Annotated in this window: 53 protein-coding genes and 3 pseudogenes (1 of these 56 only partly in view); 31 read left to right on the forward strand and 25 right to left on the reverse strand. The window is 65.0% G+C overall.

Annotation, left to right across the window (positions count from 1 at the left end; all coding sequences use genetic code 11):
* Both EET13_RS23830 and EET13_RS23835 read right to left on the reverse strand, forming a co-directional pair.
* Positions 1-685 (reverse strand): PE family protein (locus EET13_RS23830; RefSeq protein WP_136623239.1); only part of this gene is annotated, 685 nt, incomplete at its 3' end.
* A 53-nt stretch (positions 686-738) separates the two neighbouring features.
* Positions 739-1,908, reverse strand: a complete 1,170-nt coding sequence (locus EET13_RS23835; protein ID WP_122444580.1) for a PPE family protein — start codon at positions 1,906-1,908, stop codon at positions 739-741.
* A gap of 1,425 nt (positions 1,909-3,333) precedes the next feature.
* Between EET13_RS23835 and EET13_RS23840 the strand changes: the two genes are divergently transcribed.
* From EET13_RS23840 to EET13_RS23860, 5 genes are all read left to right on the forward strand, one after another.
* Complete coding sequence (locus tag EET13_RS23840) at positions 3,334-3,633, forward strand: DUF4189 domain-containing protein (protein WP_244604079.1); 300 nt, start codon at positions 3,334-3,336, stop codon at positions 3,631-3,633.
* A gap of 281 nt (positions 3,634-3,914) precedes the next feature.
* A complete protein-coding gene (locus tag EET13_RS23845; RefSeq protein WP_122444659.1) occupies positions 3,915-5,006 on the forward strand; it encodes an amidohydrolase family protein in 1,092 nt (363 codons plus the stop codon).
* A gap of 56 nt (positions 5,007-5,062) precedes the next feature.
* Positions 5,063-6,208 carry an amidohydrolase family protein gene (locus EET13_RS23850; RefSeq protein ID WP_122444660.1) on the forward strand — a complete coding sequence of 382 codons (1,146 nt, stop codon included), beginning with the start codon at positions 5,063-5,065 and terminating at the stop codon, positions 6,206-6,208.
* A gap of 1 nt (position 6,209) precedes the next feature.
* The gene (locus EET13_RS23855) at positions 6,210-6,614 is read left to right on the forward strand and encodes a Rieske (2Fe-2S) protein (RefSeq protein WP_425293721.1); all 405 of its coding nucleotides are present in this window, start codon (positions 6,210-6,212) and stop codon (positions 6,612-6,614) included.
* Complete coding sequence (locus EET13_RS23860) at positions 6,611-7,498, forward strand: alpha/beta fold hydrolase (protein ID WP_122444582.1); 888 nt, start codon at positions 6,611-6,613, stop codon at positions 7,496-7,498. Before EET13_RS23855 ends, EET13_RS23860 begins: the two co-directional genes overlap by 4 nt.
* Positions 7,499-7,503: 5 nt before the next feature.
* On the opposite strand, the gene EET13_RS23865 is transcribed toward EET13_RS23860, so the two are convergent.
* Entirely contained in the window at positions 7,504-7,977 is a 474-nt protein-coding gene (locus EET13_RS23865) for a hypothetical protein (protein ID WP_122444583.1), read from the reverse strand.
* 37 nt (positions 7,978-8,014) lie between these two features.
* Here EET13_RS23865 and EET13_RS23870 point away from each other — a divergent pair, with 37 nt between their 5' ends.
* Positions 8,015-9,310 carry an NADH-ubiquinone oxidoreductase-F iron-sulfur binding region domain-containing protein gene (locus tag EET13_RS23870; protein ID WP_122444584.1) on the forward strand — a complete coding sequence of 432 codons (1,296 nt, stop codon included), beginning with the start codon at positions 8,015-8,017 and terminating at the stop codon, positions 9,308-9,310.
* Positions 9,307-9,603, forward strand: coding sequence for a ferredoxin (locus EET13_RS23875; protein ID WP_122444585.1), 297 nt, complete (start codon positions 9,307-9,309; stop codon positions 9,601-9,603). Before EET13_RS23870 ends, EET13_RS23875 begins: the two co-directional genes overlap by 4 nt.
* A 669-nt stretch (positions 9,604-10,272) precedes the next feature.
* Here the strand turns inward: EET13_RS23875 and EET13_RS32455 are convergent.
* Positions 10,273-10,887 (reverse strand): GIY-YIG nuclease family protein, encoded by a 615-nt coding sequence (locus tag EET13_RS32455; RefSeq protein ID WP_483237992.1) that lies wholly within the window; start codon positions 10,885-10,887, stop codon positions 10,273-10,275.
* A pseudogene (locus EET13_RS33130) lies at positions 10,888-11,634 on the reverse strand (SNIPE associated domain-containing protein); the annotation flags it as partial.
* A 377-nt stretch (positions 11,635-12,011) separates the two neighbouring features.
* Between EET13_RS33130 and EET13_RS23885 the strand changes: the two are divergent.
* The 4 genes from EET13_RS23885 (at position 12,012) to EET13_RS23900 (ending at position 16,074) form a co-directional block, all read left to right on the forward strand.
* The gene (locus tag EET13_RS23885; RefSeq protein WP_122444662.1) at positions 12,012-13,676 is read left to right on the forward strand and encodes a thiolase C-terminal domain-containing protein; all 1,665 of its coding nucleotides are present in this window, start codon (positions 12,012-12,014) and stop codon (positions 13,674-13,676) included.
* The gene (locus EET13_RS23890) at positions 13,673-14,563 is read left to right on the forward strand and encodes an alpha/beta fold hydrolase (RefSeq protein ID WP_122444586.1); all 891 of its coding nucleotides are present in this window, start codon (positions 13,673-13,675) and stop codon (positions 14,561-14,563) included. Before EET13_RS23885 ends, EET13_RS23890 begins: the two co-directional genes overlap by 4 nt.
* Before the next feature lie 103 nt (positions 14,564-14,666).
* A complete protein-coding gene (locus EET13_RS23895) occupies positions 14,667-15,872 on the forward strand; it encodes a cytochrome P450 (RefSeq protein WP_122444663.1) in 1,206 nt (401 codons plus the stop codon).
* Positions 15,873-15,882: 10 nt separating this feature from the next.
* On the forward strand, positions 15,883-16,074 hold the full coding sequence (locus tag EET13_RS23900) for a ferredoxin (protein WP_122444587.1): 192 nt from the start codon (positions 15,883-15,885) through the stop codon (positions 16,072-16,074).
* A 125-nt stretch (positions 16,075-16,199) separates the two neighbouring features.
* Here the strand turns inward: EET13_RS23900 and EET13_RS23905 are convergent, their stop codons facing one another.
* The 3 genes from EET13_RS23905 to EET13_RS23915 form a co-directional block, all read right to left on the reverse strand.
* Positions 16,200-16,388 carry a ferredoxin gene (locus EET13_RS23905; RefSeq protein ID WP_122444588.1) on the reverse strand — a complete coding sequence of 63 codons (189 nt, stop codon included), beginning with the start codon at positions 16,386-16,388 and terminating at the stop codon, positions 16,200-16,202.
* Positions 16,385-17,638, reverse strand: a complete 1,254-nt coding sequence (locus EET13_RS23910; RefSeq protein WP_122444664.1) for a cytochrome P450 — start codon at positions 17,636-17,638, stop codon at positions 16,385-16,387. The genes EET13_RS23905 and EET13_RS23910 overlap by 4 nt, the downstream gene beginning before the upstream one ends.
* A 131-nt stretch (positions 17,639-17,769) precedes the next feature.
* Positions 17,770-18,918 carry a thiolase family protein gene (locus EET13_RS23915; protein ID WP_122444589.1) on the reverse strand — a complete coding sequence of 383 codons (1,149 nt, stop codon included), beginning with the start codon at positions 18,916-18,918 and terminating at the stop codon, positions 17,770-17,772.
* A gap of 254 nt (positions 18,919-19,172) precedes the next feature.
* On the opposite strand from EET13_RS23915, the gene EET13_RS23920 reads away from it, so the two are divergent.
* A complete protein-coding gene (locus EET13_RS23920; RefSeq protein ID WP_036393760.1) occupies positions 19,173-21,146 on the forward strand; it encodes a PPE family protein in 1,974 nt (657 codons plus the stop codon).
* A 340-nt stretch (positions 21,147-21,486) separates the two neighbouring features.
* Here EET13_RS23920 and EET13_RS23925 read toward each other — a convergent pair whose 3' ends face one another.
* Positions 21,487-22,125, reverse strand: a complete 639-nt coding sequence (locus EET13_RS23925) for a TetR/AcrR family transcriptional regulator (RefSeq protein ID WP_122444590.1) — start codon at positions 22,123-22,125, stop codon at positions 21,487-21,489.
* Positions 22,126-22,246: 121 nt separating this feature from the next.
* Between EET13_RS23925 and EET13_RS23930 the strand changes: the two genes are divergently transcribed.
* Genes EET13_RS23930 through EET13_RS23945 form a run of 4 tightly spaced genes read left to right on the forward strand, consistent with a single transcriptional unit; the run spans position 22,247 to position 25,965 of the window.
* Complete coding sequence (locus EET13_RS23930; protein ID WP_211189126.1) at positions 22,247-23,914, forward strand: AMP-binding protein; 1,668 nt, start codon at positions 22,247-22,249, stop codon at positions 23,912-23,914.
* A complete protein-coding gene (locus EET13_RS23935) occupies positions 23,911-24,708 on the forward strand; it encodes an enoyl-CoA hydratase/isomerase family protein (protein WP_122444591.1) in 798 nt (265 codons plus the stop codon). Before EET13_RS23930 ends, EET13_RS23935 begins: the two co-directional genes overlap by 4 nt.
* On the forward strand, positions 24,705-25,463 hold the full coding sequence (locus EET13_RS23940; RefSeq protein WP_122444592.1) for an SDR family oxidoreductase: 759 nt from the start codon (positions 24,705-24,707) through the stop codon (positions 25,461-25,463). The genes EET13_RS23935 and EET13_RS23940 overlap by 4 nt, the downstream gene beginning before the upstream one ends.
* Positions 25,464-25,497: 34 nt before the next feature.
* Positions 25,498-25,965, forward strand: coding sequence for a nuclear transport factor 2 family protein (locus EET13_RS23945; protein ID WP_168990874.1), 468 nt, complete (start codon positions 25,498-25,500; stop codon positions 25,963-25,965).
* Between the two features lie 20 nt (positions 25,966-25,985).
* On the opposite strand, the gene EET13_RS23950 is transcribed toward EET13_RS23945, so the two are convergent.
* Both EET13_RS23950 and EET13_RS23955 read right to left on the reverse strand, forming a co-directional pair.
* Complete coding sequence (locus EET13_RS23950; protein ID WP_122444594.1) at positions 25,986-27,164, reverse strand: acyl-CoA dehydrogenase family protein; 1,179 nt, start codon at positions 27,162-27,164, stop codon at positions 25,986-25,988.
* Positions 27,165-27,253: 89 nt separating this feature from the next.
* The gene (locus EET13_RS23955; RefSeq protein WP_122444595.1) at positions 27,254-28,552 is read right to left on the reverse strand and encodes an amidohydrolase family protein; all 1,299 of its coding nucleotides are present in this window, start codon (positions 28,550-28,552) and stop codon (positions 27,254-27,256) included.
* A gap of 293 nt (positions 28,553-28,845) precedes the next feature.
* On the opposite strand from EET13_RS23955, the pseudogene EET13_RS23960 reads away from it, so the two are divergent.
* The 7 genes and pseudogenes from EET13_RS23960 to EET13_RS23990 form a co-directional block, all read left to right on the forward strand.
* A pseudogene (locus EET13_RS23960) lies at positions 28,846-29,364 on the forward strand (carboxymuconolactone decarboxylase family protein); the annotation flags it as partial.
* Positions 29,365-29,462: 98 nt separating this feature from the next.
* Entirely contained in the window at positions 29,463-30,755 is a 1,293-nt protein-coding gene (locus tag EET13_RS23965) for an aromatic ring-hydroxylating oxygenase subunit alpha (protein ID WP_122444596.1), read from the forward strand.
* Positions 30,727-31,062, forward strand: a complete 336-nt coding sequence (locus EET13_RS23970; protein WP_122444597.1) for a hypothetical protein — start codon at positions 30,727-30,729, stop codon at positions 31,060-31,062. The genes EET13_RS23965 and EET13_RS23970 overlap by 29 nt, the downstream gene beginning before the upstream one ends.
* A gap of 4 nt (positions 31,063-31,066) precedes the next feature.
* A complete protein-coding gene (locus EET13_RS23975; protein WP_122444598.1) occupies positions 31,067-32,287 on the forward strand; it encodes a metal-dependent hydrolase family protein in 1,221 nt (406 codons plus the stop codon).
* Positions 32,271-32,690: a nuclear transport factor 2 family protein gene (locus EET13_RS23980; RefSeq protein ID WP_122444599.1), complete on the forward strand. Its 420-nt coding sequence runs from the start codon at positions 32,271-32,273 to the stop codon at positions 32,688-32,690. Before EET13_RS23975 ends, EET13_RS23980 begins: the two co-directional genes overlap by 17 nt.
* Entirely contained in the window at positions 32,687-33,775 is a 1,089-nt protein-coding gene (locus tag EET13_RS23985) for an acyl-CoA dehydrogenase family protein (protein ID WP_122444600.1), read from the forward strand. The genes EET13_RS23980 and EET13_RS23985 overlap by 4 nt, the downstream gene beginning before the upstream one ends.
* Before the next feature lie 59 nt (positions 33,776-33,834).
* Positions 33,835-34,587: an acyl-CoA dehydrogenase family protein gene (locus tag EET13_RS23990; protein WP_122444666.1), complete on the forward strand. Its 753-nt coding sequence runs from the start codon at positions 33,835-33,837 to the stop codon at positions 34,585-34,587.
* A 15-nt stretch (positions 34,588-34,602) separates the two neighbouring features.
* On the opposite strand, the gene EET13_RS23995 is transcribed toward EET13_RS23990, so the two are convergent.
* Both EET13_RS23995 and EET13_RS24000 read right to left on the reverse strand, forming a co-directional pair.
* On the reverse strand, positions 34,603-35,991 hold the full coding sequence (locus tag EET13_RS23995) for an AAA family ATPase (protein WP_122444601.1): 1,389 nt from the start codon (positions 35,989-35,991) through the stop codon (positions 34,603-34,605).
* A gap of 225 nt (positions 35,992-36,216) precedes the next feature.
* Positions 36,217-37,392, reverse strand: coding sequence for an acyl-CoA dehydrogenase family protein (locus EET13_RS24000; protein WP_122444602.1), 1,176 nt, complete (start codon positions 37,390-37,392; stop codon positions 36,217-36,219).
* A 196-nt stretch (positions 37,393-37,588) separates the two neighbouring features.
* On the opposite strand from EET13_RS24000, the gene EET13_RS24005 reads away from it, so the two are divergent.
* The 4 genes from EET13_RS24005 to EET13_RS24020 all read left to right on the forward strand — a co-directional run bounded on the left by EET13_RS24005 (position 37,589) and on the right by EET13_RS24020 (position 41,369).
* Positions 37,589-38,242, forward strand: coding sequence for a TetR/AcrR family transcriptional regulator (locus EET13_RS24005; protein WP_122444603.1), 654 nt, complete (start codon positions 37,589-37,591; stop codon positions 38,240-38,242).
* Between the two features lie 198 nt (positions 38,243-38,440).
* Entirely contained in the window at positions 38,441-39,643 is a 1,203-nt protein-coding gene (locus EET13_RS24010; protein WP_122444604.1) for a cytochrome P450, read from the forward strand.
* A 23-nt stretch (positions 39,644-39,666) separates the two neighbouring features.
* A complete protein-coding gene (locus EET13_RS24015; RefSeq protein WP_122444605.1) occupies positions 39,667-40,518 on the forward strand; it encodes a mycofactocin-coupled SDR family oxidoreductase in 852 nt (283 codons plus the stop codon).
* Positions 40,519-40,529: 11 nt separating this feature from the next.
* On the forward strand, positions 40,530-41,369 hold the full coding sequence (locus EET13_RS24020) for an SDR family NAD(P)-dependent oxidoreductase (protein ID WP_122444606.1): 840 nt from the start codon (positions 40,530-40,532) through the stop codon (positions 41,367-41,369).
* A 344-nt stretch (positions 41,370-41,713) separates the two neighbouring features.
* Here EET13_RS24020 and EET13_RS24025 read toward each other — a convergent pair whose 3' ends face one another.
* The 9 genes from EET13_RS24025 to EET13_RS24065 all read right to left on the reverse strand — a co-directional run bounded on the left by EET13_RS24025 (position 41,714) and on the right by EET13_RS24065 (position 51,575).
* Positions 41,714-42,514, reverse strand: a complete 801-nt coding sequence (locus EET13_RS24025) for an SDR family NAD(P)-dependent oxidoreductase (protein WP_122444667.1) — start codon at positions 42,512-42,514, stop codon at positions 41,714-41,716.
* A gap of 8 nt (positions 42,515-42,522) precedes the next feature.
* Entirely contained in the window at positions 42,523-44,949 is a 2,427-nt protein-coding gene (locus tag EET13_RS24030) for a CaiB/BaiF CoA transferase family protein (protein ID WP_244604080.1), read from the reverse strand.
* Positions 44,949-45,917 carry an enoyl-CoA hydratase/isomerase family protein gene (locus EET13_RS24035; protein ID WP_122444608.1) on the reverse strand — a complete coding sequence of 323 codons (969 nt, stop codon included), beginning with the start codon at positions 45,915-45,917 and terminating at the stop codon, positions 44,949-44,951. Before EET13_RS24035 ends, EET13_RS24030 begins: the two co-directional genes overlap by 1 nt.
* A 2-nt stretch (positions 45,918-45,919) precedes the next feature.
* Positions 45,920-47,038: a M24 family metallopeptidase gene (locus EET13_RS24040; RefSeq protein WP_083134926.1), complete on the reverse strand. Its 1,119-nt coding sequence runs from the start codon at positions 47,036-47,038 to the stop codon at positions 45,920-45,922.
* Positions 47,028-48,248, reverse strand: a complete 1,221-nt coding sequence (locus tag EET13_RS24045; protein ID WP_425293722.1) for a M24 family metallopeptidase — start codon at positions 48,246-48,248, stop codon at positions 47,028-47,030. The genes EET13_RS24040 and EET13_RS24045 overlap by 11 nt, the downstream gene beginning before the upstream one ends.
* The gene (locus tag EET13_RS24050) at positions 48,245-49,312 is read right to left on the reverse strand and encodes an amidohydrolase family protein (protein ID WP_176216242.1); all 1,068 of its coding nucleotides are present in this window, start codon (positions 49,310-49,312) and stop codon (positions 48,245-48,247) included. Before EET13_RS24050 ends, EET13_RS24045 begins: the two co-directional genes overlap by 4 nt.
* Before the next feature lie 144 nt (positions 49,313-49,456).
* Positions 49,457-50,710 (reverse strand): cytochrome P450, encoded by a 1,254-nt coding sequence (locus EET13_RS24055; protein ID WP_122444609.1) that lies wholly within the window; start codon positions 50,708-50,710, stop codon positions 49,457-49,459.
* Positions 50,711-50,712: 2 nt separating this feature from the next.
* Positions 50,713-50,907, reverse strand: coding sequence for a ferredoxin (locus tag EET13_RS24060; RefSeq protein WP_122444668.1), 195 nt, complete (start codon positions 50,905-50,907; stop codon positions 50,713-50,715).
* Between the two features lie 11 nt (positions 50,908-50,918).
* Complete coding sequence (locus EET13_RS24065; protein WP_122444610.1) at positions 50,919-51,575, reverse strand: TetR/AcrR family transcriptional regulator; 657 nt, start codon at positions 51,573-51,575, stop codon at positions 50,919-50,921.
* Positions 51,576-51,695: 120 nt separating this feature from the next.
* Between EET13_RS24065 and EET13_RS30585 the strand changes: the two genes are divergently transcribed.
* The gene (locus EET13_RS30585) at positions 51,696-51,863 is read left to right on the forward strand and encodes a hypothetical protein (RefSeq protein ID WP_168991327.1); all 168 of its coding nucleotides are present in this window, start codon (positions 51,696-51,698) and stop codon (positions 51,861-51,863) included.
* A gap of 66 nt (positions 51,864-51,929) precedes the next feature.
* Here EET13_RS30585 and EET13_RS24070 read toward each other — a convergent pair whose 3' ends face one another.
* Entirely contained in the window at positions 51,930-53,141 is a 1,212-nt protein-coding gene (locus EET13_RS24070; protein ID WP_122444669.1) for a cytochrome P450, read from the reverse strand.
* 139 nt (positions 53,142-53,280) lie between these two features.
* On the opposite strand from EET13_RS24070, the pseudogene EET13_RS31920 reads away from it, so the two are divergent.
* Together EET13_RS31920 and EET13_RS24080 are read left to right on the forward strand one after the other, a co-directional pair.
* Positions 53,281-53,940: pseudogene (locus EET13_RS31920) on the forward strand (nucleotidyl cyclase domain-containing protein); the annotation flags it as partial.
* A 67-nt stretch (positions 53,941-54,007) separates the two neighbouring features.
* Positions 54,008-54,325 (forward strand): helix-turn-helix domain-containing protein, encoded by a 318-nt coding sequence (locus tag EET13_RS24080; protein ID WP_244604081.1) that lies wholly within the window; start codon positions 54,008-54,010, stop codon positions 54,323-54,325.
* 45 nt (positions 54,326-54,370) lie between these two features.
* Here EET13_RS24080 and EET13_RS24085 read toward each other — a convergent pair whose 3' ends face one another.
* Positions 54,371-54,754: a type II toxin-antitoxin system death-on-curing family toxin gene (locus tag EET13_RS24085; protein ID WP_122444611.1), complete on the reverse strand. Its 384-nt coding sequence runs from the start codon at positions 54,752-54,754 to the stop codon at positions 54,371-54,373.
* The gene (locus EET13_RS24090) at positions 54,751-54,957 is read right to left on the reverse strand and encodes a CopG family transcriptional regulator (RefSeq protein ID WP_122444612.1); all 207 of its coding nucleotides are present in this window, start codon (positions 54,955-54,957) and stop codon (positions 54,751-54,753) included. The genes EET13_RS24085 and EET13_RS24090 overlap by 4 nt, the downstream gene beginning before the upstream one ends.
* Before the next feature lie 267 nt (positions 54,958-55,224).
* Here EET13_RS24090 and EET13_RS24095 point away from each other — a divergent pair, with 267 nt between their 5' ends.
* A protein-coding gene (locus EET13_RS24095; protein ID WP_122444670.1) for a helix-turn-helix transcriptional regulator crosses the window boundary here: on the forward strand, positions 55,225-57,288 show its 5' portion. Its footprint extends 1,191 nt past the window's final position; only the first 2,064 of its 3,255 coding nucleotides appear in the window; the start codon lies at positions 55,225-55,227; its stop codon lies beyond the right edge, outside the window.

Below are 57,288 nucleotides of genomic sequence, written 5' to 3' on the forward strand. Positions count from 1 at the left end.
CGGTTCCGCCGGTGCCGCCGTTGCCTCCGTTGCCGATGAGTCCGGCTGTTCCGCCGTTGCCGCCGTGGCCGCCGGTGCCGCCGGTTATGGTTGCGCCGCCGCCGTTACCGCCGGCGCCGCCGTTGCCGGCCAGTAGTCCGCCGTGGCCGCCGTTGCCGCCGTTGGCGCCGGTTCCGCCGGCTCCGCCGTTGCCGCCGTGGCCGAAAAGTCCGGCGGCGCCGCCGTTGCCGCCGTTGTGGCCGGCGGCCCCGGAGCCGCCGTTGCCGCCGTTGCCCCATAGCCAGCCGCCGGCCCCACCGTTTTGTCCGGTGCCGTTGAGCCCGTTGGCGCCGTTGCCGATCATCGGGCGCCCCAGCAGCCATTGGCTGTCGGCGTTGGCGGTGTTGATCGCGTTGTGGGCGGCGTTGTCGATCTCGGTGGCCCAATACTTGAAGGTGCTGCCGTTGAGCAGGTCGACAAATTGCTGATGCAGCCACTCATAGTCGCGGCTAAATGCCTGCCAGGTTTGGCCGTGGCAAGTCAACAGGGCTGTCATTGCTGCCGAGACCTCATCAGCGCCGGCCGGCAGGAGCCCGGTGGTCGGGACGGCCACAACGGCAGTGGCCTGGCTAAACGCCGAACCGATAGCGGCTAAATCCATTGCCGCGCATTCCAATGCCTGCGGCACGATGGTCACGAACGACAAGACTCATCCTCCATGGGTCCACCAACGCCGTTGTCGGCAACATGTATGCGCGGTTATCCGATCCCAGCGCGCGGGATCACGCTGGATTGCACGGCCAGCGCCGGCGCGGCGGCGCCGACACCGCCGCGGCTGCTTACCTCAGCAGGTGCCGCCGCAGTCGAGCCCGCACCCCTAGGCGTCAACGGCATCATCGGCATACCCTCGGCGGATCCGGCGGATTGAGCCATGGCGGCCGGCGTTGATCCAAGTCCTTGCACCGCCGCACTGGACAACCCGCCGGGCACTGATCCTGGCCAGTTCGGCGGCACCGATACCGCGCTCATGGTGTGGGCCTGACCCAACGCTGCCGACATCGGCGCACCCGTTGCCGCCGTACCACCCAGTCCGCTCAAGGCCATCGACGACGCAGTGCCGCCGACAAGCGGCGACGCCGAGGAGCCGGCAACGGTGGCCGCAGCACCCAATCCGGTGGTCGCCCCGCGGGCACCGGACATCGCCATCATCAACGGCGACATCATCATGCTGGCTGGATACATCCCCACCTCGGCCACCGACAACAACGATGACACCGGTACAACGGACAACACGTCCGTGATCGCGTCAAAGAGCCAACCCAGCGGAGCAACGTGCACGGGCGTGACCGGCATGAGTGGCGGCGTGACCGGCATGAATGGCGGCGTGACCGGCAGGAAGGGTTGAGCCGGTGGGGCACTGAGCGGAGCCAATGTCGAAGCGACCGCGGCCGCCTTGGTGTGATAGCTCACCATTGCGGCGACATCTTGGGCCCACATCTCGGCGTATACACTCTCGGTCGTCGCGATCGCCGGAGCATTTTGGCCCAAGAAATTTGTGGCAATCAGCGTCGCCACCAACGTCCGATTCGCTGTCACCGCCGCCGGATGAACCGTCGCCGAAAACGCCGTCTCATAAGCGGCCGCCGCTGCCTCAGTCGACGCCGCCGACAACTGCGCATGCTCAGCAGCCGCGGTCAACCACCCCATCAACGGCGCTGCGGCCGCCGCCATCGACATCGATGCCGGACCAGCCCACCCTCCATGAACCAACCCAGCGATCACCGACTCAAACGACGACGCCGTCGCCCCCAGATCCTGTGCCAACCCCCGCCACGCAACCGCCGCCCCATGCAACGACGCCGACCCCGCACCCGAATACATCCGAGCCGAATTGACCTCGGGCGGCAACCACAAAAAATCAGAAAACATGCCCCATCCTCCTACCGGCGATACGTACCGTTCACGACGATGCAATCAGTCATATTGGAACCATCAAAAAGCCGCAATTTAACGAACGTGAACTTGCCTTAATTACCTTAGGCATCGAACATGCCTATTCACCTGACCGACTGTGCTGATGCTTTAGACATTAACTCGCGCATAGCGGCCTACGGCCGCCCGGAACATGAGCTTTGAATGCGTCGACTTGAGGTGCTGCCGACGGTGTTCGAGTCACCAAATTCCCCATCGGTCGAGCTGATCGACTCACATCATGCCGCTTACAATTAGGTCCGACTTTCTCACATTTCGCGCATTTTGCAATGTTTAGCTGAAACCGAATTCTTGCCGGAGCAAACTCTCTCGCAACTGACCGTAGATATCAAACGCAAAAATTAATGAATCAATAATCAGCTTCTATCGATCCACCGGTGTCTCCGCCTGACGCATGAATCAACAGCGAACCAGACAGGGCGAAAGTATCCGGTATAGCCGGATCTGGCCTGAGTTTAGACACGCATGGCGAAATCTCGGGGCGGTAGTTTCGTTACCTCCACTTTCGCCGGCTGCGATCGGCGATTGCGGGTGCGCCGAGGTGCCCCACAAACGGTGGACATCTGACATAGCGTGACGATGGTCCCGGGGACGAGTGCTGTTATGCCATGACTGCGGCGATCGACTAGTGCAGGGTTCGGGAGGTCGCGGTGAAGCTGCGGCGTAGCCGCGACGAGGCCACAGGCCTTGCAGCAGCCGAAGTAGCTAGCACCTCACCCTCGATCGGTCGACAGTGAAACGGGCACTACCGCGCCCGGTACTTAACCTGATCCGGCAACCCGCCGCGCGGCAGGGCAAGGCGGTCGCCGGCCGATGCCGTGTGGTGGGCAAATACCCGGTGGACAACGGTCACGGGCACCTTCGGCTTGAACCCTTGCTACGGTGCCCCACCCGCAGACCATGCCCAGCCAGGAAGCCGGCCCCACCAGCGGCATTCGTAGCGGCCTGCGCCGATCGGCCGGCATCGTCGACACGGCTGGGGCCGAAGCGGATTCGATGCATGCACACCTGAGGATATGACGTCCCGACGTTCGAGATTGCCGGCCGGCGACAAGGCCAACCCCACGTCATGAATTGCCTATGAAGCCCGATTCGGCAACCAGGTAGCGGCCAACGCCCCGGTATTATAAGTAGCGAATGTTTCTTCCGAGTAAATTGCATATTTTATGTAGCGTCAGCGCCCTCATCCATCGGGGCGGCGAGAAGGGTTTTGGTGGAGGTGAGCCAAGGTGACTAGAGGCCGGGGGAAACACCGGAAAGCTGCGCCGCCGAGTCGTAGTAGCAGTGTCGGGTTTGGCGGTTGCGGCCGCAACGACTGTCATGCAGATCCATCCGGCAAGCGCGCATATCCACCGGGGTGAGATGACCCATGTGTCCAATATGCCGCCTTTCCCCGTGTATTACGGCGCGATCGCCTACGGTCACGACGGGTCGAATGGCAAGGCATGGCGGCACCTATCCAAGGCGCAGGCCAAGCAGCGCGCCTTGGAGCTGTGCGGGGTCGACACGTGCAAAGTGGTCAGCGTCTTCACCCGATGCGGCGCGGTCGCCCACGACGGCACGAAGTACCACGGCGGTTACGGGTACAACCGCAGCGCGGCAGAAGCACACGCCATGACCAACCTGGGTGGCGGGCGGATCGTCGACTGGGCGTGCAACTAGCCGTTGCCGATCGCGGCGGCAGACCCGGGATCCGCGGGCCGAAGTCCATCCCTGCATTCGGATCCCGGTTAGAGCGCGCTCCTCAACCGAGGAGAGAATGATATTATCCGTATCGAAGAACAGCACTGGCGATTTGGCTGGCGATAACGGCGCCTAGCGGGGCAGATGACTAATCGAAGCGCTTACCGGAAAGACGTTGATCGGCCACCAGCCGAAATGTTAGGTTGTCTATCAGTTGCCCTGGCCGGGCTCGTCGTCGCCGGAGCCGGAGGGTGGGTTTCGTGATCGAGGATGTCGACGGATCGCGCACGCCGCTCATTGACGCCAGCGTGCACATCTTCTTTCCGTCCAACAAAGACCTGCGCAACTTCCTGCGCGAGCCCTTCAAGAGCCGCGGCTTTCCCGACTACGAGATGGATTGGTACGGAGCACCCGGCGGGGAATACGACCCGAGCGCCGAGGGGGCCAACCGTGAATATCCCGGTTCGAACGTGGAAATCGTTGCCGGCGAACTCTTTTCCAAACGCGGTGTCGACGTGGCGATCCTGCATCCGATGGGCCGTGGCATCATGCCCGACCGGCACCTCGGCAGCGCGCTGCACGCCGCCCACAACGAGATGATGGTCTCGCGTTGGCTGGAACACGACCAGTTTGGTGAGAAGTTCCGCGGCACCATCCGGGTCAACCCCGACGACATCGCCGGCGCAGTCCGCGAAATCGACAAGTGGCGCTCCCACCCCCGCGTCGTTCAGATCGGCGTTCCGCTGCAATCCCGCGAGGTCTACGGCAAGCCGCAGTTCTGGCCGCTGTGGGAAGCCGCGGCCGACGCCAACCTGCCGGTGGCGGTCCACATCGAATCCGGCGAAGGCATCGGCTTTCCGCCCACCCCGTCCGGGCACACCCGCACGTACGAGCAATACGTCAGCTTCATGGCGCTGAATTACCTCTACCACCTGATGAACATGATCGCCGAGGGGGTGTTCGAGCGCTTCGGCAACCTGAAGTTCGTCTGGGCCGACGGCGCCGCGGACTTCGTGACACCGTTCATCTGGCGGATGGACGTGTTCGGCCGGCCGCACCTGGAACAGACCCCTTGGGCGCCACGGATACCGAGCGACTACCTGCCCGGCCACGTGTACTTCGTGCAGGGCGGCCTCGATGGTCCCGGTGATGCCGACTTCGCCGGTGAGTGGCTGGCTTTCACCGGCAAGGAGGACATGGTGATGCTCGGCTCCAGCTATCCGCACTGGCAGTGGTGGGACATCCGGCAGCTTCCCACGGCACTATCCGCCGACCAGCGCGAGAAGCTGTGCTGGCGCAACGCCGCCGGCCTCTACGGGATCGAGATTCCTGTCGATGTCGCTAGAGGTTAGTCGGCCCGCAGTCGCAGAAATATGACACGGGGATGAGACGGACTGAGGAGATCACGATGACGCTGACCCATCTACACGAACGGGTTCCCGCAGCCGAGCGCATCGCCGTCCGCTGCGTCGACTCCGACGTTCACCCGGTGCCCAGACGCGGTGAAATCACCCAGTACATCCCGGAACCGTGGCGCAGCAAGTACTTCCTCGACCATAAGGTCGGCGAGCTGATCTACTACGACGCCCCCGATTACGCCCACAGCTTCGCGATGCGCGTCGACACCTTCCCGCCCGACGGCGAATTCCCCGGCAGCGACCCGGATATGGCCTTTCGTCAGCTGATCATGGAGGCCGGCTCCGACATCGCGATCCTCGAGCCCGGCGGCCGGACGCCGCGTCTGCCCGAAGCCCACCAGGCCTATTCGACCGCACTCAATCACTGGCAGGCCAATCACTGGCTCGACAGCCACAACAACTGGCATCAGCGCTGGCGCGGTTCCATCTGCGCGGCGGTGGAGGATCCCGAGGGGGCCGCCCGGGAGATCGAGGAGTGGGCCGGACACCCCTACATGGCGCAGGTGCTGATCAAGGCCGAGCCGCGGCCGTCATGGGGTCACCCGATGTACAACCCCATCTGGGCGGCCGCGACCAAGCACGACATCACCGTGAGCTGTCACCTGTCGCGCAGCAATTACGAGATGCTGCCGACGCCGCCGGTGGGTTTTCCCAGCTATAACCACGACTTCATGGTGACCTACTCGCTGCTGGCCGCCAACCAGGTGATGAGCTTGATCTTTGACGGTGTCTTCGACCGGTTCCCCACATTGCGGATCGTGTTCGTGGAGCACGCGTTCACCTGGATCCTGCCGTTGATGTGGCGCATGGATGCGATCTATGCGGCGCGCAAGTCTCGGGTGGCCATCAAGCGCAAGCCGTCGGAGTACGTCAAGGAACACATCAAGTTCACCACCCAGCCGCTGGACTACCCCGAAGACAAAACGGAACTGACCCGGGCGCTGGAATGGATGGAGTGCGAGAAGATCCTGCTCTTCTCGTCGGACTACCCGCACTGGACGTTCGACGACCCACGTTGGTTGGTCAAGCACCTGCCCAAAGCCGCCCGGGATGCGGTGATGTACAAGAACGGCATCGCCACCTATCACCTGCCGGAATCGGTGCCGGTCCTTGAGGGCCAGACGCGGGTGCTCTGAATTGACCGCTGAAATCACGGGGCAACCCAAGCGGGCCCGCCTCGCCCAAGGCCGCGAACACGTCGTCGCGACGGTGGACGAGATCCCGCCGGGCACCCATAAACTGGTGCCGATCGGGCGGCACGGCGTAGGCGTCTACAACGTCAACGGCACGTTTTACGCCATCGCGAATTACTGTCCGCACCAAGGCGGTCCGCTGTGCTCGGGCCGCGCCCGGGGCCGCACCATCGTGGATGAAAGCGCCCCCGGCGACGCGGTCATGGTCCGCGATCTGGAATTCATCTACTGCCCTTGGCACCAATGGGGTTTCGAGTTGGCAACCGGGACAACGGCGGTCAAACCGGAGTGGAGCATTCGAACCTACCCGGTCCGGGTGGTGGGCAACGACGTCCTGGTGATGGCATGACTCCACGGCAGAGTCAGGTCTGCGCCGTCGAGGTGGAGGGCGGCAACGTCGTGTACGAAATCATCGGCGAATCAGGCGATCTCATTGTTCTGACACCCGGCGGCCGGTTCGGCAAGGATATTCCCGGCCTGCGTCCGCTGGCCGAGGCATTGGTCGACGGTGGCTATCGGGTCCTGTTGTGGGACAGGCCGAATTGCGGTGCCTCCGATGTGCAGTTCTACGGTCAAAGCGAGTCGCACATGCGTGCCGAAACGCTGCGCGGCTTGTTGAGCGCCCTCGGGATCGACCGTTGCATCATCGCCGGCGGTTCCGGCGGGGCACGCGATTCCATGCTGACGACGATGCTCTATCCCGAGCTGGTGGAGAAGCTGGTGGTGTGGAACATCGTCGGCGGCGTGTACGGCATGTACCAGCTGGGCGCCTACTACGTGCTGCCCAGTATCCAGGCGGTGCGCTGGTCGGGTATCGAGGGGCTGCTCAAGGTACCCGAGTGGCGCGAGCGGATCGACCAGAACCCGGCCAACAAGCAGCGGTTCCTCGATCTGAACGCCGACGAATTCCTCACCGTCATGCTGCGCTGGCTCAACGCGTTCGTACCCAAGCCGGGGCAGACGATCCCCGGAGTCGACGACGAAATGTTCGGCCGCATCAAGGTTCCCACGCTGATCATCCGCGGCGGTGAGAACGACTGGGATCACCCCAAGCGCACCTCGCTGGAGGTGAGCTGCCTGATCAAAGGATCCACGTTGATCGATCCGCCGTGGCCGGAGGACGCCTGGGAGCGTGCGGCTGAAGAACGCGCAGCCGGAAAGGTAAAGCACTTCAACATGTTCGACACCTGGGTGCAGGCCGCGCCCGCGATCCTCGAATTCCTGGGCACGTGATGCGCTCACGTGCTGCGGATATGCACCTCACAGTTGAGCGACGCCTCGAGCGCGGTGTGGATCCGGCTCTCCGGGACGCGTCCCAGGTCGGCTTCGCGCAGTGTCACGTCGACGATGTCGAAGCCATCATCGTCGAGCCGGCGGGTTACCTCACCGGTAAGTCCGAAAGCCGACAGCACACCATGGGCGTCGTCGTCGGTGCCCCGGCTGATGAAGGTGACCACCCCGGAAACGGGCGCAGTGTCGAAGGCCTTGGCGCACAGGTCGATTGCTTTCTTCTTGGCGGCTTCGACGTCCTCGCAGGCGATGAGCAGTTCGAGGTCGCGGCGACCGCCCGGCCTGGCCCCGAGGTCGTTGTCCACCAAGTCGGCGCCGACCCCGGCAAGGAGCCCGCGGAGCGTGGCCATGCCCTCGCGTAACCGCGCATCCGCCAGCGCACCGGTCGGGTCGACGTTGACCCGCACCACCGCAGTCCGCATACGGGCAAGCGTAACCGCAGCGATGGCAGGTTAATCGATGGAAGGTACCGACACCGTATTCAGGACCGCAGCCTGGCCGGGCAGCCCGCCCCGGCTGCTGCGGGAGAGCCGCGAACCCGAGGACATCGCGGCTTATCGGGAGCAGGGCGGATACCGACCGCTAGCCGACGCGGACACCTTGCTCCACGAAATCGAATCCGCCGGACTGCTCGGCCGCGGCGGCGCCGCCTTCCCGCTCGGGGTGAAATTGCGCGCGGTACGGCGCAATGGGCGTGCCGCCGGAGGCGCCGTCGTCGTTGCGAATGGCGAAGAGGGAGAGCCGACTTCGATCAAGGACCGCTGGCTGCTGCGTAACCGCCCGCACCTGGTGCTGGACGGGCTGCGGTTGGCCGCGACGATCGTCGGCGCCAAACGCGGCTATGTGTACGTGTCTGACCCGGACGCGGCGCGCGGTGCCGAGGCCGCGCTCGCCGAGCTGGGCTCCGACACACTCGGCGGCGTCGGCATCAGCGTGTGGACAGTGCCGCCCGGGTATGTGGCCGGCGAGGAGACCGCGGCCGTCCGCGCGATCAACGGCGGCCCGGCCAAACCGACCGACAAACCGCCACGTCCATACGAAGTCGGCGTACGCGGACGGCCCACCCTGGTAAGCAATGTGGAGACCCTGGCCAATTTGCCTTACCTGCAGCAGCGCGGGTCGTCGGCGTTTCGGACCCAGGGTACGCCGTCATCGCCGGGGACATTCCTGGCCACCGTCGCCGGAGCCAACCGCCCGCCTGTGCTCTACGAACTCCCGCACGGATTGCGTTTCACCGAATTGCTTGCGCTGCATGGTGTCTCATCCGAACAGGTGCGCGGAACCCTGATGGGCGGCTACTTCGCCGGCTTACTCAACCGCACTGTGCTGGATACCACCCTGGACCACGAGACGATGCGGCGGGCCGGCAGCGGTTTGGGTTGCGGCGCGATATCGGTGATCACCGACGACTGCCCGGTCGCGGTTGCCGCTTCGGTGCTGACTTACTTCGACCGCGAGAACGCCGGGCAGTGCGGTTCGTGTTTCAACGGCACGGCTGCCATGGCCGCCGTCGCTTCAGCGCTGCGCGACTGCGCCGCGACCCCCGAAGACGTTGACCGGCTGCGCCGCTGGTCTGTGGTGCTGCGCGGGCGTGGCGCTTGCGCGACGCTCGATGCCGCGACCAACGTTGCCGGGACGCTGCTCGGCCAGTTCCCTGACGAGGTGGCCCGCCATCTGAGCGGCGACTGCCGCCAGTGCAGTGCCGGCGCTTTTCGTGCCGAGCGTCCCTATCAGGCCACAGCGGTGATCGCATGAGAATTCGTCTTGACCGCACCGTCTGCGACGGCTTCGGCGCGTGCGCCAAGCACGCCCCCTCCTACTTCTCACTCGACGACTGGGGATACGCGTGTCTGGTCGGGGACGGCACCGTCGCCGAAGCGGACCGCGAGGCGGTCATGCGTGCCCTAATGGACTGCCCGGTGCATGCCATCACCGAAATCGGCGACCGCCCACCCCGGGTCGCTCATCCGTTCGCCGCCAGCCCCGAAGACCCTGCCGAGCATCTCAAGACCGAGTCCAACGAAGCGCAGTGGGGATTCACGCGTTGACCGGACGCTGCGCCGGGCTGATCGCCCTGGTGCCCGGAACCAGCAACTTCCGCGTACAGGCCAGGGACGACATTCTCCGGTCGTGGTCCGCGCCACGGCGATCGGTTTGCGATGCCCTGGGGTGCAGGTGGTCTGCGAAGCCAAGTCCTCGCAAGAAGCCAGGCCGCCCCATCGCGATGACAACGGATCGGCCCTATGGCTGGTGGCGGTGAATGACACGCCAGATCCGTAACACTGCGGTGCCCAATTTGATGGATGACCTCGCGCGCCCGGCACGCACCATCGCACCGAGATGGCTCGCCGCATTGTTCGCGTACCACGCGGAGGAAAACCTATCGGCTTCGACTTGCTGGGCCAGTGCGACAACGATTTCCGCTCAAGGCGCATCGCCCGTCAACACGGTTAGCATGTTCCGTCCACTTTCGTGGCTCCGGTGGTTGGATTAGATTAAGGCGTCAACTTTGACGCCGATCACCTGCCCGGTGATGCAGCCGACGCAGCCCCGGAGCACAGAAAGCGGCGCGCCGCAGCGAAAATTGTGTCGGTACCGCGTCTCCGCGTGAAATGGCACTGGCCAGATCGCTATGCGGCGGATGCCTTTTGAGCCACGCCTGCCCCTGGGCCGGTCACGGCTAGGCTAGGCGCTACGTTCTCCGTGAGATTGCCGACTCAAAGCGTCGTGTCGGGCATTCCGAGACTGAGCCGGTACTCTTCGGCCGCGGGTGTCACGGTGTACTCGACGATCTCGCCCGCAGCTGACTTGAGGATCGGCAGCACCTCTTCGGGTGAGGCGTAGAAGAACTCGCGCCGCACATTGGCTTTGTTCACTCGTTTGGATTCGAGCGCCTGGTGCAGCTTCGTCTCAACCGTAACGGCGTCCTCCGAGAAAAAGAGCGTATGGACGTCGTACCGGAATGGCACCGACGCGTCCCCTAACTCGCGTACACGGTCTAGCGGTTCTAGGCGTCGTGTCAACCCGATCTTGACCATGTTTCGCCCAAATGAGCCGATATTCGAGATGACGTACACATAGCCAGCACGGATGTTGGCTGATCGATAGTCAACATCGTCGATGGCGCGCTGGACACCTGCCAGCTTCTCCCGCATCCGTTCGGCGCCATCCAAGTCACCGCCTGCTTCTAGCTTCGCTAAAACGTTTGAGTAGTGGGCGCGCTCCTTCTTTAGTCGCTCACGCTCCGCGTCCAGTTCCTTTTGTGCCCTTCGTTGTTCGCGCAATTCGAAGAGTCGTTCGCGCTCGGCTTCCTTCTCTCGTTGAAGCTGCATCTGAAAGTCGGCGGCAAGTTGCAGTTCGAGCAAACGTAGATCGTGGTAAGACGGCGACACGCGAAGGTCGATCATCCTGCCCTGCTTTTCGATTTGTTCGACGGCCTTGTTGAGGCGAGCTTGCGCGGCACTTAGGTTCCCAGCTTTGACGGTCTTGACGCAGTTCTCGGCTTCGGCGTTGTACGCCCGCAGCATGATTCGGGACATCTGATCCACAAACTTGCGCCCTTGGGGGGCGGAGTTGTTGAACGTGAAGTTGTGGTTCGCGAAGATCGCCGCGTTGCGTCTGGCATATTCCTTGATTTGTCCTCGTACGCGATCAAGTTCTCCACGCAGCGCGACTGACGATTCTGCTGGATGGTGGTACTGGTATAGGCCGACGTCTTGAAGCTGGACGAGGCCCTGCGTTTCGACAAGTTGAGAGCGTGCGAGTTCGATCTCTTCTTGGAGTGCCAGTCTTTCCGCCCGCAGCCGGTCTAGCTCTGTGGCCAGCTGTGTCGTTTCGGCTTTGATCTGTACCAAGTCCTTCACGCCGAGACGCTGCAGCTCCGACTGTAACTCCCGGTTCTCCCGTTGAACGGCCTGAATCTGCCGTTGCAGCTCTTCGACGCGTCGCTTTGCGCCGAAGAAGGACACTCTGTCGGATTGCTCGGCTGCTGTTTCTTCGGGCTTCGCTGCCGCTGCGCGACCTTGCGTATAGCCCGTCCACTGGCTGCCGTCCCAGTAGCGCAGCAGTCCTGGTGAGTGGGGGTCGGGGTACTAGCCTTGGGCAGTCATCACGCAACCAATCTTCTCGCTTGGCTGCCAGCGAGGGCATCGGATCGTCATGTTGAATCGAGAAGGTCCCCATTGTGCCCTACTCTGTACCTCGTTTCGGCGCGTTCGCAATGAGCATTGCGCAGTGAGGCGGAGGCTGTCGTGCCGCTACCGTCCTAACGTCGGATGCATACGCGGTCGCCCACGCCGCTATGCGGCCCAAACTGGCCCTAGCGGTCTTCAGCCCGCAACACCAGAAGCGCCGTCTCGGCCCACGCGGTTATTCGCTAGATCACAGATATCCGATGCTGATAACGTAATTCTCGTATTCGCATAACGTGACTACCAGATTCACCGCGGAGGTGAAGTTGTCAGCAGCGCCGGGACGTTCGCTGCCCCAGATCACCGCCGAGAACGAATTCTTTTGGACCTCAGGCGCGGACGGCCAACTGCGGTTCCAGCACTGTTCGGCCTGCGCAGCGCTGATCCATCCGCCCGCGCCGGTGTGCCGCTATTGCCGATCCCGCGAAACGGGCGTACGTACCGTGTCGGGCCGGGCGACGCTGGCCGGGTTCACCGTCAACCACCGGTTCAGCCTGCCCGGTCTGCCGGCGCCGTACGTGGTCGCGCAGGTGGCGATCGCCGAAGACCCCCGGGTGCGGCTCACCACCAATATCGTGACGTGCGAACCGGATCGGCTGCAGCTCGGTCAACCCGTCGACGTGGTCTTCGAGCAGATCGAGGACATCTGGCTACCGTTGTTTCGGCCGGCCACAGCCGAGCCGCCGGCTGCACTGCCGGTCGACGACATCGAGCCACACCGTTTCGCCGAATACGTCCGTCCCATGCTGACCGCGACGAAGTTCGAGGACAGGGTCGCCCTCACCGGCATCGGCATGTCGGCCATCGGGCGCCGGCTGATGGTGGCGCCGCTGTCACTGACGGTCGATGCCTGCGAGGCCGCCATCGCCGACGCCGGGCTGAGTTTCGCCGACATCGACGGCCTGTCGACCTACCCCGGCGGCGGCAATCTCGGCGGGTTCGGCGAAGGCGGGGTGACCGCCCTGGAGGCGGCGCTGGGCATCCGGCCCACCTGGCACAACGGCGGCATCGAAACCTTCGGCCCGGGCGGATCGGTGATCGCGGCGATGCTCGCGGTGGCCGGTGGTCTGGCTCGCCACGTGCTGTGCTTCCGAACCCTGTGGGAAGCCACGTTCAACGAGCTGATGAAACAGGGCAGGGTCGCCCCGTCCTTCGGATCGGGGGGCCGCACCACCAGCTGGCAGATCCCGTTCGGCGCCACCTCGGCCGCGCACACCCTGGCGATCAACGCGCAACGGCACTGTCACCGTTACGGCACCACCAAAGAAACGCTGGGCTGGATCGCGCTGAACCAGCGGGCCAACGCCGAACTCAACCCCACCGCGGTCTATCGGTCACCGATGACCATGGCCGACTATCTGAACGCGCGGCCCATCACCACACCCTTCGGCCTCTACGACTGCGACGTGCCGTGCGACGGCGCGATAGCCGTCGTCGTCTCCGCGGTCGACGCCGCCCGCGACCTGGCCAAGCCACCGGTGCTGGTGGAAGCCGTCGGGACGCAGATCATCGAGCGAATCGATTGGGACCAAAGCACTCTCACGCATGAACCGCAGGTGCTGGGCCAGGCCGCGCACCTGTGGACCCGCACCTCGCTGCGGCCTGCCGACGTCGATGTCGCCGAACTCTACGACGGGTTCACCATGAATTGCCTGTCCTGGATCGAGGCCCTGGGATTCTGCGGAATCGGTGAAGCCAAAGACTTCCTGGACGGCGGCAAGAACATCGCCCGCGACGGCGTGCTGCCGTTGAACACTCACGGCGGTCAGCTCTCGCACGGCCGCACCCACGGAATGGGCCTGCTGCACGAGGCCGTCAGCCAGCTACGCGGCGAAGCCGGCGCACGCCAGGTCGCCGGCGCCCGCGTCGGCGTGGTCAGCAGCGGCGGCCTGACGCCCAGCGGCGTGATCCTGTTACGGACGCACGCATGAACCGGGCAACCGTGCGTCCCCGGGTGGTCATGGTCGACGGCGTGCCGATGTCCGGACTAATCGCCGAGGCCCAAGATCCCCGGGCGGTCATCGTGGCCCTGCATGGCGGCGGCACCACGTCGACCTATTTCGACTGTCCCGGCCACCCGCAGCTGTCATTGCTACGGCTCGGCGCGACGCTGGGTTTCACCGTGGTCGCACTCGACCGCCCCGGCCACGGCAGCTCGGCGCCGTATCCCGAAGCCGTGCACAGTCCGCACCAGCGGGTTGAGCTTGCCTTCGGAGCCATGGAGCGCATCCTGGGACCGCGCCCGCGCGGCGCGGGCCTGTTCCTGATGGGCCATTCCGGTGGCTGCGAGTTGGTGCTGCGGATGGCCGCCAGCCCGCTCGCCGCCGGGCTGCTCGGCCTCGAACTGGGCGGCACCGGACGGCGCTACCACCCGGCCGCCAAGGAAGTCATGCGAGCGGCCGCCCAACAGGACCGCCCACCCGGGGTGCGCGAGCTGTTGTGGGAGCCGATGCGGTTGTATCCGGTCGACATCATCAGCGCAATCACCAACTCGTCCGTCGCCCCCCGTTACGAACGGAGCGTGGCATTGAACTGGTCGCACCGGGATTTCCCCGAGCTGGCACCTGCGGTGCGGGCCCCGGTGCGGTTCACCCTCGGCCGTCACGACAACGTCTTTCGATCAGACCCGCAAGCCTTGACCGAAATTGCCGACATGTTCTCGGCGGCAGCATGTTTCGTCAGTGAACTGCAGGACGAGGCCGGGCACAATCTCAGTCTCGGTCACAGCGCCGCCGACTATCACCGCAAGGTCTTTGCGTTTGTGCAGGAATGCGTGGAACTACCCCCGACGACAGCCGACGATCAGGAGGCCGGTTGATGTTTCCCACCCGCCCGCAAGCCGCTACCGTTACCGTTACCGTTACAGTCGAACGCTCAGTCGTAACGATCCCGCCCGCCACCCGGTGCTCAAGGAGTGTGCCATGACCACCTCGAAGATTGTCTTCGACCCGTTCTCCGAAGAATTCTTCAACGGCCCCTGGGACACCTACCGGCGGATGCAGGAAGAAGCGCCGGTCTATTACAGCGAGGAATACGACTTCTACGCGCTCACTCGCCACGCTGATGTGGCCGCGGGCCTCAAGGACTTCCAGACGTACTCGTCGGCCTACGGAATCGACCTTGCGATGGTGCGAACCGGGCAGCCGTCGCCGCACAAGGCGATCATCTTCATGGATCCCCCCGAGCACCGCCACATGCGCAGCCTGCTCAACAAGGTCTTCACACCGCGCGCCATCCAGTCGCAGCGGCAGACGGCCATCGACAAGATCGACAAGTACCTGGGCGCGGTTGATCCCAATGGTTTCGACGCGGTGCAGGAGTTTTCCGGCCCGTTCCCGGTCGAAGTGATCACGACCATGCTGGGCGTGCCCGAGGAATATGCCCAGCAAGTGCGGCATTGGATCGACGAGTCGTTGCACCGCGAGCCCGGGCAGGTGGAGGTCGGCGAAAAGGGCATGCAAGCCAACATCAACACGGCGATGCTCTACTACGAATTGGTCCAGCAACGTCGCTCCGAACCGCGCGACGACCTTTTCACCAAGTTGATCAACGCCGAGATCGAACGTGACGACGGACAGCTCACCAAGCTCGACGACCTCGAAATAGCAGGCTTTGCAACATTGTTGGGCGGAGCCGGCGCCGAGACGGTGACCAAGCTCGTCGGTAACGCCCCCGTGGTGTTCGCGCGGTTTCCCGAACAATGGCAGAAGCTGCTCGACGATCGCAGCAAGATCCCCGCCGCGGTCGAAGAACTGCTGCGCTATGAGGCGCCGTCGCAGTATCAGGTCCGCCGTTCGATGAAAGACGTGGAGCTGCACGGTGTCACGATCCCGGCCGGCAAGCCGGTGTTCCTCATCAACGGCGCCGCCAACCGCGATCCGCAAGCCTGGACCGATCCCGACAGATTCGACATCGACCGCGACCCGCACGAAGCCACCAATCTCGGCTTCGGATACGGGATTCACAGCTGTCTGGGCGCGGCGCTGGCCCGGATGGAGAGCGCGATCGCGCTGGAGAAGCTGCTGGACTTCATGCCTCGCTACGAGGTTGAGTGGGCAAACTGCAACAGGGTCCACATGCAAAATGTCCTCGGCTGGCAGAACGTGCCGGTGCGGGTGCTGCGGTGAGGAGGCCGCAATGAGAATCGAAGTCGATTGGGATCTGTGTGAGAGCAACGCGGTATGCATGGGCATCGCCCCGGAGGTGTTCCGGGTCGGCGACGACGACATGCTGACCGTCTTGCAGCCGGAGGTCACTCCCGAAAACGAGGCGCTGGTGCGCGAGGCGGTGCGGCAGTGCCCCCGCCAAGCGATTTCGCTTGTCGACTAGCTGGCGGTGCCCCGGGGGGCCGGCGGTCACGGCGGATTGGGAAGCGCTCCCGACATTTCCGGTGCCGCGGGTCGGACCGGCGCCACCGGAGCCGCAGGAGTAGACGGCCTGCCCGGCTGAGCCGGTCAGCGCTCTCTGATCGCCTGCTCCGGACAGCACTCGATGGCCTCGCGGGCAGCCGCCTCCAATTCCGTTGGCACATCCGAGGTTATCGCTTCGGCGTAACCGTCGTCGGTCAGGCTGAACACTTCGGGGCACAGCGTCAGGCACACGCCATGCCCGCGGCAGCACTGGTCGTCCACCCACACCCTCATACCGGCGTGAACTCCAGGTGCAGCTCGGTGAGACCGCGCAGAATGTAAGTCGGAACATAGTGGTAGCGGCGGTCTTTCGCGGGGCCGTGCATCCGTTCGTCGATCCTGATCTCCGATGTCCGGTCCAGCAGGCGCTCGATTGCCACCCGGGTTTCGGCACGCGCCAGCGGGGCACCGGGACAGCTGTGGATCCCCCGCCCGAACGAGAGATGCTGGCGGGCGTTTTTGCGGTCCGGGTCGAACGTGGCGGGCTCGGCGAACCGGCGCGGATCCCGATTGGCCGCGGCCTGCAAAACCATCACCGTCGTGCCGGCCGGCAGGTCGACGCCGCCTACGCTGACCGGTACCCGGGACAAGCGAAAGTCGCCCTTGACCGGGCTCTCGATGCGCAGCGTCTCCTCGATGAAGTTGGGGATCAGGCTGCGATCCCTGCGCAATTGCCTCTGGATATCGGGGCGCTCCCCGATCACCTGCAAGGCCGCCCCCAACAGCCGCACCGTGGTTTCCTGCCCCGCCGAAAAGACATTGCAGGCGACCCGGGCCACGTCTTCGACATCGGGAATGGAGCCGTCGGGGAAGGTGGCGGTGGCCAGGCCGGTCAGCACGTCGTCGCGGGGCTGGCCGCGCCGGTCGCGGACGTAGTCGGCGAAGGTTCCGTAGAGAAATTCCAGCGGGTTGTGCGCCAACGGTTTCTCGCCGGTGCCGCCGACGCCGCCGCCCGCGTGACGGTGGATGTTGGCGACGAAGGTGTCGCGGTCTTCGTCGGGAACACCGAGCAAGTCAGCGATGACCAGCAGCGTGAACGGGCTCGCGAAGTCCTTGATGAAATCGCCTTGTCCCGCAGCCAGATACCCGTCGAGCACCCGGTCGGCCAGCAGCCACATGGCGTCTTCGTTTTCCTTGAGCCGCTTCGGGGTGATCAGCCGCATCAACAGGGCGCGGTGGTTGGTGTGCGTCGGCGGGTCCAGGGTGGGCAGCTGGTCGCTGAACGGCAGCTCGTCGCGGTGCTGCTCGATCAGACCGGTGACGTCGTCACCCTCGAGCGGCACCGGGAAACCGGGAAACGGCCCCGTCACCGAGATGCAGGAGGAAAACATCTCGGCGTCGTTCAACACCGCCGCGGCTTCATCCCAGCCGGTCACCATGGTCACCCCGTAGTGGCCTTCTCGGGTCACCGGGCAGTGCTCGCGCAGCGCCTCGTAATACGGGTAGGGATTCTCGACGAGCCGCTTGTCGCGGAAGAAGTCCATCTCGCCGTAATCACTCACGAGAACCTCCCTCTCACTGATGAGTATGACATTTCCATAGGAGGTGGCCGGCGTCAACGTGACCTCTCGCGCTGACCGTGAATACGGCGACGGGACACGCCGCACTGGCGCCCTTAGTTCATCAGCTCGACCACGGTGGCGTTGGCCGTGCCGCCGCCTTCGCACATGGTCTGCAGACCGTAGCGAATTCCGTTGTCGCGCATGTGATGAACCATGCGCGTCATGAGCACCGCGCCGGAGGCGCCCAGCGGGTGACCGAGCGCGATTGCCCCGCCGAGCGGATTCAGCCGGCGCGGGTCGGCGCCGGTCTCGGCCAGCCAGGCCAGCGGCACCGGCGCGAAGGCCTCGTTGACTTCGAACACGCCGACTTCCTCGAGGCTGACGCCGGACTTGCGCAGCACCTTTTCGGTCGCCGGAATCGGTCCAGTGAGCATAAGCACCGGGTCCGCACCGGTGACCGCTCCGGCGCGGTACCGCACGATCGGCGTCAGGCCCAGCTCCAGCGCCATCTGCGACGTCGTCACCAGCAGAGCCGCCGCGCCATCGGAGATCTGCGACGAGTTGCCGGCATGGATCACTCCGTCCTCGACGAAGGCCGGCTTGAGTGCGGCCAGCTTCTCGACGGTGGTGCCGCGCCGCACGCCCTCATCGGCGTTGACGACGGCTCCGTCGTCGCCAAAGACCGGGACGATCTGTTCGGTGAAGGCGCCGCCGTCCTGGGCCGCGGCGGCCCGCTCGTGCGACAACGCCGAGTATTCGTCGAGCCGGCTGCGGGACAAGCCCCATTTCTTGGCGATCAGCTCCGCGGACAGGCCCTGGTTGAACGAGAAGTTGTCATAGCGGGCAAGCACTTTCGGGCCGTACGGCATCCCCGTTGACCTGGCGGACCCGAGCGGCACGCGGCTCATCACCTCGACACCGCCGGCCATCACGACATCCTGCTGGCCCGACATCACCGCCTGCACCGCGAAGTCCAGGGCCTGCTGGCTGGATCCGCACGCCCGGTTGACGGTGGTGCCCGGAATGCTCTCCGGCCAGCCCGCCGCCAGGACCGAGAAGCGGCCGATATTGCTGGACTGGTCGCCCACCTGCGACACGCAGCCCCAGATCACGTCGTCGATGATTTCCGGGCTGACCCCGGTGCGCTCCAGCAGTTCGTTGAGCACGACCGCGGACAGGTCGGCGGGATGGATGCCAGACAGTCCGCCATTGCGCTTGCCCACAGCGGTACGGACGGCTTCGACGATGACTGTTTCCCGCACGCATGTGCTCCGATCTCGATACCGGTACCTGCCCCACCGACCAGTAAAGCCAGTAAACCCAGTAAAAGAAGCCTTGCAACATTCGGCGGTCCATCGAACGTATCTCAACGAAACCCTGATGTGGTGTGGCGTGTGACATAAAATCTCTTCCTGCCAAGGTGCTCGAGTTGGCGTGGTCGCCCACATGGCGTTTGGGAGGCGCTACCCGCGCTGGCCAGTCTCATGGAACGCCGGCCGGAAAAGAGGCGACTGTCATGAATTTTTCCGTAATGCCACCCGAGATCAACTCGTTGCGGATCTTTGCTGGCGCGGGCTCGGCGCCGATGCTGGAGGCCGCCGTGGCCTGGGACAGCCTCGCCGCTGAGTTGGGCTCGGCAGCGGAGTCGTTCGGGTCTGTGACCGCGGGGTTGGCGGGTCAGGCGTGGCAAGGTGCGGCGTCGAGGGCAATGGTGGCGGCGGCTGCGCCCTACTCGGGATGGTTGAGCACGGCGGCGGCCCGGGCTGCGGCGGCGTCGGCTCAGGCCAAAGCCGTGGCGAGCGCGTTCGAGACGGCTCGCGTGGCCATGGTTCACCCGTTGGCGGTGGCGGCCAATCGCAATGCGTTCGTGCGGTTGGTGTTGTCGAATGTGTTCGGTCAAAATGCGCCGGCGATTGCCTTGGCGGAGGCCCAGTACGAGCAGATGTGGGCTGCCGATGTTGCCGCGATGGTGGGTTATCACGGCGGAGCGTCGGCGGCGGCGGCGCACTTGCAGTCATGGCAGAGGGGTCTGCAGCAGGCGTTGTCGGGCGTGCTCGGCCTACCTGCCAGCGCTGCCGCGGCTGCGGCGCAAAACCCCGCGGCTGGCTCCGCAGCAGCCGGTGCGGCGGCCGGGGCAGCGGCCGCCACACCCGTCGGGAACAACGGCAACCTACAGCTGGGCGGCGGAAACACCGGTGATTCCAATCTGGGCAGCGGGAACATCGGCAACGCCAACCTGGGCAGCGGAAACACCGGCAACGCCAACCTGGGCGGCGGGAACATCGGCAACGCCAACCTGGGCAGCGGGAACAAGGGCAACATCAACGTTGGCAACGGAAACTTCGGTTCCGCAAACTTCGGCGACGGAAATATCGGCATCAGAAACGCCGGCGCCGGAAACAACGGCACCGCCAATATGGGCGCCGGCAACTTCGGCACCGGCAACTTCGGCTTCGGAAACATCGGCAACGGAAACTTCGGTGGCGGCAACATCGGCCCCGGAAACGTCGGCGACGGGAACAACGGCAGCACAAACCTAGGCAGCGGAAATCTCGGCAACTTCAACCTGGGTAGCGGTAACCTCGGCAGCAACAACGTCGGCTTTGGAAACCACGGCAACAACAACGTGGGCTTCGGGCTCACCGGCAACAACCAGGTGGGTATCGGCGGACTGAATTCGGGAAACAACAACATCGGTTTCGGGAATTCGGGCGACAACAATATCGGCTTCTTCAACTCGGGCAATAACAACGTGGGCTTCTTCAACTCGGGCAACGGCAATGTCGGGTTCGGGAACTCGGGAGCCACGAACGGCGGCTTTTGGAACGCGGGCGGCGGCAACACCGGCTTCGGGAACGCGGGCTTCACCAACACGGGCTTCGGGAACGCGGGCGATACCAATACGGGCTTCGGGAACGCAGGCCGCCTCAACGCGGGCTATGGGAACGCAGGCATCTTGAATGCCGGCTACGGAAACGCGGGAAATGTCAATGCGGGCTTCGGCAACGCGGGCATCCAAAATACGGGCTGGGAAAACTCTGGAACCGTTAATACCGGTTTCGGGAATGCCGGTATGACCAACACGGGGTGGGGAAACTCAGGCAACATCAACACGGGCTTTCTCAACTCGACGAACCTGAGCACGGGTGTGGGTAATTTGGGTTCGGTGGGCCCGAACTCGGGCTTCGGTCATACCGGCGCGAACAACTCGGGCTTCTTCAACACCAGTACCGGCGGCTTCAACTCGGGCTTCTTCAACGCGGGCGTCGGTGGCGTGAATTCGGGTATCAATAACTCGGGCGCCTCCAACGTGGGAATCAACAATTCGGGCTTTGCCAACGTTGGCATAGGAAATACGGGCGCCCGTAACGCGGGCATCGCCAACTCCGCCCCCAACATCGTCATCGGCACCTCCGGCGTGGCGAACTCGGCTACCCTCAGCTCGGGTGGCTTCAACACCGGAACCTCACTGTCGGGTTTCTTCCACTAACGAATCTGGCAACCCGACCCACTGCGACGCACGTTTCGGCGCCGGAACCCGGCGGCTAGCACCAGTACGCCGAATTGTCGGCCTGCCGGAATTGCGTGGATGAGTGGACCTGCGGTTGTACCATGCCTGCACCGCTTCGAGATCCCGCACGATTGGACCGTTGGCAAGGCCCTCAATGGCTCCTCGGCAGCTTCGAGTCATGCACCCCAAGGTAATTCAGGCTCATCGCCGGGCTGATCGGTGCGATCTGCATCGGGCGTGCCACGGCCAGCGAATCGGCCCGTGGACGCCTCAGCGAGCCGACGCGATGGCCGCGAGCGGCCCGCCCCAGCACGAGGCCTCAACGGGCCGACGCCGGGGAGGCGTTGAGTCCGTGCAGCAACAGGTCGGCGATCTCCTGGTACGCCTGGCCCGCGGTGAGCCCGGTGGGGTCGAGCAGCGCGCCCGATTGCACGCCGTCGATCGCCAGGGCGATCAGCTGGCCGACGAAGAGCCCGTTGACGTCGCGTAGCGCGCCGGCACGGATACCGTCGGCAATGAATTGGTGGACCCGATGTGCGGCGGCGGCAGAATTCAGCCGGTAGATGTCGGCGGTCGGGCGATAGCTCTTCATGTCCGCATAGAAGCTGGGCGAGCAGCGGTTCATTGCCGATCCGATCGCCGCAAGATAGACCGAGATGCGCAGCCGAGGGTCGGTGACGGTGGCGACGGCCTCCTCGATCTCGGCGGTGGCGTTGCGGAAGAACTGCTTGGTGACGACGACGGCGAGCTGCTCCTTGCTGCCCGCGAGGCTGTACAGCGTGGCTTTGGAACAGCGCAACCGCTGCGCGATGTCATCGACGGTCAGGCTCTTGAAGCCTTCGGCGAGCAGCAGATCCTCCAGGTCGGCAAGCAATCGAGCGCGTCGGCGCTGATCCACCCGGCGCCGCCGGACAGACCCGCCGTCGTCCAATGCGCCACTGTCGGCCGCCGTACTCATCGCCTCATTATCCGGCGCGGGCGGTCGTCTCAGAGCGCACCGACCGGCTTGGGACACAACACAGCCAGCTGTAACCTCATTCTCAGGCTCGGTAACTTAATGGGTACTATTGTACGTCAATATGTACCCACCGATTCCGGACGCCACGGCGTGTATTGATGGTGAGCGGTTGAACTCCCGGCAACGAGTCGACGAGCTCCGAGAACAGTTTTGCGACGCGCACGCCGACGTCGCATGGTTGCTCTGCGATCGCCATCCGGCCCAGCGCATCGCGTTCACCGTGGTCGGCGACGGCGGGTCGGTGTCCATGACGTTCGGCGAGCTCGCCACCGCGTCGCACCGCTCCGCGCAGGCCTTTCGCGCCGCGGGCGTACGTCGCGGCGATCGCGTGGCGACATTGATGGGCAAGAGCGTCGATCTCGTCGTCACCATCTTGGCCACCTGGCGGCTCGGCGCGGTGTACGTACCGTTGTTCACCGCATTCGGGTCCGACGCAATCGCCGAACGTCTGGAGCGGTCCGGCACGGTGTTGGTGGTGGCCGACCCCGACCAACGCCACAAGCTGGCCCCCAGCGCCCACCGGAAGGTCCTGGTCACGGGCGCCGCGCCGGTCACGCCCGACGGCGACCGATTGCTGGCCGACGCCGTCGCGACGGCGGCACCGGAGCCGGTCGGCCGCGTCGCGGTCGGTGGCGACGGAGCGCTGGTCCACATGTTCACATCCGGCACCACCGGAAAACCCAAGGGTGTCGTGCACCCCGTGGCCTATCTGGCCGGTTTTCAGGCCTACCTGGAATACAGCCTGGGCGTGACGTCCGACGACAGCTTCTGGTGTGCGGCCGACCCGGGCTGGGCCTACGGGCTCTGCACCGCCATCGCCGCACCGATGGCCGCCGGCGTCTCGAGCATTCTGCTGCGGGGAGGCTTCAGTGCCGAGTCCACCTGGCGGACGCTCTCCGAACACCGGGTCACCAATTTCGCTGCTGCCCCAACGGTTTTCCGCAGCCTGCGGGCCTCGTCGACGGGCGTGCCCGCCGACCTCGAACTCGCCCGCGCCTCCAGCGCCGGAGAACCGCTCACCGCCGAAGTCAACGAATGGGCGCGCCAGGCATTGGGCTTGCTGGTGCACGACCACTTCGGCCAAACCGAACTCGGCATGGTCGTGGGTAACCACCATCACCCCGAACTGGCGCGACCGGTCAAACCCGGGTCGATGGGCCGCCCGCTGCCCGGGTGGTCGGTGACCGTGTTGGGCGACGATGACCGGCCGGCGCCTCCGGGCGTTCTGGGCCGCGTCGCCATCGACGTGGCGGCCAGTCCTTTGCTGACATTCACCCGATACCAGGATCAGGCTCATGGTGGCCGGTTCAGCGCCGATCGCCGCTATTACCTCACCGGTGATATCGCCCGCGTCGACGACGACGGAGACTTCTTCTTTTTCGCGCGCGATGACGACGTAATCATCATGGCGGGCTATCGCATCGGACCGGCAGACGTCGAGTCGGTGCTGTCGCGGCACCCGGGCGTCGCCGAATGTTGCGTGGTGGCCGCACCCGACGAGGTTCGCGGCGAGGTGATCGAGGCCTACGTCGTCCTGCACGACAACCATCCACGGTCGGCAGGACTCGTGGCCGAGCTGCAGCGGTTTGTCAAGGAAAACTATGCCGCCCATGCCTACCCGCGCCACGTGCACTTCGTCGACGAACTTCCCAAAACCAGCAGTGGGAAAGTTCAGCGGTCGGTGTTGCGCCGGCAACGCCAAGAAGCAGCAGAGCCGCAAACCACATGAGCAGCAACGGGACTGACGGTTGCCTGCAGGTCGAGCAGCGCGGCGCCGTCCGGTGGCTGCGGCTCAACAGACCGGCGCAACGCAACGCGCTCAACCGTGAGCTGGTCGAGGCGCTGACCGAGCAGATCACCCGAGCCGAGACCGACCCGCAGACCGCGGTGGTGGCCGTCGCCGGCAACGGACCCAGCTTCTGCGCCGGCGGAGACTTCCGTCATCTCCTCGAGTTGCATCAGCGTGGCCGCAATCCGGTGCACTTCTTGAAGACGGTGTCGGACTGCTTCAGCAGAATCGAAGCCAGCCCGGTGCCGTGGGTGGCTGTCCTGCACGGGCATGCCGTCGCCGGCGGCCTGGAGCTGGCCTTGGCCTGTGACGTCGTGATCGCCGCCGAAACAACCATGATCGGTGACGGTCACCTCAACAACCAACTGCTGCCTGCCGCCGGCTCCAGCACGCGGCTGGCACGTGCGGTCGGGCACGGCCTGTGCCGGTGGCTGATGCTCACCGGTGACCTATTGCCGGCGATCGAACTCGCCGAGGCTGGCTGGATCCTGCGCGTCGTTCCCCCCGATCGGCTCGACGAGACGGCCGAAACGGTATGTGCCCGATTGGCCGAACGTGCCGGACCCGCCCAGCGCAGCCTCAAGACGCTGTTGCATCGGATCGACTCGGCCGATACCGTACGCGCCCTACACGAAGAGCTGGAAGCCTTTGCACAACACTGGGATACCGGCGATCCACCGGCCGCCGTCCAGGCGTTTCTGCAGCACCGGTTCAGCGAGCGAGAAGTCCGATGAACCGATATGTCGGCCGCGTCGTCGCGATCACCGGTGCAGCCCAAGGGCTTGGGCTGGCCATGGCCAACCGGTTTGCTGCCGAGGGGGCCGCCGTCGCCATGGCCGACGTCCGCGCCGACACCCTGCTCAGCGCCGGAGAAAAGATTGCCGCGGGGGCCGGCGGACCGGTGCGTTGTGATGTCGTCGACGTCAGCTCCGCTGCCGCAGTGGACGATTGGATTGCCAAGACAACCAACGAATTAGGGCGTCTCGACGTGCTGATCAACAACGCCGGGATCATCCGGGACAACCGCCTGCAAAACATCGCCGACGACGACTGGCAGTCGGTCCTGGCGATCAACCTCAGCGGCGCGTTCTACTGTGCGCGGGCCGCATTCGCGCCCATGACCGATCAGGGCTACGGCAGGATCGTGAGCTTCTCATCGATGTCGTGGCACGGAAACTTCGGTCAGAGCAATTACGCGGCCGCTAAGGCGGGAATCGTGGGCCTGACACGCGCCATCGCTCTCGAAGGTGCCGAGCATGGCATCACCGCCAACGCGATTGCGCCCGGCCTGATCGACACCCCGATGTTGGCATCGATGGATGGCGCGGTCCGCAGCAAACTGATCGGCAAGATTCCCATGAAACGTGTCGGCCGACCCGACGATATCGCCGAGGCGGCGGCATTCCTTGCCTCGCCGGCTGCCGGTTACCTCACCGGTGTCGTGCTCGACGTGGATGGCGGCATCTCCATTGGGTCATCCATCCGCTAGTGACCGAATTGACAGTGAGATTGAGGAGGAACCCATGTTGAACACGACGCCGGTCGAAACGATGGACGCCGGAGATGCGACATTCGATGCTGCCGACCGCTTGGCGATCATCAATTTGCTGGGCGCTTACGCCTACCTTTACGACCAAGACCACCTCGACGAGCATCGCGGCTTGTTCACCGAGTCACCGGAGCTGTTCTTGGTGCAAGAAGACCACACCCTGTCGGCCGACATGGACACGGTGGCATCCCTTGCAGCAGCACGGAAAGCGGCGTTCAACGCCGAGAACAACCGACGTCGGCACGCGATCGATTCGGTGTGGTTCACGAGCCAAACCGCCACCGAAGCGACCGGCCACTGCTATGTCCAGGTTTTCGCCATCCGTGACGGCGGCCCACCCACCGCCGACTTGACGGCCTGCTACGACTTCACGGCAGTCAAGCAGCACGGCGTATGGCGATTCAGCCGCTGGGTCCTCGGAATAGACCAGAGCAACACCTGAGTCGCGCCCGACGGCGCCCGCTAATAGCTCCTCGGCAGCTTCAAGGCGTGCTCCCCAAGGAAATTCAGGATCATCTCCTGACTGATCGGTGCGATCTTCATCAGGCGGGCCTCGCGGAAGTAACGCGCCACGTGGTACTCCTCGGCATACCCCATACCGCCGTGGGTTTGCAGCGCCCGGTCGGCCGCGGTGAAACCAGCGTCTGCGCACAGGTACTTGGCGGTATTCGCTTCGCGCCCACACGGTTTGCCGCTGTCGTAGAGCCACGTCGCCTTACGTAACATCAGCTCAGCGGCGTCCAGGCGGGCCAGCGAATCGGCCAGCGGAAACTGGATGCCCTGGTTCATGCCGATCGGCCGGCCGAACACCTCGCGGTCAGTGGCGTACTTGACCGCCTTGTCCAGGGCGGCTCTGCCGATGCCGAGCGCCTCGGCGGCAATGAGCATCCGCTCCGGGTTCAGCCCGTCCAGGATGTATTGAAAACCCTTGCCTTCCTCGCCGATTCGGTTCTCCACCGGTACTTCGAGGTTGTCGATGAACAACTCGTTGGAGCTGACGGCATTGCGGCCCATCTTGCGGATCGGGCGCACGTCGACCCGGCTGCGGTCGAGGTCGGTGAGAAAAAGCGTCATCCCTTCGGTCTTCTTGGCGCCCCGTCTTTTGACGTCGCCGAGCGACTCCGTGCGGGTCAGCAGCAGGATCTTGTCGGACTCCATCGCCTTGGAGATCCACACCTTGCGTCCGTTGACGAGATAGCGATCACCGGCGCGTTTCGCGAACGTGGTGATGCGCGAGGTGTCCAGCCCGGCACCGGGTTCGGTCACTCCAAAGCACACATGTACCTCGCCGGTTGCGACCCGCGGCAGCGTGCGCGCCTTGAGTTCCGCCGATCCGTGCACCACGACCGGTTGCATGCCGAAGATGGACAGGTGAATGGAGCTGGCGGCGTTCATGCCACCGCCCGATTTGGCGACTTCCTCGAGCAATATCGTCGCCTCGGTAATGCCCAGGCCGTGCCCACCGTACTCGACCGGAATCGTCATGCCCAGCCAACCACCCCGAGCTACGGCGTTGTAGAACTCCGTCGGAAACTCGTGCGCCTGGTCCTTTTCCATCCAGTAGTGGTCGTCGAACTTGCCCGCCAATTCCGCCACCGACCGGCGAATCAGTTCCTGGTCATCGGTCAGCTCGAAATCCATGCCACCTCCCGCGCGCGAGCAGACGCAGAAGCACCCGACACGCCGAGCGTGTCGGGGCTTTTGCGTCTGCTCGCCACCATGAGGCGGCCTCAGTCCTTGTTGCCGGTGAGTTCTTTCGCGCTAGCGGCAAATTCCGCGAACGACGAACCCGAGCGGGTGTCCTTGTGGTGACTGAGCGCCCGAATAGACACGTCGTGCCCTTCGGCGGCCTTGCGCAGCGCCCCGACCGTCGCCTGTTCCCGAGGAACATGGGGGAACGGGTCGAACGAGTACCAGCGCATCGCATTCTCGTGAGTGATCTTGTTGATCTCGTCGTCCGGAACGTTGTTGAGCGACAATACATCCCACAGCTCCTCGGGCGCGCCCGGCCACATCGAGTCGCTGTGCGGGTAGTCGGCCTCCCAGGCGATGTTGTCGATTCCGATCATGTTGCGCAGCGCCACACCCACCTTGTCGCTGATGAAGCAGGTCAGGAAGTGCTCACGGAAAACCTCGCTGGGCAGCTTGCCCCCGAAGTTCTGGTGGGTCCACGTGGAATGCATCTCGAAGGTACGGTCGGCGCGCTCCAGGAAATACGGAATCCAACCGGTGCCGCCCTCCGACAGCGCGATCTTCAGATCGGGATATTCCTTGATGGGCCGCGACCACAACAGGTCCGCGGCAGCCTGCACGATGTTCATCGGCTGTAGGGTGATCATCACGTCCATCGGCGCGTCGGGCGCGGTGATAGCCAGCCTGCCCGAGCTCCCGATGTGGATGTTCATCACGGTGTTGGTGTCGCACAACGCTTTCCACAGCGGATTCCAATACTCGTTGTGGAAGCTGGGGTAGCCCATCGCCGCCGGGTTCTCGGTGAAGGTCAGCGCGTGCACACCCTTTTTCGACACCCGCCGCACCTCGGCCGCGCACGCCTCGGCATCCCAGATGACCGGGATCGCCATCGGGATGAACCGCGCCGGATACGCACCGCACCATTCGTCGATGTGCCAGTCGTTGTAGGCCTGCACCAGCGCGATCGAAAAATCGGGATCGTCGGTGGCGAACAGCCTGGCGGCAAAGCCGGGGAAGGACGGGAAGCAGATCGAGGCCAAGATCCCCCCGGCGTTCATGTCCTTGATGCGTTCGTCGACGTTGTAGCAACCCGGCCGGATCTCGTCCAGGCCCGTGGGCTCGATGCCGTACTCCTCCTTGGGCCTGCCGGCCACCGCGTTGAGCGCCACGTTGGGGATGACGGTGTCGCGGAACTTCCACATGTCCGAGCCGTCGGGGTTGTGCACCAGCCTCGGGGCGTCGTCGAGGTATTTCGATGCCAGGTGATTCTTGAACATGTTCGGCGGCTCGACGGTGTGGTCGTCGACGCTGATCAGGACCATGTCCTCTTTGTTCATGGCCGTACCCCTCTCCGTTGGGTCCTTGGAGCATCTTCACGCGTATCTTCACGCGCGGCCAGCGAGCCGGCATCGGCGAGCCGTCTGCCTCCAAGCTCTCTATAGTTGGAAACTATCTTCTCGCGTAGTGAGAATCAACATTCAGCGAGCCGTGTGGGCCGGTGCCGCTGTGCCGCGAGGACCACCGGCATTGACCCCGGAAACGAATCGTGCAAGTCTATTAGCTGGAAATGAGAATCTAATTCTCCGCATGAGAGAGGGACTCGAACAACGCGCTGAGAGGAGGCCGTCGGATGCGTCTGCCGCCGCTGCCGGCCGACCAGTGGGATGAGGCTGTCCGGCAATCGCTCTCGGGCATGCTGTCCCCGCAACGCTGCAATCCGCACGACGCCGGCAACGCGCTGTCGACGTTCGCCAATCACCCGGCGCTGGCCAAGGCGTTCCTGAGGTTCAACATGCACCTGTTGTTCGCCTCCACATTGCCGCCCCGGGTCCGCGAGCTGGCCATCCTGCGGATCGCGCATCGACGCGCCTGCGCCTACGAGTGGACCCATCACGTATCGCTGGCCCGACAGGCCGGAATCAGCGAAGACGAGGTGGCCGCCGTCCGCCGCGGTGCAGCCGCCGACGACTTCGAACGCGCGGTGCTGACCGGGGTGGACGAGCTCGACGAGAAGTCGCGGTTGTCCAACGAGACCTGGGCCGCTCTCGGCGAACGCCTCGACGACCGCCAGCGCATGGACTACGTCTTCACGGTCGGCTGCTACGCGCTACTGGCCATGGCCTTCAACACTTTTGGCGTGGAGCTCGAACAGGACTCGAAACAGGACTCGAACAGGACTCGAAACAGGACTCGAACAGGACTCGAAACAGGACTCGAAACAGGACTCGAAACAGGAGAGGTAGCGCCTTGCCCCATTTCACCAAACCAGCCGCCGGCAGCTGGACGCAAAACTATCCCGAACTGGGCACCGCACCCGTCAACTACACCGATTCGATCGACCCGCAGTACTTCGCCGACGAACAGCGGGCCATCTTCGGGCGCACCTGGCTCAACATCGGCCGCGTCGAACGCCTGCCCCGCACCGGCAGCTACTTCACCAAGGAGCTGCCGTCGGCCGGTGCCGGCATGTCGGTGATCGTCGTCAAGGGCAAGGACGGCGTGATCCGGGCATTCCACAATATCTGCCGCCACCGCGGAAACAAGCTGGTGTGGAACGACTTTCCGCACGAAGAGACCGCCGGCACCTGCCGGCAGTTCACCTGCAAGTACCACGCGTGGCGTTACAGCCTCGACGGCGAATTGACCTTCATTCAGCAGGAGGACGAGTTCTTCGACGTCGACAAGAGCCAATACGGCCTCAAGCCGGTGCGCTGCGAGGTATGGGAGGGGTTCGTCTTCGTCAACCTCGATCCGGAAGCTGCCCCGCTAGCCGAATATCTGGGCACGATGGCCAAGGGCCTGGAAGGATACCCCTTTCACGAGATGACCGAAGTCTATTCGTACAAGGCCGAAGTCAGCAGCAACTGGAAGCTGTTCATCGACGCGTTCGCGGAGTTCTACCATGCGCCGGTACTGCATCAGGGCCAGTACACCAAGGATGAAGCTGCCAAGATGATGAAGTACGGATTCGAGGCGCTGCACTACGAGATTACGGGCCCGCACGCGATGATCTCGGTCTGGGGCGGTCAGTCGCCGCCTGCCGACCTGAGCATGGTCAAACCCATGGACCGGGTGTTGCGCAGCGGGCTGTTCGGTCCCTGGGACCGGCCCGACGTGATCAATGAGTTCGGCGAGCTGCCGCCGGGCGTCAACCCGTGCAAGGCCAAGCAGTGGGGCATCGACTCTTTTCTGTTCTTCCCCAACTTCATGCTGTTGATCTGGGCGCCGGGGTGGTATCTCACCTACCACTATTGGCCGACCACCGTGGACAAGCACATCTTCGAGACCAGCCTGTACTTCGTGCCCCCGCGAAACGCACGCGAACGACTGGCCCAAGAGCTGGCCGCGGTGACCTTCAAGGAATACGCGCTGCAGGACGCCAACACCCTGGAGGCCACCCAGACCATGATCGGCACCAAGGTTGTCACCGACTTTCCGCTGTGCGATCAGGAGATCCTGCTTCGCCATCTGCACAAGATGACCGGAGACTACGTCAAGGAGTACCGCAACAATGGCCACGCCACGCACGCTGCCCGCTGAATTCGCTGACCTCGAACCGTATTTGGACTGGGACCTGGCCAGCGAGCCCGAGCGCTACGCCAAGCGGTTGGCGTCCTCGATGCTGGAGATGCAGGCGTTCTACGATGCCGCGTTCCACCGACTCAACGACGCGATCGCCTACTGTGACAAATACCCACTCGACGAGCTGCCCGAGGACGCGCGGACGCTGATGCACGTGATGCAATCGCTGATCATGGTGTCGTTTCCGGTGGAGGCCTGGAAGCAGCCGCGGGTACCCGACAGCGGCGCCGCGTGGGTGGAACTGATCAAGGAGCCGGTGATCTGACAAGGTGATAACGGTCAGGGCTGCCGGGCTGCTGGACGTCGACGCCGGCGAGATCGTCCGGCCCGGCGTAGTGCGGGTCGACGGCGACCGGATTGCCCGCATCGGTGGCGATTCCACAGGTAAGGTCATCGATCTCGGCGACCAGATCCTGCTGCCCGGGCTGATGGACATGGAAGTCAATCTGCTCATGGGCGGACGCGGCGAGAAGCCCGGTTTGTCACAGGTGCAGGATGACCCGCCGACGCGGGTGTTGCGGGCGGTGGGAAATGCCCGCCGCACGTTGCGCGCCGGGTTCACCACCGTGCGCAACCTGGGCCTGTTCGTCAAGACTGGCGGGTACCTGCTCGATGTCGCGCTGGGCAAGGCCATCGATGCGGGCTGGATCGACGGACCTCGAATTGTGCCTGCCGGCCACGCTATTACGCCCACCGGCGGGCACCTGGACCCGACGATGTTCGCCGCCTTCGCGCCGCATGTGCTGGACCTGACCGTCGAGGAAGGCATCGCCAACGGTGTCGACGAGATCCGCAAGGCGGTGCGTTACCAGATCAAGCATGGCGCCCAGCTGATCAAGGTCTGCTGTTCGGGCGGAGTGATGTCGATGACCGGGCCGCCTGGCGCACAACACTATTCCGACGACGAACTGCGTGCCATCGTCGACGAGGCGCACCGGCGCGGCCTGCGGGTCGCCGCGCACACGCACGGCGCGGACGCGGTCAAGCACGCCGTCGCCGCCGGGATCGACTGCATCGAGCATGGCTTCCTCGTCGACGACGAGGCGATCGCGATGATGGTGCAGCACGGCACGTTTCTGGTGAGCACGCGCCGTCTGGCCGACGGCAACGCGATGGACATTTCCCACGCCCCACCCGAGCTACAGGCCAAGGCCGCCGAAATGTTCCCGAGTGCCCGCACCTCGATAGTGGCCGCTTACCACGCCGGCGTGAAGATCGCCGTCGGCACGGACGCGCCGGCGATACCGCACGGCCGCAACGCCGACGAGCTGGTCACCCTCGTCGAGTGGGGCATCCCGCCGCTGGCCGCCCTGCGGGCGGCCACGGTGACCGCAGCCGAGCTGATCAATGTGACCGACCGGGGCAGGCTCGCCGTGGGCACGCTTGCCGACATCATTGCGGTGCCAGGAAACCCGTTGCAAGACATCACCGTTACCCGCAGCGTCGGCTTCGTCATGAAAGGCGGCAAAGTTTATGTCCAGCAGAACTGACGACCTGGTTGAGATCCAGCAGTTGCTGGCACGGTATGCCGTCACCATCACCCAGGAAGACATCGAGGGGCTGCTGAGCGTCTTCACACCCGACGGGACCTACAGCGCATTCGGCGACACCTATCACCTCGACAGGTTGCCGGAACTGGTGGCCGCGGCCCCAAAGGGCCTGTTCCTCACCGGAACCGCGTTGCTGGAACTCGACGGTGACGCAGGCACCGGTACCCAGCCGCTGTGCTTTGTCGAACAAGCCACCCACGATATGCGCATCGGCTACTACCGCGACACCTACGTGCGCACCGCCGCCGGCTGGCGGCTGAAAACCCGAGCGATGACGTTCATTCGGCGTAACGGCGTGCACGACTCCGGACGTCCGCACGCCGTCGGACGTCCGGCACCGTGAATGTCGCGCAGTTCCGGGCCGACCTGTGCGCATGGCTCGACGACCACGATCTGACACCCGGGCCCGACCACTCCCTGCACGCGCAGATGCGGCAACTCGCCCGTGTCCACCGCGCTTTGTACGATGCCGGCTGGATGCGCTACGGCTGGCCGGTCGACGTCGGCGGGTGGGGCGGACCCGCGCTGCTGCGCGCGATCGTCGGCGAGGAGGTGGTCGGTCGCCGTCTGGCCGAACCGGGTCCGTATTCGATGGTCGAGGTCCTCGCGCCCACGATGATCGATTATGCGCCAACAGAACTCGCCACACAGCTGGTTCCGCGGCTGCTGAGCGGACGTGAGCACTGGTGTCAGGGCTTTTCGGAGCCTGGGTCTGGCAGCGACCTGGCGTCGTTGTCCACCCGCGCCACCCCGCACGGGGACGACTGGATTGTCAACGGGCAGAAAGTCTGGACCAGCTTTGCGCAATTCGCCACCCGGTGCATCCTGCTCACCCGCACCGCGCCGGGGCACGCGGGACTTACCGCGTTTCTGGTTGATCTGGACACGCCCGGCATCACCGTTCGCCCGCTGCGCACCATGCACGGTGTCGATGAATTCTGCGAGGTCTACTACGACGACGTGGTGGTTTCGGCCGGCCGGATGCTCGGGCGCCCGGGAGACGGCTGGCGGGTCGCGATGGACCTGTTGCCCCATGAGCGCTCGACCTGCTTCTGGCAACGAATCGCCTACCTGTATTCCCGATTGGACGCGCTGATCGCCGAGGCTGACGATCCCGACGAATCAGCGCTTGGTGCAGCCTATCTCGCGTTGCACACGCTGCGCTGCCGATCCCGCGCCACCCAGCACAGAGTTGCCGGCGGCACGCGACTCGGGCCAGAGACCTCGATCGACAAGGTGCTGTTGGCGACCGCCGAGCAACGCCTCTACGACACGGTCCGTGACCTGCTGCCCGGAACGCTGGAGCTCGACGACACACCCTGGCGTTCGGAGTACTTGTACGCGCGGGCGGCGACCATCTACGGCGGTACCGCCGAGATTCAGCGCAACATCATCGCCCGCCGGTTGCTCGACCTCGGGAGGGAATAGCGGTGGAGCCAACCGATTCCGAGTCGCTGCGCCTGCTGACCGACTCGCTGCGAACGACGATGTCCGCGGCGTCCGGGTGCCGCCTCGATGCGGCGCTGGCCAACTTGGGCTGGCTGGATATGCTCGAAGAAGCGTCTTATTTCGCCACTTCTCTGGTGTTCCGACTACTTGGTGAGACAGGAGCACACGCACCCGTGATCAATGACGTCGTGCTGCATGCGTCCGGGCGCCCGGGTGGGGGCACCGTGGCATTGCCATTCGCCGGGGGTTCGTGGGTGCTGTGGGAGCGAGGTGACCTTGGGGCGTCGACGCTGGATGACGAGCTGCCGATACACCGTGTGGCACAATCTGATTCAGTTCCCTCGGTGGCGCTGGCCGCGGGCCGGCGGGCGCTGGGCTGGTGGCTGGTAGGCACCAGCCGGGCGATGCTGGCACTGGCCCGCCGGCACGCGCTGGACCGGGCGCAGTTCGGGCGGCCCATCGCTTCCTTCCAGGCCGTCCGGCACCGGTTGGCCGAGGCGCTCGTCGCCATCGAAGGTGCCGAAGCCACCGTGCAGGCCGCCACCGACGAGCCCGACGAGTTCGCATGCCTGCTGGCCAAAGCCGCAGCCGGCCGGGCCGCACGGGTCGTCGCGCGTCATTGCCAGCAGGTGCTCGGCGGCATAGGCTTCACCGCCGAACACCAGCTGCATCGCCATGTCAAGCGGTCGCTGGTGCTCGACGGGCTGCTGGGAAGCTCGCATGAACTCGTGCGGGATGCCGGAGTGTCCCTGCGCACCAACGGTTTTGCCCCCCGGTTGGGTCAGCTTTGAAAGGCCGAGTTCGTATCAGAGGTACATCCCGGCCGGCGCCTGAGCTCGATAGCGACCGTTGCCTACCTCCGCGAGCAGCGTTGCGGTGCTGACGTTTCCGTCGTCTCCGGACAGCACGGCCCGGCGCACGATTTCGCGGATGTCGCTGCCGCTGGTGTTCTCGGGCAGCGCGGCCACGACCGTGGCGGCTTCGACGGTGCGGCCGCCGGGAAGGTCGCGGAGCAGCGCCGTCAGGATGCGGGCGGCATCGGCGCGGCTGGGGTAGCCGACTTCGATAACGGAATCGAACCGCCCGGTGCGAATAGCCGCCTTGTCCAGGGTGGCAGCGTCGTTGGTGGAGGCCAGCGTCAGGATGCGAGCATCGGGTTCAATGTCCATGGCCTGCAACAGCTCCGACAGTCCGGCATCGGTGCTGGAGCGGTCCCGGCACCACAGGTCGACATCTTCCAGAACGAGCAGCACCGGTCCGCCGAGACGCTGCGCTTCCTCCACGACAGCGGTCAGCAGCTGCGCACCGGCCTTCGCCTCGACGTAGATGACGGTGAATTGGCCGACGACTTCCCTGGCGACCACAGCGGTCACCGCCGACTTCCCGGTGCCGGGCGGGCCGCACAGCAATACACCGCGCCGCGCGCCGAGGCTGTGTGCGTTAAGGAGGCCGTGACGGTCGCGCACGGCGATCACGCCGAGGTCGACCTCGGCCCACACCTCGTCTGCGACGATCACGTTCTGACGGGTCGCGGTCGAGGGCAGGTCGATGACCGTCAAGCTCAGCCCGTGTCTATTGGTGGCACGTACCGCGCGGCCCCGGTACGGGTTGAGTTCGTTCGCCCGTTCGGCGAGCCGGTCCAAAACCGCGCGAGCCCGGGCCTGGTTGTCGGGAGTCACGTACGCGCTCACTTCGGCTGAGTACATTACGTTTTCACGTGTTTCGATGCGGATGACGCATCCGGCGCCGTCGAGCAGCGTCCCAGCGGGGAAGTGCACACTCAAACACAGGGGGTGACGGTAACGTTGCCCGCTGATCTCGGTCTGCGTCCACTTGGGCGGGTGGGCACACTCGCCCGGACCGATCTCGCAGACCTCTGCGTGCTCATCAATCCACTCAGCCAACACCAGCGCAGTGGTCAACCGGGCCACCGGATTGAGTTCGCGTTGCTCATCCAGCAAGTGCCCGCAATCGGCCACGCCCAGGCAGCGGGCGGTGAACCGGTCGGCGTTTTCAGCGCCCTCGCGCTCGGCGACGCCAACCAGCAACTCACCAAGTGCACGTAGCGCCGGACGCACATCCCAGTCCAGACCGTCGAGCCAGGCGTTGACGTCGGTGATCGGCCGGCGGCACGCATCGGCGCCGCCGGTGGGTCCGGCGGTCAGCTCGACCAGATCGTCATGGGTGAGTTTCATCGGCTTTCTGATGGTTGCATTCGAGACAAGGGCAGTTGAACAGGATCGCACCCGTGGCGGGCGGCGGTCAAACGAATTTGCGGCCCAGTCGGATTCGACCGTGGCGCAACGTCATCAGGGCCGAGTTGGCTGGCCGGCCTCCGCTGGCCGCCCGCTGAGCCGCGACCACCAATCTCGCGACACAACACGCCGGCGCGGCGTCGTGCCGTTCACACTCGCAACGGGCTAACTGCGCGGCAGACCGAGTATCCGCGCGGCGATGATGTTGCGCTGGATCTCCGAGGTGCCACCGGCGATGGTGCCGGCGAAGCTGCGCGCATACCGGTCGAACCAGCTGCCGTAGTGGTCGTCGAGGTTCAGCGGCGCGAATGGAGCTGTCACCGAAGGGTGTCGGAGCCCGTCGGCTTCCGCGGCGCTCAGCGCATCCTCCGAAGCACGCTGCAATGCCTCCGAACCGAGCAGCTTGAGCACCGATTGCGCGGGCACATCTTCGTCGCCGCGCGCGGCCCGGGCCAGCACCGCAGATCCCAGCAGCCGCATCGCGTGAGTGTCCATCACCAGGGTGGCGTAACGGTCGAGCTGCAGCACATCCGATGGAATGAAATCGATTGTCATCTCGCCCAAGAGGTTTGCGTATCCCAGCCAGAGCATGACGCGTTCGTGGCCGAGCGAACCGGTTGCCACCCGCCAGCCCCCGTTGAGCTCTCCTACCAAATTTTCGGCCGGTACCCGCACATCGGTGAAGAACACCTCGTTGAACTCGACATCGTTGTGACCGCACACCGACGGAAATGGTCGTCGAAGCACCCCGGGAGTGCCCGTCGGGATCAGCAATACACTGATTCCCTTGTGTTTTGGCGCGTGGGGCTCGGTACGCACGAAGGTCAGCAACACGTCGGCGTCGTGAGCGCCCGACGTCCATACCTTCTGTCCGTTAACCACGAAGTGGTCACCGTCGAGCACCGCACGGGTTTTCAGTGACGCCAGATCCGAACCGGCGCCGGGTTCGCTCATCCCGAGCGACGCTGTCATCTCGGCCCGCAGAATCGGCACGGCCCAGCGCCGCTTCTGCTCCTCAGTTCCGAATGACAGCAAGGATTCGGCGATGATCCCCACACCCTGAGGGTTGAAGCTGCGATAAATCCGCCGCCTGGCCAGTTCCTCCGAATACACATACTGCTGCAAGAGCGATGCGTTGCGGCCACCGAACTCCGGCGGATTGCCCGGCAGCAGCCACCCATTGTCGAACAGCACCTGCTGCCACCGGCGCGCCCACTCCGGCACATGTGAGCACGACCGGGGCCGCTGCATCCCGGCAGCTTCGTCGGGCAGATGATGGTCGAGAAACGCGACGAACTCACGACGAAATGCCTCGACATCGGCATCAAAGGTCAGCTGCACGGCACTCCTGGGCACCCGCTCTCTTGATTGCGCTGCCAAACACGCGGGTGAGAGAATAGTATTCTCGTCACGAGGCAGTTACAATCTCCAAGACATCGTCGACAAGCCCGTGAGGAGGTCGAGCGCAGCGATGCCACGGCGTTCTCCGGTACAGTCCAACCATGTCTTGTCCCCGCGGCAGTCATCAGAGCCGCCCGTGACCAATGCCAGCGAAGAGCCGGCCTGGAAGCAGCGCGCCGTCGAACGCTCTATCAAGACCGCGAAATTGCGCGCGGCACAGCGGGTTCAGCGCTTTCTGGACGCCGCGCAGGCGATCATCATCGAAAAGGGCAGCACTGATTTCACCGTCCAGGAAGTCGTGGACCGATCCCGCCAGTCGTTGCGGAGCTTTTATCTCCAGTTCGACGGCAAACACGAGCTGCTGCTAGCGCTGTTCGAGGATGCGCTGAGTCGTTCGGCCGATCAGATCCGCGCCGCCACCGAAGGCCATGCCGACCCGCTGGACCGGCTGAAGGTCGCCGTCGAGCTGCTGTACGAGGCCTCCCGCCCCGACCCCACGGCCCAGCGGCCCCTGTTCACCGACTTTGCGCCACGCTTGCTTGTTACGCATCCGGCCGAGGTCAAGGTCGCTCACGCGCCCCTGCTGGCGTTGCTGACCGAGCTGATGGAAGACGCCGGCAAGGCCGGCAAGCTGCGCACCGAAGTCAATCCTCGGCGGATGGCCGCTATGACCATGCAAACCGTCATGTTCATCGCGCAGTCCAGCGGCGGCAAGGATGAGGCCACCGCCCATCCGATCACCGCCGAGGAGGTATGGGACTTCTGTTCACGCGGCTTCGCCGGCGCGTAACTGTCCAACGAATATCGCAATCTGGGCTCACCAACCGAACCAGTTGAGAACTTGATTCTCTTGGATTAAGAATTCTCAATGGCAAAAACGAATCCGGCGTTGACACTCATTGGCCAGTGATGACAGAGTTCAGATGCGGCACGATTCGCGCTCCCGCGGGGGAACGGGTGAGCGCGTTCCGGCGAGAGGCGATAACCCGTGACAGTCACCGCAGATAGCGATGTGTATTTCGATCCGTACGACGTAAAGCTCAACGCCGACCCCTACCCGATGTTCCGAAGGCTCCGCGACGAGACGCCGCTGTACTACAACGCCCGGCACGACTTCTACGCGCTGAGCAGGTTCGCCGACGTCGAACGGGCGATCGTCGACTATCAGACGTTCAGCTCGGCCAGGGGCGCGATCCTGGAAATCATCAAGGCCAACCTCGACATCCCGCCGGGTGTACTGGTATTCGAGGACCCGCCCATTCACGACGTTCACCGTAAGTTGTTGTCGCGCATGTTCACTCCGCGAAAGATCAGCGATCTCGAGCCGCAGATCCGCGAATTCTGTTCGCGCAGCTTGGATCCGCTGGTGGGCTCCGGAAAGTTCGATTTCGTTGCCGACCTCGGAGCCCAGATGCCGATGCGAGTCATCGGCATGCTGCTGGGTGTTCCGGAGGAAGACCAAGAAGCTGCAAGGGATTTCGCCAACGCCCAGCTGCGCACCGAGGCCGGTCAGCCGATGAAGGCATCGACCGACGGCATGGTCAGCGGCGACTTCTTTGCCCGGTACATCGATTGGCGCGCCGCGCATCCCGCCAACGACATCATGACCGAACTGCTCAACGTCGAGTTCGAAGACGAGACCGGGACGGTGCGCCGGCTCCGACGCGACGAACTTCTCATCTATGTCAGCGTCGTCTCCGGAGCGGGCAATGAGACCACCACCCGGCTTATCGGCTGGGCGGGAAAGGTACTGGCCGAACATCCGGATCAGCGGCGTGCGCTGGTCGACGACCCGTCGTTGATTCCGCAGGCCGTCGAGGAATTGTTGCGATATGAGCCGCCTGCTCCGCACGTGGCCAGGTATGTGACCCGTGACGTCGAGTACTACGGCCAGCAGGTGCCCAAGGGCAGCGTCATGATGATGCTCATCGGAGCTGCCAACCGCGACCACCGCCAATTCCCACCTGACGGAGACGTTTTCGATATCCGGCGCGAACCGCGTCAACACCTGACGTTCAGCGTCGGTACCCACTACTGTCTCGGCTCGGCGCTGGCCCGACTGGAGGGACGGATCGCACTCGAGGAGATCCTGAAGCGATTCCCCGAATGGGATGTCGACCTCAGCCAGGCAAAGCTGTCCCCCACCTCCACGGTGCGGGGCTGGGAGACCATGCCGGTCGTCATCGGCTGAGTCACTTGAGAAATGAGGTAAACATGGCCGAAGACCGTCAAGGCCGTGTCGAGGGAAAGGTCGCCTTCATCACCGGGGCGGCGCGCGGTCAGGGCCGCAGCCACGCGGTGCGATTGGCGCAGGAAGGCGCCGACATCATCGCCATCGACGTGTGCAAACCCATCGTGGCCCACACCGCTATCCCACCGTCGACTCCCGAAGACCTGGCGCAGACAGCCGATCTCGTCAAGGGCCTCAACCGCAGAATCTTCACGGCCGAGGTCGACGTGCGCGACTACGACGCACTCAAAGCCGCGGTGGATACGGGCGTCGAACAATTGGGCCGTCTGGACATCATCGTGGCCAACGCCGGCATCGGCAACGGCGGCGACACCCTGGACAAGACCACCGAATACGACTGGCAGGAGATGATCGACGTCAATCTGTCGGGTGTGTGGAAGACGGTCAAAGCCGGTGTGCCGCATGTCCTGGCCGGTGGCAACGGCGGGTCGATCATCCTGACCAGTTCGGTGGGCGGCATGAAGGCCTATCCGCATTGCGGCAACTATGTCGCCGCCAAGCACGGTGTGGTGGGCCTGATGCGGTCGTTCGCCGTCGAGTTGGGACAGCACATGATTCGGGTCAATTCGGTGCATCCGACGCATGTCAGCACCGCGATGATCATGAATGAGGGGACGTGGAAGTTGTTCCGTCCGGACCTGGAGAAGCCGGGTCCCGACGACATGGCCCCGATCTGTCAGATGTTCCACACGCTGCCGATTCCGTGGGTCGAGGCCGAGGACATCAGCAATGCCGTGCTGTTCCTGGCCTCCGACGAATCCCGGTACATCACCGGTGTCACCCTGCCCGTCGACGCGGGCGGCTGCCTGAAATAGGGTTCCTTCCCATGGCGGGATCTACCGGATTTGCCGGGCGCGGGGCGGTCATCACCGGGGGGGCGAGCGGCATCGGTTTGGCCACCGCCACCGAGTTCGCCCGTCGCGGCGCGGCTGTGGTGCTCGCCGACGTCGACCAGCCCGGGCTCGAACAGGCCGTCACGCACCTGCGTGCCGGTGGCTTCGAGGCGCACGGCGTGATGTGCGACGTCCGCCATCTGCGCGAAGTCACCCATCTCGCCGACGAGGCGTCCCGCCTGCTGGACCGCGTCGACATCGTCTTCAGCAACGCCGGCATTGTCGTCGCGGGTCCGATCGCCGACATGACGCACGACGACTGGCGCTGGGTGATCGATATCGACCTGTGGGGCTCGATTCATGCCGTCGAGGCATTTTTGCCGGGTCTGCTCGAACATGGCGGTCATATCGCGTTCACCGCATCCTTCGCCGGGCTGGTGCCCAATGCCGGCCTCGGGGCTTATGGCGTCGCCAAGTATGGCGTCGTCAGCCTGGCCGAAACCCTGGCCCGCGAGGTCAAAGACCGCGGAGTCGGCGTTTCGGTGCTGTGCCCCATGGTCGTTGACACCAAACTGGTCTCCAACTCCGAACGAATCCGCGGCGCGGATTACGGGTTGTCGTCGACACCGGACGTGACGGGGACGACGGGTTCGCTTCCGGCGCAAGATGACAGCCTCACCGTCGACGACGTCGCGCGGCTGACGGCCGACGCGATTGCGGCCAACCGCCTTTATGTGCTGCCGCATCAGGCCGCCCGGCCCTCCATCCGCCGCAGATTCGAGCGTATCGATCGCACCTTCGACCAGCAGGCCGCCGAGGGTTGGTGCCACTAAGGCATGCCATCGGCCACAGCAGTCACCGGCCGAGGGAGACCATGCCATCTGACGGCCATACAGCGACCGGCCTATCTTGACGACCTTGTCGCGTTCGCAGTCCGCTTCTCGTGCTTGGACGGCGTCGAGTGTGCTTCGACGGCGTCCAGCGTGCTTCGACGGCGTCCAGTGTGCGGCCAGGGCGGGCAGATCGCGATATTCCCTCCCTACGAGCACGCCCAAAGCCGTCACCGCACACTCGATGTGGCGGCAACAACAGTCGACCCGGTGAGCACGCGAGTGTGGGGCATCCGAGGCTGGCACCAGGGCTCGCGCAATGGCTACCGCACCACGCCGCAGGTCCGTCAGCCCAGCCGGTAGTCGCCGGTCCGTGACCCATGATGCCAGCCACCCGCAGCGTGGGTACCCCCGTCCACGTGCAGCGTCTGGCCGGTGAGGTAGCTCGACATGTTAGAGGCGAGAAACACAGCTACACTGGCGATTTCGTCGACACGCCCGGGGCGGCCCAGCGGCACTACATTGCCGATGCCGGTCATCTCCGCGCCACCGGCGAGGAGTTCCAGACCTTCCGTCAGCGTGATGTCCGGTGCTATCGCGTTGACCCGGACGCCGTGCGGTGCCAGCTCCAAAGCCGCGGTCTTGGTATAGCTGATCACACCGGCTTTGGCCGCCGCATATGCCGCGTAACCGGGTGCGGCGCGCACACCTTCGATCGACGTCAGATTGACGATGCTGCCCGGCAATCCAGCGGCCACCAGGCGCCGCGCGATACGCTGCGTGCACAGCAGCACGTGGCCTAGGTTGGCGCGATAGAGTGCATCCCAGCCGTTTTCGCTGGTCTCAAGCAGCGGCGACGAGAACACGCCACCGGCGTTGTTGACCAAGATGCTCGCCACCCCCAGCTCGGTTTCGGTGCGCTGCAGTGCGGCGTCGACTTGATTGCCGTCCCGAACATCGGTTGTGATCCCCAGTATTCCGAGGGATTCCGCTGTTTGCATGCACGTTTCGGGGTCGCGCTCCCAAATAGCCACCGCAGCACCGAATGCCACCAGGCCCGCGGCGATACCGCGCCCGATTCCCGACCCGCCACCGGTGACCACCGCGACACGGCCGGTGAGCACGATGTCCGACGGGCTAATCGCCATGGTGCACTTCACGTTGCCGAGTACATCGCCGGCGCCCGGCCGATCACGCCATCGGCTTCCAGCTCGGCGATCTCAGCAGCCGGCAGTCCCAGCTCGGTCAGCAGCTCGCGATTGTGCTGTCCCAGCAGCGGCGCCGGAGCGGTGTGGAACCGGCACGGCCCGCCGGAGAATCGCATCGGCATGCTGCTGAGCCTAACCGGACCATTCACCGGATGATCGAGAACCTCGAAGAAGCCGCGAGCTGTCAGTTGTGCCAACTCCGGTTGCCGGTGCGGCTGCATCACCTTGGCCACCGGCACACCGGCATCCCATAGCGTCGCAACGATCGCATCGCCGCTTCGGGACGCACACCATGGCGCCAGATGGTCGTCGATCATGTCCTCGTGAGCACGCCGGCCGTCGGCGGTGATCAGCGCAGGTTCGGTTGCCCAGGAGGGTGATCCGAGCGCAGCGCAGAGATGTTGCCACTGCTCGTCGGTCGCGACCGCGACGGCCACCCAGCTGTCGAGACGGCCGAACTCGTCGAAATCGGCGGTGCGGTAGAGATTCTGCGGCACGGCTACCGGGCCATGGTTTCCGGTGCGATGCAATACTGCCCCGTAGGCGGTGTATTCGATGATCTGCTCGGCGGCAATGTTAACCGCGGCATCCACCATCGACGCCTCCACCAGCACGCTCTGGCCGGTGCGGCGGCGGTGCTCGAGCGCCAGTAGCAGCGCGCTCACCGCGTGCACACCCGAATTGGGGTCACCGACCGAGTACGGCTCGAACGGTGGAAGGTCCGGATAGCCGGTCAGCCAACTGATCCCGGCCGCAGATTCGATGACGTAGGCGAATGCCGGGTTGTCGCGCCACGGTCCGTCGAGGCCGAACCCCGGCATACGCAACATCACCGCATCGGGACGAATCGATTGGACCGTCGCGAAATCCAAGCCCATCTGGTCCAGTACGCGCGGTGTGAAATTTTCCGCGACCACGTCGCAGGTTGCGATCAGCCGATGCAACACCTCTCGGCCACGCGGGCTCATCAGATCCAGCGTGAGGTCTTTCTTGTTCGTGTTGAGCGCCGCGAAGATCGGTGACTTCTCCCACCATTGGTCTTCTGCCACCGGGATGCCGGCGATGAGCCGGGTGCCGTCGGGGCGACGTGTGGACTCGATATGGATGACCTCGGCGCCGAGCATGGCCAGGAAATGGGTGCAGCACGGCCCGGCCCAGAATGTCGTCATGTCGAGGACGCGAATTCCGCTGAGCGGCGGCGCTGTTGCAATAGTTGCTGGCGACGGCCTGGGACTCGGGCGGATGGACCGGTAACGCTTGGTGTGTTGGCCCAGGCGGGGTGCCGGCTCAGGCAGGCGAAGCCGCGCCGGCCACATTCGATACGGATGACCCGGCTGCAAGAACCCGTCGCGCGGGTTGGTCGCGAACGAGCCGCGTTCCCGGAAGTGGTCCAGCGAAGTGATGTTCGCGCCGTTGGCCACCGGCGCGTTGGGAATGCGGAACGCTGTCGCGAGTTCCCGGATTTCCTCGACCGGGCGACTGCGCACCCACGCATAGATCTCGTCGGCGTGGACGTTGGCCTGCTCGGTGATCGACAGCGGTGAGTCCTCGTCGATCCACTCCGGGTGGCCGACCATCGCACACAGGTCGAACCACTGTTGCGCGGTTCCACACCCAAGATCTACCAGGCCATCTCGAGCCTGCGCCACGCCCGGCACGGTGAGCCTGCGGGCATCCCGCCAGGGGTGACCGAGCATTTCGAAGTAGGTCACCGGATAGTACGTCAGCCCGAGTATCTGGGTTTCGAGCATAGAAATGTCGATCAGTTCGCCTGCTCCACTGCCGATCTGGCGATGACGGGACGCCAGAGTGGCAGCGCTGGCGTATGCTCCGGCCAGATATTCGCCAACCTGGCCGCCGACGAACACCGGCGCCCGGTCCGCGACCCCGCGTCCCAAGCCGACTATGGCACCCGACCATGCCTGCAGGGTGAACTCGGTCGCGGGACGGTCGCGCCACGGGCCTTCCAGTCCGAAAGGGGTGATCGACGTGACGATCAGGTACGGATGGCGGCGGCACATCTCCGCGGGCCTGAAACGCGCGGCGACCGCCGAACCGGCTGACCACACCACCGCGTCAGCCGAGGCCAACAGCGTCTCCACCAAGTCGACGTCGGCCTCGCTGGCGGGATCGGCTATTACGCTGTGCTTGCCGCCATTCAGGAAGCCGAACAGCGCCCCGTCAGCGCCCGGCTCGATCACAGCCCCCGAGGCCGACCAGCCGCGCAGCGGATCACCTTCCGGCGGTTCCACTTTGATCACGCCGGCACCGCCGTCGGCCAGCAGTTTGGTGCAGTAGGCGCCCGCGATACCGGTGGACAGGTCCACCACCGTGTAGCCGGCCAGGGGCGGCTCGACCGCTGGTTTCGCCGTCACTAACCCTTCTTCTTCTTGCGGTTGGGACGCTGCTTCTTGCTCAGCCGCCATTCCGGAGGAAACCGGCTGTCATTGTCCTTGACCGCAGCTCCGAGCCCCTGTTTCATAGCGTCGTCGAGCATCAGGTCGTCGGAGTCGGCCCGCACACCGCTGCCCATCGATTCGAAGAAACCGCTGAGCAGGCTGCCCAGGTACTCGCCCTGGAACTGCTTCATGATTTCGAAGAAGATCTTCTGCATGAACACGGTGTCGGTTGGCCGGTTTCGCGCACACGCCACCGCATACTTCTCCACCTCGGCTTCGAGTTGGTCACGGGGCACCACGCTGTTGAGAAAATTGCAGTCATACATCTCTGCGGCGGTGAAAACCCTTCCGGTGAAGACCATCTCCTGAAATTTCCGGATGCCCATGGTCTGCGCCCACCACCACATTCGCGGACCCCACCCGTAGTACCGGAACGACGGGTGCCCGAAGAGTGCGTCGTCGCTGGAGATCACCAAGTCAGCGTCGGCGGCCTGATAGAAGTGCCAGCCGTAGCAGTAGCCCTTCACCTCCAGGATGCTGATCTTCTTGAAGTCCTGCAGGCCACGAATGCCGGAGTTCGGGTTGGCATACCACTGGCTGACCGACGCGCCGTGGCGGAAGGATCCGATCGGCGGATATTTGACTTCGTCTGCCCCGATGCGGAACTCGGCAAGTCGCGGACTCTGATCCTCCGAATTCATGACATCCATGAATTCCTCGAGGTCGGCTCCCGACCCGAGATCCTCTCCGGCACCGCGAATCACGAGCACCTTGACGTCGTCGTCGATGCTCGCGCGGTGCAGCAGGTCGGCGTAGTGTAACCGGGCGGCGATGGTGGGCGCGTTGAGGTGGCTGGTCCGGTCGAACGTGATGGTGGCGATGCGAGTCGTGGGATCCTTCTCGTAGCGGATAACCTTGTCCGCCGGTGGATCCGATCCGGCCATCGCTATGCCCGCCACATCGGACTGGAGGTCAGCACTTCGGGTCCGTCGGCGGTGATCAACACGGCTTCACGGCCGAACACCGCACCGATGCCCGGCTCCCAGACGTACCCCGTCACGGCAAGAATCATTCCCGGCTCCAATCGTTCGTCGGTCGCTGTCCGCGGTAGCTGCGCGGAGATGACCGGCGGGTCAAAGCCCATGCCCAAGCCCCGCGCCACAGGCATCGGTGGGTCCGGTTCTCCGGATGCGGCGTAGGCCGCCAACAGCGCACTGACGCCGGCATCCGGCTGACACGCCGCAACCAGCCCGTCCCACAAGGTTTCCCAGCGCCGGTAAAGAGCCGTGGCGCGGGCACCACCGCCGGCCGGCCAGGTCCGACCCACCTCACCGATGTAGCCGCCGGCCAGCACCCCGGCCGAAAAGGCGACCAAGTCGCCGTCGTGCACGTGACCGTCGCGGCGCGCCAGGCGCCACGGGTGATCGCGTGACGTCACCCAGGTCACATCCTGATTCGAGGGCGTGCTCACCCCGCCGGCGGCCAGAGCTTCCAACAGAACTGCGGCCAAGAATTGTTCGCGAACCCCGGGCCCCAGCTCGGCTATGGCCGCGGCCAGGCCCGATTCGGCCACCTCGATGGCCCGACGCAGCGCGGCCACTTCCGCATCGGTCTTGATCCGCCGCGCGGCGCGCATGGCCAACTCGCCGTCCACCAGTTGAGCATTCGGGAAAGCCGTCGGCAGCAGGCGGGCGAAAACCGGTGACAGCGCGTCGGTTCCCACCCGCCGGGCTGTCGCGGCTCCCTCGATGCGCCGCAACACCGCAATGGTGGTCAGCGGATTCCAGGAGATGCCGTAGAGGTTTTCGTGTGGGATGTCGTCGGGGACACCTTCATCCCAGGTGCTGAGCAGATGAACGGCGCCCGTAGCGCGCACCAGCACGCACGCCGGGCCAAACGGGCGGGTGCCCGCGACCCACAATTGCGGTGTGCCGGAGACATATCGGACGTTGGCCTGCCGACCGAGAACCAGGACGTCGAGGTCGAGCGCGGCCATCTGCTCCAGCGCCCGTTGCCGGCGCCCCAGGCGCAACGCCCGGTCGTCGGGCAGGACCTCAGTCGGCATAAGGGTCATAGGTATAGTCGGTCAACCGGATCGAGCCCTCCTCGGTGATCACCAGCACCTCTTCGCTGCGGTAGCCGCCGGTGCCGTCCTCCCACACCACCGGCTCTAGGACCAGCACCATGCCGGGCCGCAGCACGAAGCCTTCGTCGAACTCGTCGCCGAGATCCGTTCCGATCATCGGCATTTCGGCGGCATTGACGCCGATGCCATGGCCCAGGTAGAAGTGCGGCAGCCAGGGCCGGACGCCGCCGTTGGCCTGTGTCGCGGCCCGGCCCAGCTCGGCGGCGGTCGCCCCCGCGCGGGCCACGCCCACCACCGCGGCCATGATCTCTCGCCATCTGTCGAACTGAGCCTGCTGGCGTGGCGCCGGGTCCCGTCCGACTATCCAGGTCCTCCCGAAGTCCGAGCAATAACCCCGGTAGGTGATGCTGACGTCGGTCCACAACACGTCGCCCTCGGCCAGTTCCCGCTCGGTGGTGAGCAGGGGCAGCGCCAAGTCGCCGTGCGTGGTCCACACGCCCTCGGCCCTGCTCTGCGGCATCACCTGCCAGATCGGTTCTAGCATGCTGGCGGTGGCACCCAACTCGAAGGCGCGGCGCAAAAAACGCGCTGACAAATCGATTTGGCGAATTCCGGGCGCCAGCGTCCGGTGCACCTCGACCATCGCCTCGTCGGTGATCCGCACCGCGGTGCAGATGCACGCCAATTCGTCCGGGGTCTTGATCACCTTTGCGGCGCCGACGACGGCGCTGGCGTCCTGGGGAGAGCCGTTGGGGAACAACAGGTTGCGGGCTCGCGACATGGCGCCGGTCAGTTCGTCGACCGCTATGGTCGCCCCGTTGGGCGTCAGACCCGCCAGCTGATGGGCGAAAAGCTCGACACCTTCATCGAATTCGAGGTAGACCGGTCCATGCAGGTGATCCGACGGTAACTCCGACTCCTGCGAGGCGCCGGCGCGGTAGGGCAGAAACAAATGCGGCCACTCGTCGTCGGCGAGTACCACCGCTACCGGCCGCTCGACGTAGGAGAGTCCGGCGTCACCCAGGGGCCAACTGACTCCGGTGGCGTAGACGACAGCACTGTTGCCGAGCAGCATCAACGCGTCGATTCCGCGTTCGGCCATCGCCGTTCGCAGCCGCGCACCGGTTTCCCGGCGCATCCGGGTCAGGTCCGGAGTGTCGGGTATCTGCAACTGCGCTAGCGTTGTCACCGTTGCAGGCCCAGGAATTCGGTGATGTTGCCGCTGACGATCCGGGCCGCGTCGGCCGGCCCGACGGCTTGCACCACCGCCGCCAGCGACTTCTCGGAATAGCCGTAGGTGCTTTCGTTGTGCGGGTAGTCCGAGGACCACATGACTTTGTCGATGCCGATCCGGTCGATCAGCTCCAGCCCCAGCGGGTCGACCATGAACGACGCGCTCATGTGCCGGTTCCAGTAGTAGCGGATGTCGTGCTCCAGCGGCCGGTTGAACATGTGTTGGTAGGACGCCACCAGGTGCTCGGCGTCTTGCAGTGCCCACGGTACCCAGGCGATGCCGCCTTCGAACCAGCCGATCCGCAACCGCGGGTGCCGGTCCAGGATGCCACCGAAGATGTACTTGGAGAATGTTTCCCGGAACCCGTCGATGTTGATCATCATCCCGACGACCACACTGTTGAACTCGCACGGGCTCTTCGGCGGTGTTTCGCCGATGTGATGGCTGATGGGAACCCCGGAAGCCTCGATCTCGTCCCACACCGGGCTCATCGAGTTGCTGGCATAGTCGATCGGGTTGCCGTCGTCATCCTTGCCCGGGTTGAGTGGCATCAGAAATGTCTTGAGCCCCAACGACTTCAGTTCGGCTAGGGTGCGCCGCGTTCCCTCCGGATCCCACCAGTTGATCAGCCCGGAGCCGTAGAAGTGCCCACCCGAACGCTCTTGCAGGTCCGCGATGTACTCGTTGTAGATTCGGAAGGCCAGCTCGCGGAGTTTCTTGTCGGGATAGTGAAACAGCGCCAGGACGGCATTGGGGAACGCCAGCTCCTTGTCGACGCCGTCGTCGTGCAGCTCTTCGATCCGGGCCTCGATGTTGGTGCTTGCCGCCCCGGGCAGGTCGTCGTATTGCATGAGTACCGCGCTGAAGTCGCCCGGCAGGAACGATTGGCCCTTGCGCCCCACCTGATAGGCACCGTCCTCGTACCAGATGCGGGGTGCCTTGTCCTTCAGTTCATCCGGGAAGCGTTCGTAGAAAATGTCCGCGGCCAGCGAGATGTGGTTGTCGGCGGAAAACACCACCGTCCCTTCGGGCAGGCCGGGGTCGGTGCTCGCGGCGTGTCCGCGGCGATTCTTCGGTGCGCCGAAGCCTTCGGGCGGGTAGAGCGACATTGTGCTGGTTTGAGCCGACATCGTGGAGCCTCCATTCGGATCGGCGGTAAGTGGTCACCAGGTGACCGGCAGTTCGTAGACCCCGTAGGCGAGCCGATCGTGTTTGAACGGGACGTCTTCGGCGGGGATGGCCAGCGCGAGGGTGGGGATGCGCCGCAACAACGTTCGGTAGACGATCTGCAATTCCGCGCGGGCCAGCTGCTGGCCCACGCACTGATGCCTGCCGTACCCGAATGCCACATTCCGCTCGGCCCCCGAGCGATGCAGATACAACCGGTCCGGCTCGGTGAACGCGCGCGGATCCCAGTTCGCCGGCGCCAAATCGATGATGATCCCCTCACCGGCGCGGATGGTTTCGCCGGCGACGTGGATGTCCTCGAGGGCGACCCGGCGCTGGCCCGTTTGGATGATGCTGAGATAACGCAGCAACTCCTCGACCGCGTTGGCGACGACCTTCGAGTCCTCGGCATCGCGCAATATGGCCGCCTGCTCGGGATGTTCCAGCAGGGCAAGCACACCGAGGCCGATCATGTTCGCGGTGGTCTCATGTCCGGCGATCAGCAGGCCGGTACCCAACTGGGCGGCCTCCTTGACACTGAGCTCGCCGGCCCGGACCCGTTCGGCCAGATCGGACACCGCGTCTTCTGATCCTCCCAAGGTGCTGTCCATCCTGGCCTCGACGAGGCGCGCCAGGTATTTGTGCAGGCTCATCGCACCCTTGACGGTGTCCTCGCCGGTGGCATACCGCGCCAGACCGACGCTGGCGTGGTGCTGAAACATCTCGGCATCCTCATAGGGCACCCCGAGCAGCAGGCTGATCACCAGCGAGGGGACCGGCAGGGCCAGTGCCGCAACGAGATCGGCCGGCTGTGCACCGGCCAGCATCGCATCGATGTGATCGTCGGTGATCTGCTGAATGGTAGGGCGTAGACCCTCCACCCTTTTGAACGTGAACGGCTTTGACAGCATCCGCCGGAAACGGGTGTGTTCTTCGCCGTCGGCGGTGAACACCGATCGCGGGCGTTTGTGGACGGTCGACAACATGGCGGCGTTCCAGTGCGGAAAGCCGGGCAGCCGGTCATCGACACTGACCCGTGAATCGGAAAACAGCTCGCGCACTTGCTCATAACCGGTGATCAGCCACGGGCTGCTGCCGTCCCAGATCCGCACCCGCGACAATGGCGCGGCGTTGGCCAGCGCCATCACGCCCGGAGGCGGCGCGAACGGACAGCCCGCGGCTCGCGCTATCGGATAGTCCGGGATCTCCGCCGCTGCCTCGGGGGCGCTGCTGGCAAGCGTGTCCGACACTGTCACTCCTCGATGTGGATGGCCATTGCTGGGCAGGCGGCGGCGGCTTTGCGGGAACCCTCGGCGTGCTCGGCGGGCGGGCGCGCAGTGAGCAGGATGACCACACCGTCCTCGTCGCGCTGGTCGAACACCTCGGGCGCATGCATGACACAGTTACCGGAGGAGGCGCAAATATCTTGTTCCACGGTAACTTTCATCTTCCGGTCCTTCACTTGCACGCTGTGGCGGGAGCCAGCCACAGGCCCACGATCGCGTCGATGAGTGCGGTGGCCGCGGCCCGCCAGGAAGGCCGGGGCGTAGAGGTTCCCGTCGCCAGAGCACGTTCGAGATCGGCGCAGGTATGCATCAGCAGGTTTCGGGCCATGAGATTACGTTGATAGCGGACGTCGAGCGGTAGATCGGGAAGGCAGCCGTTGATGCCGTCGATCACCCGAACCAACGACGGCGAGCTCAGCGCGTCCCTGACCACGATGTTGTGATACGCGGGATCGGTCATCGCCTGGGCGGCGAACCTGGCGTACCACGTGGGATTACCCAGAGCCTCGAGATGTTCGGTGAGCGGATACACCAGGCACGCGACCCAATCACGCATCGTCGGAGCATCCGGCAGCTCGGCCACCATCTGCTCGCGGAGCCGTTCAACCGGCAGCCGGTGCTTCTGCTCGATGGCACGTACCAAGTCGGCTTTGGTGCCGAAGTGATAGCCGACCGCGGCGTTGTTGCCCTGCCCGGCAGCCTCGCTGACCTGCCGGTTGGACACCGCGAACACGCCATGCTCGGCGAACAGCCGCTCGGCGGCCGCCAGGATCGCCTCCTGCGTGGAGCTGGCGCGCTCGCTGCGCACAGCCCGCCCCAGACTGGTCATGCCGTCCAGTGAACCGCCCGCCCGCAGGTTAAGTCAAGCGCTTGATTTAGACCGGCCTGGCTCGGCTCCGGCGCGCATCGGCATGTACGCGGCTTTGGTGCGGCGCGCCGCCGCAGGGGCATGACGGTGCCCGAGTTGCTGCGCCGGCAGGCCGCCCGGCTGGCGGCGCGGCCGCCGGTCAGCCACTGGCTGGCACGTGCTGGGCGGCGGCCCTCCGAGATATCCACGGCTGAGGTGCTGGCGGCGCTGGACGAGTGGCGCGGCGAGTGGCCCCATGCTGGTCGTTGACGCCTCCTGCCTGTTCGAGGTCGTCGCGGACACACCGCGCGCCGGCGCGTCCGGCTTGGCCACCGGTCACACGGGTCGGGCGTCGAATTCGACGGGCAGCGCTGTCGGGCCGCTGATTCCCGCGATGGGCTTCCACGTGACGGGTCCGCTGCGGCGCGCGTGCGGCATCAGCCGGGTCACGACTATCAGCGCTTCGGCGAGTTCGACTCTGGCCAGATGCGCGCCCAGGCAGTAGTGCACACCACCGCCGAAGGTCAGTATCGGCGCCGGACCCTGCCGGGTGATGTCGAGACAATCGGGTTGGTCGTAGAGCGCCGGGTCGCGATTGGCTGCCGCGGTGTTGGCGATAACGCACGTGCCCGCCGGGACGCCGACATCGCCGAGTTCGACGTCGCCGACGGCAACCCGCACACTGCTGAAAGCGATTGGGAAATAACGGATCAACTCCTCCACCGCGCGCGGTGCCAACTCGGGATGCTCGACCAGCAGCGACCACTGGGCGGGATAATCGGCGAGAATCTGCACTGCGGCGGCCAATTGATTACCGGTGGTGTCGGTTCCGGCGTTCAGCAGGATGACGACGAGGTTGACGAGCTCGTCGCGAGTAAGGCGCTCGCCGTCGTCTTCGGCTCGAATGAGCTCGGAAATCAGATCCTCACCGAGGGATTGGCGGCGACGATCGCTCAAGTCTCCGACATAGGCGTCGAGTTGCTCCCACGCGGTCACGATGACGGATTCCTCGGCGGCAACGTTGATCCCGAAGGCTTTGCTGATGTCATCGGACAACTGGGAGAACAGCTTCCAGTCTTGCCGGGGTGCGCCCAACAGTGCACAGATGATCGCGACCGGGTAGGGCCGGGCTATATCGGCGACCACGTCGCAATGGCCGGCAGCGGCGTTGGCCTCGACCAGTTCGGTGATGACGGCGACACACGCGGCGCGCATCCGCGCGGCGGCGCGCGGCGTGAAAGCCCTTGCTACCAGCCGCCGGAGCCGGTGGTGCTGGGCTCCATCGAGGCTGACGATCGTCCGGCAGACGCGGTCCCAAACCGGTCCGGCGGTAATGCCCTGCGCCGCCAGACCGATCCCGCGTGGCATCGCGAAGCGGGAATCGCGCAGGACGGTGCGGACCAGATCATAGGTAAGCACCTCCGGTCCGTAGTGCCCGAACGCGATCGGCGCCCGCTCGCGCGCCTGCCTGATGAGCCGGTGGGCCTCGTCGGGATCGCGGGAATCATGGTAGGCGATGGTCGGCAGCGCGACATCAAACACGGTCATCAGAAGCCCTCCTCCGGTCGGCGATGAATCGACTATCCGGCGGCGCCGGCCCACCACCATCGGCCGAACTACCTAATTCCGCGGTGCGCCGATGCGTAGGTGCGCATGCCGAGCGCGGACCGCATTAGCGATTTGGCTGATGTCTTGCGGCCGGCATCGCCGCAGGCTGGCTAGCACGAGCGAAACCGACTGGAGCGACCTGGGCGTGAGCGAACTGCCGACCGGGACCGTGACGTTGCTGCCGGCCGAGTTCCGAAGGCTTCACCCGGCTGTGGCAGACCCAACCCGAACAGATGACGGCCGCGGTCGCGCTACTGTCTCGCACCTTGGCCGACGTCGTGGCCGTCCATGACGGAGTGCGGCCCGTCGAACAAGGAGACGGCGACAGCTTCGTGATCGCCTTCGCCCGGGCATCTGATGCGGTGGCGCTGCAGCGGGCACCGCTGGTCCGATTCGGTTGCGGATCAGGGTGCATACCGGTGAGGTGCAGTTGCGCGACGAAGGCAACTACATAGGGCCCACCATCAATCGGGCCGCGCGGCTGCGCGACTTGGCCCACGGCGGACAAACGGTGTTGTCGGGCGCGTCCGCGGACATGGTTGTCGACAATCTCCCACCCGAATATCTGGCTGACCGATCTGAGCGTCCCCGCTTGCTCGATCTCCCCCGACCCGAACGCGTGCTCCAGCTAAGCCACCCGGACCTACGCACCGACTTCCCGCCGCTGCGCTCGGCCGACACCGCCGCCTCTCTCAATCTTCCGATGCAGCTCACGAGTTTTGTTGGACGGCAAGCAGAAACGATGCGGCTACCAAGCCGCAAGACTTTTCGGCGCGGCCGAGGCGCTGCGCCGCCGCATGGGGGTGATGCGATTGCAGGTTTACCTGGCCGGCTACCAGGATTCGGTGGCTTCACCGCGAACTGTACTGGACAGCAGTGGATTTCATGCCATCTGGGCCGAGGGCGCGGCGTTGTCCGTCGAGGAGGCGATCACCTATGCGCAACGGGGTCGCGGTGAACGCCGACGCCGGGCCAGCGGCTGGGAATCGCTGACGCCCGCCGAACTCGATGTCGTGCGACTGGTCGCCGACGGACTGGCGAACAAGGACATCGCGACCCGGCTATTCGTTTCACTGCGCACCGTGCAGGCCCACCTCACCCACGTCTACCCCAACTCGGCCTGACTTCTCGCGTGCAACTGGCTCAGGAGGCGGCCCGCCACGGTTGGCTCAGCCCTCGTCGTAGCTCCATGCGAATAGTTGTTCGGCCATCTTGGCAAGGTCGGGCAATGCGCCGGTCGCGACCTGTATGACGAATTCGAAGCGGTCATCCTCGGGGGCACTAATCCACTGGCCGTTGATGCCGAGGAAGATCCGGCAAGCCGTCCACGCCAGTCGCTTGTTTCCATCTACCAGCGCGTGATTGCGCGCCAGGGAGTGCAGCAGCGCGGCGGACTTGAGGTGCAGACTCGAGTAGGCATCTTCACCGAACACCGACGCGCACGGGCGTGCGAGAGCTGATTCAAGCAACCCGTAATCCCCGATCACGACATCCGCACCGACAGCCTCACGGGCAATGTCGAGTAGGTCGTCGAGATCCAGGTACTCGGTCATGCGTCCTTGAGCCGCCGCAGGACCCCGGCCTCCTCCCGCACCACGCGCTGCAGGGCCGCGGCAACCCTCGCCTTGTGCGTGCGCCGCGCGATGTATTCGTCGATGGCCGACAATGCGACGGCCTGCATCGACCGTCCCTCCGCGATCGCCTGCCTGCGCAGCGCTTCCGTCTGCTCAGCACTGGTGCGTAGCGTCATGCCCATGACCGCATGATACCTGATTGATACCAGGGCTTCAGGGCACCACGAGCTCGTCGATGACAGACGGACACAACACGTACCCTGCCCTCAGTGACTGGAGTGCTAACGTGACCGACTTCCAGCAAGCAGGCCCGCTGCATTTCCGCACCAGCAGCGTAGTTCTCCGCGCTTCCGCTGATGTTTCGCCGCCGATGGTTCCGCATGCTGACTAGCATGAGCGACACGAATCCTGGCGCGGACATCTTGCCGGTGGACGGAAGTGAGCTGGGCATGAGCGACTTGCCGAACGGAACGGTGACGTTGCTGCTGGCCGATGTTGAAGGATCGACCCAGCTGTGGCAAACCCAGCCGGAGCAGACGGCGGCGGCGATCGTCGAACTCGACCGCACCCTCGCCAGTCTCGTCGTCGACCACGACGGCGTACGTCCGGTCGAGCAGGGCGAGGGCGACAGCTTCGTGGTCGCGTTCATCCGTGCCAGTGATGCGCTCAACTGCGCGCTGGCGCTGCAGCGCGCCCCGCTGGCCCCGCTGCGGCTGCGAATCGGGTTGCACACCGGCGAGGTGCGGATGCGCGACCCGAAGGATCCAACCAACTATGTCGGTCCGACCATCAACCGCACCGCGCGGCTGCGCGATCTGGCACACGGCGGCCAAACCGTACTATCAGGCACCACAAGCGATTTGGTGATCGACCAGCTTCCGGCAGGGGTCTGGCTGACCGATCTGGGCACCCACACCCTGCGGGATCTCCCGCGACGCGAACGGGTAACGCAACTGTGCCATCCCGATCTGCGCAACGACTTCCCGCCGCTGCGGCTGCCGAAGACCATTGCGGCCCAAGGGCTCCCATCACAGCTGACGAGTTTCGTCGGCCGCGAACAGGAGCTGGCCCACGGGCGCCAACTGCTGACCGCGCATCGGCTGGTAACGCTCACCGGCGCGGGCGGAGTGGGCAAGACGCGGCTGGCGTCGCAGATCGCCGCCCGGGCGGCAGGCGAGTTCGACGGCGGGGTGTGGTATGTCGATCTGGCCCCGATCACCGACCCCGACGCCGTCCCGGCCGCGATGATGCGCGCGCTGAGTCTGCCCAACCAGCCCGGGCGATCCACGATGGACACCCTGCTGCGGTTCGTCGCCGATCGGCAGATGCTGATCGTGCTGGACAACTGCGAGCATCTGCTCGACGCGATCGCGGAGCTTATCGTCGCCCTACTCGGCGCCTCCCGTCGGTTGACCCTGATGGCGACCAGCCGCGAACCGATCGGGACGCCCGGCGAGGTGAACTGGCGCGTGCCGTCGCTGTCGGTTGCCGACGAGGCCGTGGAGCTGTTCAGCGATCGGGCCCGCCGGGTGCTGCCCGACTTCCGCATCGACGCCGAGACGGCGGCTGCGGTGACCGAGATCTGCCGTCGGCTGGACGGAATGCCGCTGGCGATCGAGCTGGCCGCCGCGCGGGTGCGGGCGCTGTCGCTCAACGAGATCGTCGACGGCCTGCATGACCGCTTCCGACTGCTGACCGGCGGTGCCCGCACTGCCGTGCGCCGACAGCAGACGCTGCATGCCTCGGTGGACTGGTCACACGGATTGCTCAGCGAGACCGAGCGGGTGATGTTTCGCCGGCTGGCGGTGTTTCTCGGCGGTTTCGATCTCGACGCCGCCCAGGCCATCGACGCTAGCCCTCAGCGATATCACGTGCTGGATCAGCTCACCCTGCTGGTCGACAAATCCCTGGTGGTCGCTGAAAACACCTGTGGGCGAACGCGATACCGATTGCTGGAGACGGTGCGGCAGTACGCGCTGGACAAACTTGCCGAATCCGGCGAAGCCGACAGCGTGCGGGTGCGCCACCGTGACCACTACACGGCGATGGCGGCCCTGCTCGACGCCCCGGCGAGCGCCGACCATCAGCGGCGTCTGGACCGCGCCGCGGCGGAGATCGACAACCTGCGCGCCGCGTTCACCTGGAGCCTGGAGCACTTCGACAGCGAAGGCGCATTGGCGCTGGCGTCTTCGCTGCAGCCGCTGTGGCTTACCCGCGGCCGGATCCGGGAAGGCCTGGCATGGTTTGACAACGCCCTGGCCGACATCGATGCACGACGCGACCAGGTTGCGCCCGCCGTGCGGGTCCGGGCTCTGGCCGACAAAGCGGTGTTGGATGCCTGGGCCGGAGCGCCCGGTTCCCTGGACCGGGCCGAGCACGCACTGACCATCGCACGCGACCTCGACGACCCGGCCCTGCTGGTGCGGGCACTGACCGCGTGCACCTTCATCGCGACCTACAACGCCGAGATTGCCCGGGCGTACTGCACCGAGGCGATCGGCCTGGCCCGCGTC

Origin of the sequence: Mycobacterium attenuatum (assembly GCF_900566085.1) — a bacterium.
Classification (GTDB): domain Bacteria; phylum Actinomycetota; class Actinomycetes; order Mycobacteriales; family Mycobacteriaceae; genus Mycobacterium; species Mycobacterium attenuatum.

Coding starts and splice junctions, on each gene's coding strand:
- EET13_RS23835 (WP_122444580.1), bottom strand. CDS start 1,908: ATGTTTTCTGATTTTTTGTGGTTGCCGCCCGAGGTCAATTCGGCTCGG.
- EET13_RS23840 (WP_244604079.1), top strand. CDS start 3,334: ATGACCCATGTGTCCAATATGCCGCCTTTCCCCGTGTATTACGGCGCG.
- EET13_RS23850 (WP_122444660.1), top strand. CDS start 5,063: ATGACGCTGACCCATCTACACGAACGGGTTCCCGCAGCCGAGCGCATC.
- EET13_RS23860 (WP_122444582.1), top strand. CDS start 6,611: ATGACTCCACGGCAGAGTCAGGTCTGCGCCGTCGAGGTGGAGGGCGGC.
- EET13_RS23865 (WP_122444583.1), bottom strand. CDS start 7,977: ATGCGGACTGCGGTGGTGCGGGTCAACGTCGACCCGACCGGTGCGCTG.
- EET13_RS23870 (WP_122444584.1), top strand. CDS start 8,015: ATGGAAGGTACCGACACCGTATTCAGGACCGCAGCCTGGCCGGGCAGC.
- EET13_RS23875 (WP_122444585.1), top strand. CDS start 9,307: ATGAGAATTCGTCTTGACCGCACCGTCTGCGACGGCTTCGGCGCGTGC.
- EET13_RS32455 (WP_483237992.1), bottom strand. CDS start 10,887: ATGCAGCTTCAACGAGAGAAGGAAGCCGAGCGCGAACGACTCTTCGAA.
- EET13_RS23890 (WP_122444586.1), top strand. CDS start 13,673: ATGAACCGGGCAACCGTGCGTCCCCGGGTGGTCATGGTCGACGGCGTG.
- EET13_RS23895 (WP_122444663.1), top strand. CDS start 14,667: ATGACCACCTCGAAGATTGTCTTCGACCCGTTCTCCGAAGAATTCTTC.
- EET13_RS23900 (WP_122444587.1), top strand. CDS start 15,883: ATGAGAATCGAAGTCGATTGGGATCTGTGTGAGAGCAACGCGGTATGC.
- EET13_RS23905 (WP_122444588.1), bottom strand. CDS start 16,388: ATGAGGGTGTGGGTGGACGACCAGTGCTGCCGCGGGCATGGCGTGTGC.
- EET13_RS23910 (WP_122444664.1), bottom strand. CDS start 17,638: ATGGACTTCTTCCGCGACAAGCGGCTCGTCGAGAATCCCTACCCGTAT.
- EET13_RS23920 (WP_036393760.1), top strand. CDS start 19,173: ATGAATTTTTCCGTAATGCCACCCGAGATCAACTCGTTGCGGATCTTT.
- EET13_RS23925 (WP_122444590.1), bottom strand. CDS start 22,125: ATGAGTACGGCGGCCGACAGTGGCGCATTGGACGACGGCGGGTCTGTC.
- EET13_RS23930 (WP_211189126.1), top strand. CDS start 22,247: ATGTACCCACCGATTCCGGACGCCACGGCGTGTATTGATGGTGAGCGG.
- EET13_RS23935 (WP_122444591.1), top strand. CDS start 23,911: ATGAGCAGCAACGGGACTGACGGTTGCCTGCAGGTCGAGCAGCGCGGC.
- EET13_RS23940 (WP_122444592.1), top strand. CDS start 24,705: ATGAACCGATATGTCGGCCGCGTCGTCGCGATCACCGGTGCAGCCCAA.
- EET13_RS23945 (WP_168990874.1), top strand. CDS start 25,498: ATGTTGAACACGACGCCGGTCGAAACGATGGACGCCGGAGATGCGACA.
- EET13_RS23950 (WP_122444594.1), bottom strand. CDS start 27,164: ATGGATTTCGAGCTGACCGATGACCAGGAACTGATTCGCCGGTCGGTG.
- EET13_RS23955 (WP_122444595.1), bottom strand. CDS start 28,552: ATGAACAAAGAGGACATGGTCCTGATCAGCGTCGACGACCACACCGTC.
- EET13_RS23970 (WP_122444597.1), top strand. CDS start 30,727: ATGGCCACGCCACGCACGCTGCCCGCTGAATTCGCTGACCTCGAACCG.
- EET13_RS23980 (WP_122444599.1), top strand. CDS start 32,271: ATGTCCAGCAGAACTGACGACCTGGTTGAGATCCAGCAGTTGCTGGCA.
- EET13_RS23990 (WP_122444666.1), top strand. CDS start 33,835: ATGTCCGCGGCGTCCGGGTGCCGCCTCGATGCGGCGCTGGCCAACTTG.
- EET13_RS23995 (WP_122444601.1), bottom strand. CDS start 35,991: ATGAAACTCACCCATGACGATCTGGTCGAGCTGACCGCCGGACCCACC.
- EET13_RS24015 (WP_122444605.1), top strand. CDS start 39,667: ATGGCCGAAGACCGTCAAGGCCGTGTCGAGGGAAAGGTCGCCTTCATC.
- EET13_RS24020 (WP_122444606.1), top strand. CDS start 40,530: ATGGCGGGATCTACCGGATTTGCCGGGCGCGGGGCGGTCATCACCGGG.
- EET13_RS24025 (WP_122444667.1), bottom strand. CDS start 42,514: ATGGCGATTAGCCCGTCGGACATCGTGCTCACCGGCCGTGTCGCGGTG.
- EET13_RS24035 (WP_122444608.1), bottom strand. CDS start 45,917: ATGGCCGGATCGGATCCACCGGCGGACAAGGTTATCCGCTACGAGAAG.
- EET13_RS24040 (WP_083134926.1), bottom strand. CDS start 47,038: ATGCCGACTGAGGTCCTGCCCGACGACCGGGCGTTGCGCCTGGGGCGC.
- EET13_RS24060 (WP_122444668.1), bottom strand. CDS start 50,907: ATGAAAGTTACCGTGGAACAAGATATTTGCGCCTCCTCCGGTAACTGT.
- EET13_RS24065 (WP_122444610.1), bottom strand. CDS start 51,575: ATGACCAGTCTGGGGCGGGCTGTGCGCAGCGAGCGCGCCAGCTCCACG.
- EET13_RS30585 (WP_168991327.1), top strand. CDS start 51,696: ATGACGGTGCCCGAGTTGCTGCGCCGGCAGGCCGCCCGGCTGGCGGCG.
- EET13_RS24070 (WP_122444669.1), bottom strand. CDS start 53,141: ATGACCGTGTTTGATGTCGCGCTGCCGACCATCGCCTACCATGATTCC.
- EET13_RS24080 (WP_244604081.1), top strand. CDS start 54,008: ATGCGATTGCAGGTTTACCTGGCCGGCTACCAGGATTCGGTGGCTTCA.
- EET13_RS24085 (WP_122444611.1), bottom strand. CDS start 54,754: ATGACCGAGTACCTGGATCTCGACGACCTACTCGACATTGCCCGTGAG.
- EET13_RS24090 (WP_122444612.1), bottom strand. CDS start 54,957: ATGGGCATGACGCTACGCACCAGTGCTGAGCAGACGGAAGCGCTGCGC.